This is a genomic window from Streptomyces sp. NPDC058662 (assembly GCF_042716255.1).
Taxonomy (GTDB): Bacteria; Actinomycetota; Actinomycetes; order Streptomycetales; family Streptomycetaceae; genus Streptomyces.
Map to the genome: position 1 here is coordinate 1 of NZ_JBHXRU010000045.1, position 48,753 is coordinate 48,753.

Genomic DNA, 48,753 nt, shown 5'->3' on the forward strand with positions numbered 1-48,753 from the left:
CACCAGCCGCGCGCCGGGGCGTAGTCGTCGTTACGTACCGAGTCCTCCTGGGATCGACGCACCCGTCCTCGTCGGGACGCATCAGACTGAACTGACTGGTACGTGCAAAAAATTTGGAATGGCCCGGAATCGGAACACCGGGGCACCTCGGCTCGTTGTCACGACGTGAGCACGACACCCCCTGTTCTCGCCGCAGAGCTGGCGCAGGCGTGGGCCGATATTCAGCGGTACCACCCCGAGCTGCCTGACCTTGCCGCGCCCGAGTCCCTGATCGGAGAGTCCTCGTCCGCCTGCGGCGCCGAGCTCTCCTTCGAGCGACTGCTGCACGAGGCAGTCCACGGCATCGCCGCCGCGCGCGGAGTCCGCGACACCTCGCGCGCCGGCCGCTACCACAACCGCAGATTCCTCGCGATCGCCGAGGAGATGGGGCTGGACCACTCCGACGAGCCGCACGCGAGCAGCGGCTTCTCCCTGGTGACCCTCAACCCCGAGGCGAAGAAGCGCTACCGCCCCACCATGGAGCGGCTGCAGCGCGCCCTGAAGGCGCACACGGCCGCGACGGCGGCGGACACCAAGCGCAGCTTCCGCGGACCGGCCGCCCGGCACGGTTCCTCCGGCGGCGGCGTGCGGGTGAAGGCCGTCTGCGACTGCGGGCGCAACGTACGGGTCGTGCCCTCCGTCCTGGCCCAGGCACCGATCGTGTGCGGCGGCTGCATGAAGCCCTTCCGCATCCCCGAGGTCGCCACGGCGGCGGCCTCCTGACGGCGGTGAGGGGCGCGGGCCGACCCGCACGGCCGGGGGCGGCACGGGCGTATGGCACAATGGCTAGCTGTACTCGACAGTCGCATAGGACCCCTCTCTCCTCCGGCTGACGCGTCCATCGGGCATCCGAGTACCGCAACCCCACGTGGCATCTCATGTGCCCAACCACGTCAAGTTCAGGAGACACCACTCCAGTGGCAGTCAAGATCAAGCTCAAGCGCCTCGGCAAGATTCGCCAGCCGCACTACCGCATCGTCGTCGCCGACGCCCGCACCCGCCGGGACGGTCGCGCGATCGAAGAGATCGGTATCTACCACCCGACGTACAACCCGTCGCGCATCGAGGTCAACGCCGAGCGTGCGCAGTACTGGCTGTCGGTCGGCGCCCAGCCCACCGAGGCTGTGCTCGCCATCCTGAAGCTGACCGGTGACTGGCAGGCCCACAAGGGCCTCCCCGCCCCCGCGCCGCTGCTGCAGCCGGCCACGAAGGAGAACAAGCGTCGCTCCTTCGACGAGTTCGCCAAGGCCCTTGAGGGTGGCGACGCCAAGGGCGAGGCCATCACGCAGAAGGCGAAGAAGGCCGACAAGAAGGCGGACGAGGCTGAGGCCGCCGCCGAGTCGACCGAGGCCTGAGCATGCTCGAGGAGGCTCTTGAGCACCTCGTGAAGGGCATTGTGGACAACCCCGACGACGTGCAGGTCGCCTCGCGCGACCTGCGCCGCGGGCAGGTGCTTGAGGTCCGGGTCCACCCGGACGACCTCGGGAAGGTGATCGGCCGCAACGGCCGCACCGCACGTGCCCTGCGTACCGTCGTGGGCGCCATCGGCGGCCGGGGGATCCGCGTCGACCTCGTCGACGTGGACCAGGTCCGCTGAGCAGTTGAAACACCGGCACGGGCCGGGGAGGGCACACGTGCCCGCCCCGGCCCGTCGTCGTCTGAACAGGAGAGGCAACAGTGCAGCTGGTAGTCGCGCGGATCGGCCGCGCCCACGGCATCAAGGGTGAGGTCACCGTCGAGGTGCGGACCGACGAGCCCGAGCTCCGGCTCGGCCCCGGCGCCGTGCTCCGGACCGAGCCGGAGTCGGCGGGACCGCTGACCATCGAGACGGGCCGGGTGCACAGCGGCAGGCTGCTGCTGCGCTTCGAGGGCGTCAAGGACCGCACCGGCGCCGAGGCGCTGCGCAACATCCTGCTGATCGCCGAGGTGGACCCGGCGGAGCTCCCCGAGGAGCCCGACGAGTACTACGACCACCAGCTGATGGACCTCGACGTGGTCCTGGCGGACGGCACCGCGATCGGCCGGATCACCGAGATCTCCCACCTGCCCTCGCAGGACCTCTTCATCGTGGAGCGGCCCGACGGGACCGAGGTCATGATCCCCTTCGTGGAGGAGATCGTCGCCGAGATCGACCTGGAGGAGCAGCGCTGCGTCATCACGCCGCCGCCCGGGTTGATCGACGACCGCGCGGAGATCGCTTCCGCGAGGGACGCGGAGGAAGGGTCCTGATGCGTCTCGACGTCGTCACGATCTTCCCCGAGTACCTGGAGCCCCTGCACGTCTCCCTCGTCGGCAAGGCCCGCGCCCGCGGCGAGCTCGACGTGCACGTCCACGACCTGCGGCAGTGGACGTACGACCGGCACAACACCGTCGACGACACCCCGTACGGCGGCGGTCCGGGCATGGTCATGAAGACCGAGCCGTGGGGCGAGGCCCTCGATACGGCGCTGGCCGACGGCTACGAGTCGGGGGCGCGCGGGCCCGTCATGGTCGTGCCCACCCCCAGCGGCCGCCCGTTCACCCAGGAACTGGCCGTCGAACTCTCCGAGCGGCCCTGGCTGATCTTCACGCCGGCCCGGTACGAGGGCATCGACCGGCGGGTCATGGACGAGTACGCGACGCGCATGCCGGTGTACGAGGTCTCCATCGGCGACTACGTCCTGGCGGGCGGCGAGGCCGCCGTCCTGGTGGTCACCGAGGCCGTGGCCCGGCTGCTGCCCGGTGTGCTCGGCAACGCCGAGTCGCACCGCGACGACTCCTTCGCGCCCGGTGGGATGGCCAACCTGCTGGAGGGGCCCGTCTACACCAAGCCCCCGGTATGGCGCGGGCGGGACATCCCGGAGGTGCTGCTCAGCGGCCACCACGGGAAGATCGCCCGGTGGCGCCGCGACGAGGCCTTCCGCCGGACCGCCCGGTTCCGGCCGGACCTCATCGAGCGCTGCGAGGCCGGTGCCTTCGACAAGAAGGACCGCGAGATCCTCAGCATCCTGGGCTGGCGGCCCTCCGCGGACGGCCGATTTTGGTGCAGGCCGCGAGCCGTGGAAGAATAGGCGGCTGCTGTACGCCCACGAGCGCCCCTGCCACAGGGGGATCGTCGCCCGCGGTCGCCACAGCTCCCGAATTCTCTCCGGAAACCCGCCCGGCGACCTGTGGCGTCGTGCGAAGAAAGCAGACGAAGAACATGTCTCACCTGCTCGATGGCGTCAACGCCGCCGCGCTCCGCTCGGACGTCCCGGCCTTCCGCCCGGGTGACACCGTCAACGTCCACGTCCGCGTGATCGAGGGCAACCGCTCCCGTATCCAGCAGTTCAAGGGCGTCGTCATCCGTCGCCAGGGCGCCGGTGTCTCCGAGACCTTCACGGTCCGCAAGGTCTCCTTCAGCGTCGGCGTGGAGCGTACCTTCCCGGTGCACTCCCCGATCTTCGAGAAGATCGAGCTCGTCACCCGCGGTGACGTGCGCCGCGCCAAGCTGTACTACCTCCGTGAGCTCCGCGGCAAGGCCGCGAAGATCAAGGAGAAGCGCGACAACTGAGGTCCCCTCCGGGTTCCGGGGGCGGCCGGATAGGCTCGCCCCCGATGGACACCGAAGCACCTCACCCGACACGCGGCCACTCCTCCCCCGGCAAGGGGGAGGGGCGGCCGCGTGTCGCGTTTCCGCCCTCGTGGCGGAGGCTGTCGTGGCCGGCGCTGTCGTGGCGGCGGGCCGGCGTGCTGGGCATCGCCGCCGCCGTCGCCCTGCTGCTGGTCAGCGAATTCCTGGTCCAGCCGTTCCTGATCCCCAGCCGCTCGATGGAGCCGACGCTGCGGGTCGGGGACAGGGTGCTGGTCAACAAGCAGGCGTACCGTCACGGCGACGAGCCGCGCCGTGGCGAGGTGGTGGTCTTCGACGGCACGGGGTCGTTCGTGCGCGAGCCCGCCCGCGGCGACGCGATCGGCGAGGCCCTGCACGGCGCGGCGTCGGCGCTCGGCCTCGCGGAGCCCTCCGACACCGACTTCGTGAAGCGGGTCGTGGGCGTGGGCGGCGACGACGTGGTGTGCTGCGACGCGGACGGCCGGATCGAGGTCAACGGCGTCGCGCTCGACGAGCCGTACCTGTACCCCGGCGACACGGCCTCGAAGGTGCCCTTCCGGATCGTCGTACCCCTTGGGACCCTGTGGGTGATGGGTGATCATCGTTCCCAGTCCCGGGACTCGCGGGACCACCTGGGCGAACCGGGCGGGGGGATGGTGCCGGTGGAGAAGGTGATCGGGCGGGCCGACTGGATCGGCTGGCCGGTGTCGCGGTGGGGCTCCGCCGGCGGCGGCCGTACCGGGGGCGGGCATGGGTAGCCGAGGGCGGCCCCGGCCGGGACGGGAGCCCGAACCGGAGCCGGAGCCGGAGCCGGAACCCGCCGTGGTCGAGGGCGGCCGGGCCCAACGGCGCCGCACGGCCCGCCGGGTGCGCCGGCGCCGCCGCACGCGCCGGGCCGGCGAACTGCCGCTGCTGGTCGTCGTCGCCCTGTGCATCGCCCTGGTGCTCAAGACCTTCCTCGTACAGGCCTTCTTCATCCCGTCGGGCTCGATGGAGCAGACCATCCGGATCGGCGACCGGGTGCTCGTGGACAAGCTGACCCCGTGGTTCGGCGCCGAGATCGAGCGCGGCGACGTCGTGGTCTTCAAGGACCCCGGCGGCTGGCTCGCGAAGGACGCGGCCCGCCCCGCGCCCGACCCGGTGGGGGTCAAGCAGGTCAAGCAGGTGCTGACCTTCATCGGGCTGCTGCCGTCGGCCGACGAGCAGGACCTGATCAAGCGCGTCATCGGCGTGGGCGGGGACACCGTCCGCTGCTGCGACGGCAAGGGCAGGGTCACCGTCAACGGGTCGCCGCTCGACGAGCCGTACGTGAACCCGGGCAACGCCCCCTCGGAGATCCGCTTCGAGGTGACCGTGCCCGCCGGGCGCATCTTCGTGATGGGCGACCACCGCGCGAACTCGGCCGATTCCCGCTTCCACCTCGACGAGGACTTCCAGGGCACGATCGACGAGGACGAGGTCGTCGGGGAGGCCGTCGTGATCGCCTGGCCCTACGCGCACTGGCAGCGGCTGGAGCAGCCGGCGACCTTCCTGATGGTGCCCGACCAGGCCAGACGCGAGGGGCGCGGCAGCCGTCGGCGCCGCCGGGGCACGGCGTTCGCATAGTGTGTCCCGGGTCTCCCGCGCCTTAGGGAACTCCCGCTCGTTAAGGGAGGGGAGGGCCCGTACCCGATCCGGCGCGGGCGGCGATTCGCGAGTGAGGAGTGGATGTGGGGGATGTGGCCGTGGGCGCACGATCCGGACGCGACGAGGGCGAGGAGCGGCCGGACGACGCCGTCGACGGCGAGGCCGAGGACGGCGGTACCGCGGCGCACGCGCACCGCTCGTTCTGGAAGGAGCTGCCGCTCCTCATCGGTATCGCGCTGCTGCTGGCCCTGCTGATCAAGACCTTCCTGGTGCAGGCGTTCTCGATCCCGTCCGACTCGATGCAGAACACCCTGCAGCGGGGCGACCGGGTGCTGGTCGACAAGCTGACCCCGTGGTTCGGCTCCGAGCCCGAGCGCGGTGAGGTCGTGGTCTTCCACGACCCGGCGAACTGGCTGTCCGGCGAGCCCACCCCGGAGCAGAACATCGCGCAGAAGGCCCTCAGCTGGATCGGCCTGATGCCGTCCGCCGAGGAGAAGGACCTGATCAAGCGGACCATCGCGATCGGCGGGGACACGGTCGAGTGCAAGAAGGGCGGGCCGGTCGTCCTCAACGGCAAGGAGCTGGACGAGCCGTACATCTTCCCCGGCAACACCGCGTGCGACGACGCCCCCTTCGGCCCGATCACCGTGCCCCAGGGCAAGATCTGGGTCATGGGCGACCACCGCCAGAACTCCCAGGACTCCCGCTGGCACATGCAGGACTCCACCCAGGGCTTCGTTCCGGTCGACAAGGTCGTCGGGCGGGCCGTGGTGGTCGCGTGGCCGGTCACCCGCTGGTCCACGCTGCCGGTGCCGGACACCTTCGACCAGCCGGGCATCGGCGACCAGGCCGCGGCGACCGCGCTCGGCCTCGGGGCCGCCGGCCTCGCGCCGGTCGGGCTCGGACCCGCCGCGCTGGGCCTCGCGGGAGCGGTGCCGCTCGTCCTGTGGCGGCGGCGGAGGCTGACCGGCGGGACTACCGCCCGGTAGGGTGCCGCCCAGGTCGACGATCTCCGAAGGTGGGGGCGCTGCAATGGGCGGAACGATAACGACACGTCGTACACGTGGCACCGATGGCCGCGGCGGTCCCGGGCACGTCCTGTCCGGGGTGGCCGTGGCCATCGGCTTCGCGCTCTTCCTCGGGGGCTTCGTGTGGGGGGCGCTCGTCTACCGGCCCTACACCGTGCCGACCGATTCGATGGCGCCCACCGTGCGGCCCGGCGACCGAGTGCTGGCGGAGCGCATCGACGGCGGTGAGGTGCGGCGCGGGGACGTGGTCGTCTTCACCGATTCCCAGTGGAGCGATTCACCCATGGTCAAGCGGGTCGTCGGCATCGGCGGCGACACCGTGAAGTGCTGCGGCGCGGGCGGCGAGCTGACGGTGAACGGCACCGCCCTCGACGAGTCGTACATCGACCGCGCGGCCCCCGCCGCGGGGGGCGCCGCGGGGACCGACCCCGCGGCGGGGACCGCTCCGGCCCCGCCGTCCCTGACTCCCCCCGCCACCGGGACCCCCTTCGAGGTGACCGTTCCCGAGGGGAACCTCTTCCTCCTGGGCGACCGGCGGAACGCCTCCGTGGACTCGCGGGCGCACCTCCAGGAGGCGGGACAGGGCACGGTGCCCCGGTCGGCCGTCCAGGCCCGCGTCGACGCCCTGGTCTGGCCCTCCCCGACCGCTGTCGAGCGCCCGGGCACGTACGCCGCCCTGCCCGGCGGCACCTCCCGGCCCGGGCCGCTGCGGCTCCAGCTGGCGGCGGTGCTGGGCGGAGCCGCCCTGGTGCTGCTCGGGTCCGCGTACGGGCCCCTCGTACGGCTCCTGGGGCGCGGGCGGCGGGAGCGGGCCGGTGTCCGCTGAGCCGCCCGCGCCCGGCGGGCCCCGCAAGGTGTCCCGGGTGGTCCTGCTGGACCCCGAGGACCGGATCCTGCTGCTGCACGGCTTCGAGCCGGCTGATCCGGCGGACGACTGGTGGTTCACGCCGGGCGGAGGGCTGGAGGGCGCCGAGACCCGGGAGCAGGCCGCGCTGCGGGAGCTCGCGGAGGAGACGGGGATCACAGAGGTGGAGCTGGGGCCGGTGCTCTGGCACCGGTACTGCGCCTTCCCCTTCGACGGCCGGCGCTGGGAGCAGGACGAGTGGTACTTCCTCGCCCGCACCGCGCAGACGGCGACCGAGCCCGCCGGCCTCACCGAGCTGGAGCGACGCAGTGTCACCGGAGCCAGGTGGTGGACCTCCGAGGAACTTCTGGCGGCCCGTGAGACGGTGTACCCGACCAGACTCGCCGAGCTGCTCCGATCGCTGCTCGACGACGGCCCTCCGGGTGCGCCGGTGGTCCTGGCCCCGGAAATCGTTTAGGGGCGCACGGGCCTGGCGCACAATAGGGGGACGCACGGCTGAAGGGGAACATGCCATGAGTGCCGAGGACCTCGAAAAGTACGAGACCGAGATGGAGCTGAAGCTCTATCGGGAGTACCGCGACGTCGTCGGGCTGTTCAAGTACGTGATCGAGACCGAACGTCGTTTCTATCTCACCAACGACTACGAGATGCAGGTGCACTCGGTCCAGGGGGAGGTCTTCTTCGAGGTCTCGATGGCCGACGCGTGGGTCTGGGACATGTACCGGCCGGCCCGCTTCGTGAAGCAGGTCCGCGTGCTGACCTTCAAGGACGTGAACATCGAGGAGCTCAACAAGAGCGACCTCGAACTGCCCGGGAGCTGAGGCGCGGCCCGCGCCCTGCCCGTGCCATCCGGAGCCCCGCACCCGCAAGGGTGACGGGGTTTTCCACAACACCCGGGTTGTCCACTGTGATCCACGGGGTGGGCCGGGACGCGGGATCGTCGGTGCCGGAGGTGGTGCCGGATGAACGCGAAGGGCGTGGCACAGCAGGCATTGGGGCGGTACGGCGAGGAGCTCGCGGCCCGGCGGCTGACCGAGGCCGGGATGACCGTGATCGCACGGAACTGGCGGTGCCGGAGCGGGGAGATCGACATCGTCGCCCGGGACGGGGACGCCCTCGTCGTCTGCGAGGTCAAGACCCGCCGGGCGGGAGTCTTCGAGCATCCCATGGCCGCCGTGCGGCCGGGCAAGGCCGAGCGGCTGCGCCGCCTCGCCGGGCGGTGGCTCGCGGACCACGGGGGGCCGCCCCCGGGCGGGGTGCGCATCGACCTGGTCGGAGTCCTGCTGCCGGCGCGCGGCGCGCCCCTGGTGGAGCACGTCAGGGGGGCGGCCTGATGGGGTTCGCGCGGGCCTGCTCGGTGGCCCTGGTGGGCGTCGACGGCGTGGTCGTGGAGGTGCAGGCCGACCTGGAGCCGGGGGTGGCGGCCTTCACCCTGGTGGGACTGCCCGACAAGACCCTGGTCGAGAGCCGGGACCGGGTGCGGGCCGCCGTCGTCAACTCGGGGGCGGCCTGGCCGCAGAAGAAGCTCACCGTCGGGCTCAGTCCGGCTTCCGTGCCGAAATCGGGCGCCGGCTTCGACCTCGCCGTGGCCGCGGCGGTCCTGGGCGCCGCCGAGGTGGTGGATCCGGGGGCCATCGCCGACCTCGTCCTCATCGGCGAGCTGGGTCTGGACGGCCGGGTGCGTCCGGTCCGCGGCATCCTGCCCGCCGTGCTGGCCGCGGCGGAGGCGGGCTACCGCCAGGTGGTGGTGCCGCAGCAGTGCGCGGCCGAGGCCGCGCTCGTGCCCGACGTCGCGGTCCTCGGCGTGCGCAGCCTGCGCCAGCTGATCGCGGTCCTGACCGGCGGCGTGCTCCCGGAGGAGGAGAGCGCCGCTCCGCCCGGCCGTCCGGACCCGATGCTGGCCGGGCTCCTCCTGCCGGGAGCCGGGCTGGGCACGGGGCTGGCCCCGGGGCGCCAGGGGGGAGAGCCGCACGACCTGCCCGACCTCGCCGATGTGGCCGGGCAGCACGGCGCGCGGCGCGCGCTGGAGGTCTCCGCCGCCGGCGGGCACCACCTCTTCCTCAGCGGACCTCCCGGCGCGGGCAAGACCATGCTCGCCGAGCGGCTGCCCTGGCTGCTGCCGCCGCTCACCCGGCAGGACTCCGTGGAGGTGACGGCTGTCCACTCGGTCGCGGGAATCCTGCCGCCGGGGGAACCCCTGGTCACCAGGGCGCCCTACTGCGCCCCGCACCACTCCGCGACGATGCAGTCTTTGGTGGGCGGCGGGAACGGCGTCCCCAGGCCCGGAGCGGTCTCCCTCGCCCACCGGGGCGTGCTCTTCCTGGACGAGGCCGCCGAGTTCCACGGCCGGGCGCTGGACGCCCTGCGCCAGCCCCTCGAATCGGGCCATGTGGTCATCGCGCGCGCCGCCGGGGTGGTGCGGCTGCCGGCCAGGTTCCTGATGGTCCTCGCCGCGAACCCGTGCCCGTGCGGACGCCACACCCTGCGCGGGCACGGGTGCGAGTGCCCGCCCGCGGTGGTCCGCCGCTACCAGGGGAGGCTGTCGGGTCCGCTGCTCGACCGGGTGGACCTGCGGGTGGAGGTCGAACCGGTGACCCGTTCCGACCTCCTGGGCCGGGGCGGGCGCGGTGAGTCGACGGCGGTCGTCGCCGAGCGCGTGCGGGAGGCCAGGGACCGCACGGCGCACCGGCTCGCCGGGACCCCCTGGCGGCTCAACTCGGAGGTGCCCGGTCAGCAACTGCGCACCCGGTGGCCGGCGGGACCGGGCGCCCTGGCGCAGGCCGAGCGCGACCTGGAGCGGGGGCTGCTCACCGCGCGGGGCCTGGACCGGGTGCTGCGGGTCGCCTGGACCGTGGCCGACCTCAGGGGCGGGAGCCGGCCCGAGACGCCGGACGTGGCCCTCGCGCTGGAACTGCGGACGGGTGTCGCACGGGGCGCGGCGACCGCGGCGGGAGCCCCGTCATGACGGCGGAACGGGAGGCGCTGCCGGGGGAGCAGAGGCAGGTGACGGGGGAGCGGAAGGCGACGACGGGGGAGCGGGAGCGGGTGACGGCGGAACGGGAGGCGCTGCCGGGGGAGCGGGAGCGGGTGACGGAAGGGCGGGAGGTTGTGCCGGGGGAGCGGGAGCAGGTGACCGGGGAGCGGGAGGTGGCAGCTGAGCGGGAGGCGGACCGGCCGGCGCTCGGCAGCGGGGGGTCGGACCCGGAGCTGCTGGCGCGGGCCGCGCTGACCCGGGTGCTGGAGCCGGGGGACGAGCGCGGCGGGCGCTGGCTGCGGGAGTACGGGGCGGCGGGACTGATAGGGCTGCTGACCGGTCCCGGGGCGGATCCGCCCGCCGGTGCGGGGGTGGGGCGGGAGCGGTTCGAGGGGTACCGCAGGCGGGCCGCCCTCGCCGACCCCGAGCGGGATCTGGCCCGGGCCGCCGGGGCGGGCTGCCGGTTCGTCTGCCCCGGGTCCGCGGAGTGGCCCACGCAGCTCGACGACCTCGGCGACGCCCGACCGGTCGGGCTCTGGCTGCGGGGCCTGCCCAACCTGCGGACCTGGGCGCTGCGTTCCGTCGCCGTCGTGGGGGCACGCGCCTGCACCCCGTACGGCGCGCACATGGCGCAGAACCTGGCCGCCGGGCTCGCCGAGCGGGGCTGGGTCGTGGTCTCCGGGGCGGCCTTCGGGATCGACGGCGCCGCGCACCGGGGCGCCCTCGCCTCGGGCGGCGCCACGGCGGCCGTACTGGCCTGCGGGGTGGACGTGCCGTACCCGCGCGGGCACGCCGGGCTCCTCGGCCGGATCGCCGGACAGGGGCTGCTGCTGGGGGAGTTGCCGCCGGGCAGCCATCCGACACCCAGCCGGTTCGTGCTGCGCAACCGGGTCATCGCCGCCCTCACCCGGGGCACGGTCGTGGTGGAGGCGGCCCACCGCAGCGGTTCCCTGGTCACCGCCCGGCGGGCCCGCACACTGGGCCGGTTCGTCATGGGCGTGCCCGGTCCGGCCACCAGCGGTCTCTCGGCGGGGGTGCACGAACTGCTGCGCGGCGAGAGCGGCGCCGTACTCGTCACGGACGCGGCCGAGGTCGCCGAACTCGTCGGCTCCATGGGCGACCTGGCCCCCGAGCGGCGCGGCCCCGTGCTCGCCCGGGACCTGCTGCATCCCGACACGGCACGGGTGCTCGAAGCGCTGCCGGCCGGGCGGCCCGCCCGGCCCGCGGACCTGGCACTTGCCTCCGGCACCGGCACCGATGAAGTCATCGGCAGACTGTACGAACTTCACTCTCTGGGGTTCGTCGAACGGCAGGGCGACGGCTGGCAGTTGGTCCGGAGCACCCCTCACCCGGGCACGCAATCCGGGGCCGCCCGGCGAGGCGGTCGTTGACCTGGGGAGTTCCGGTGAAAGAGTGAAACCGATGAAAGAGGCGGTCCTCCCGGCGGCAGTCGCCGGGACCGTGCGCCAGGCGCCGGTCCCGGGCGGCCCGCGCGAGCCGCGGCGCGTCTGCGCCCCCGCGCGATCCCGTACTCTTCGCGCACCGCGACACTTCCGTCACGCTACGCTCCCAAGGAATCCGGCTCCGGCAAAGGCGAAGCATGCCCCAGCACACCTCAGGGTCTGACCGCGCTGCGGTGCCCCCCGCTGCCCGCGGCAGCGTGCGGTCCACCGCGCCCTCGTCCCTGGAGACGCTCTGGCGCTCGTACAAGGAGTCGGGCGACGAGCGGCTCCGGGAGCAGCTGATCCTGCACTACTCGCCGCTGGTGAAGTACGTCGCCGGCCGGGTCAGCGTGGGCCTGCCGCCCAACGTGGAGCAGGCGGACTTCGTCTCCTCCGGAGTCTTCGGGCTGATCGACGCCATCGAGAAGTTCGACATCGAGCGGTCGATCAAATTCGAGACGTACGCGATCACCCGCATCCGCGGCGCGATGATCGACGAGCTGCGCGCGCTGGACTGGATCCCCCGCTCGGTCCGGCAGAAGGCGCGGGCCGTGGAGCGGGCCTACGCCACGCTGGAGGCCCAGCTGCGGCGCACCCCGACCGAGGGCGAGGTCGCGGGCGAGATGGGCATCGGCGTGGAAGACCTGCACGCGGTTTTCAGCCAGTTGTCCCTCGCCAACGTGGTCGCCCTGGAGGAGCTGCTGCACGCCGGCGGAGAGGGCGGCGACCGCCTCTCCCTGATGGACACCCTGGAGGACACCGCCGCCGACAACCCGGTCGAGGTGGCCGAGGACCGGGAGCTGCGGCGCCTGCTGGCGCGGGCCATCAACACGCTCCCCGAGCGGGAGAAGACGGTGGTGACCCTCTACTACTACGAGGGCCTGACCCTGGCCGAGATCGGTCACGTGCTGGGCGTCACCGAGAGCCGCGTCAGCCAGATCCACACCAAGTCGGTGCTGCAACTGCGGGCCAAGCTGGCGGACGTCGGCCGGTGACCTTGCGGTACCTCCGTAGAGTGGACGCGTGCCCAGGATTCGAGCGGCCTCCGTGGCCGAGCACCGGTCGATGCAGCGCGGCGCCCTCTTGGACGCCGCCCGTTCCCTGCTGTCCGAAGGCGGGACCGAAGCCCTGACCTTCCCCGCCCTGGCGGAGCGGACCGGGCTCGCCCGGTCCTCCGTGTACGAGTACTTCAAGTCCCGCGCCGCGGTGGTCGAAGAGCTGTGCGCCGTGGACTTCCCCGTCTGGGCCGCCGAGATCGAGGCGGCGATGGAGCGGGCCGAGGCGCCCGAGGTGAAGATCGAGGCCTACGTGCGGAGCCAGCTGGAGCTGGTCGGCGACCGTCGGCACCGGGCCGTGGTGGCGATCTCCGCCAGCGAGCTGGACGCCGGGGCGCGGGAGAAGATCCGCGCCGCGCACGGGGGCCTGGTGGCGATGATCGTCGAGGCGCTCGCCGCGCTGGGGCACGAGCAGCCCCGGCTCGCCGCGATGCTCCTCCAGGGTGTGGTGGACGCGGCCGTCCGGCGCATCGAGCTGGGCGCGGCGGAGGACCCGGCCGTCGTGACCGAGGCCGCCGTGGCCATGGCCCTGCGGGGCGTCCGGGGCTGACGCCCGGACCGCCGGTCAGGGCTCCGGGAGCAGGCGGGGGGTCGGACGCAGGAGCAGTGCGAGCGGGTCGAGGTACTCCTCGCCCGCCAGGAGGCCCCAGTGCAGGCACGGGGACGGGCAGTGGGACCCCTCGGTGAGCAGCGCCACCACCTGCCCCGCCGCCACCTCCTCGCCCTCGGCGACCAGCGCGCGTACCGGCTCGTAGGTGGTCCGCAGGCCGTTCGGCAGGGAGAGCGAGAGCACCCCGCGCCCGGCGACCGGACCCGCGAAGTGCACCCGGCCCGCGCCGGCCGCGCGGATCCGCGCTCCCACCGGCGCGGACAGGTCCACCCCGCGGTGGCCGGCCGCGTACGGCGTCGGCGGCGGGTCCCACCAGCGGGCCACCACCAGCGGCGCGGGCAGCGGGCGGACCCCGGCAGCACCGGCACCGGCACCGACATCGGCACCGGCACCGACATCGGCACCGGCACCGGCGCCGGAGAGCTGGGCGAGTACGAGCACGAGGCCGAGCAGAAGTGTCGTCATGGGCCCAGCGTCCCGCCCCGCCCCGCGCCCCCCGCCCGGCCTGTGGACAGGGCGCGCACTGTGGACAACGGCGTCACCCGGCACACCGCCGGGTCCCGTACACTTCTTGTGGCGATCCGGGTCACCGGGTCGACTTCGCACGCCCCGCCACCAGCCGGAAACGGCCAGGTGGCAGCGCCTCTCGGTCCCTCATGGGGCAGGGCGCGGCGGGGCGTCAGGAACCAAACCGAGAAACCAAGGAGATGGCCATGGCCGTCGTCACGATGCGGGAGCTGCTGGAAAGCGGCGTCCACTTCGGTCACCAGACCCGTCGTTGGAACCCGAAGATGAAGCGCTTCATCTTCACGGAGCGCAACGGCATCTACATCATCGACCTGCTGCAGTCGCTGTCGTACATCGACCGCGCCTACGAGTTCGTGAAGGAGACCGTCGCGCACGGTGGCTCCATCATGTTCGTCGGTACCAAGAAGCAGGCTCAGGAAGCCATCGCCGAGCAGGCGACGCGCGTGGGTATGCCGTACGTCAACCAGCGGTGGCTGGGTGGCATGCTCACCAACTTCTCGACCGTCTACAAGCGCCTCCAGCGTCTGAAGGAGCTTGAGGCGATCGACTTCGAGGACGTCGCCGCCTCGGGTCTCACCAAGAAGGAGCTCCTGGTCCTCTCCCGCGAGAAGACCAAGCTGGAGAAGACCCTCGGTGGTATCCGCGAGATGTCGAAGGTCCCCAGCGCCGTCTGGATCGTCGACACCAAGAAGGAGCACATCGCCGTCGGTGAGGCGCGCAAGCTCCACATCCCGGTCGTCGCGATCCTCGACACCAACTGCGACCCCGACGAGGTCGACTACAAGATCCCGGGCAACGACGACGCGATCCGCTCCGTCACCCTGCTCACCCGCGTGATCGCCGACGCCGTCGCCGAGGGCCTCATCGCCCGCTCCGGCGCTGCGACCGGCGACTCGAAGCCGGGCGAGAAGGCCGCCGCCGAGCCGCTCGCCGAGTGGGAGCGCGACCTGCTTGAGGGCGACAAGAAGGCCGACGACGCCGAGGCCGCTCCGGCCGCCGAGACCGTCGAGGCCCCGGCCGCCGACGCCGCGGAGGCCCCGGCCGCCGAGGCTCCGGCCGCCGACGCCCCGGCCGCCGACGCCACCGAGGCCCCGGCCGCCGAGGCCGAGCAGGCCTGACCCGCTGAGGGCGCCCGGCGTTCACGCGCCGGGCACTCCCAGTACGGACGATGACGGCGGGGGAGCCGCGCCCGAGGGCGCGGCGCCTCCGCCGTTCACCCGTAGATCTACGACTTCGAGAGAGAATCACAGACTCATGGCGAACTACACCGCCGCTGACGTCAAGAAGCTCCGCGAGCTCACCGGCGCCGGCATGCTGGACTGCAAGAACGCGCTCGTGGACGCCGACGGTGACGTCGACAAGGCCATGGAAGCGCTCCGCATCAAGGGTCAGAAGGGCGTCGCCAAGCGCGAGGGCCGTTCTGCCGAGAACGGTGCGGTCGTCTCCCTCATCGCCGACGACAACACCTCCGGTGTCATCGTCGAGCTGAAGTGCGAGACCGACTTCGTCGCCAAGGGCGAGAAGTTCCTGGCCGTCGCCAACCAGCTGGCCGCGCACGTCGCCGCCACGTCCCCGGCCGACATCGAGGCGCTGCTCGCGTCCGAGATCGAGCCCGGCAAGACCGTCACCGCTTTCGTCGACGAGGCCAACGCCAACCTCGGCGAGAAGATCGTCCTGGACCGCTTCGCGCAGTTCACCGGCGGTTACGTGACCTCGTACATGCACCGCACGATGCCCGACCTGCCGTTCCAGATCGGTGTCCTGGTCGAGCTCGACAAGGAGAACGCCGAGGTCGCCCGCGGCGTCGCGCAGCACATCGCCGCGTTCGCCCCGCAGTGGCTGTCGGCCGATGACGTCCCGGCCGAGAAGGTCGAGTCCGAGCGTCGCATCGCCGAAGAGGTTACCCGCGCGGAGGGCAAGCCCGAGGCCGCCATCGCGAAGATCGTCGAGGGTCGCGTCAACGGCTTCTTCAAGGAGGCCACCCTCCTCGGCCAGCCGTACGCGCTGGACAACAAGAAGTCCGTCCAGAAGATTCTGGACGAGGCCGGTGTCACCCTGAAGCGCTTCAGCCGCATCAAGGTCGGCATCTGAGTCCGTCCGTACGCGACGGACACCGGACCCCGGTAGGGTCTGAGGCAGTCGTCCGCGCTCGCGCAGGACGACCGCAGATCTGACGAGGAGGCCATTGCCGTAGAGGGAACCGCGAGGACCCACCGGCAATGGCCTTCTTCGTATGTGCACGAGGAGATCTCCATGAATCAGGGCGTGGACCACCACACCGCTTCCGACGACAAGAGCGACCAGAAGAAGAAGGGCCGCCGCTTCATGTTGAAGCTGTCGGGCGAGGCCTTCTCCGGTGGCGGAGGACTGGGCGTCGACCCCGACGTCGTCCACGCCATCGCACGTGAGATCGCGGCGGTGGTCCGCGACGGTGCGGAGATCGCCATCGTGATCGGCGGCGGAAACTTCTTCCGCGGCGCCGAGCTCCAGCAGCGCGGCATGGACCGGGCCCGGTCCGACTACATGGGCATGCTCGGAACGGTCATGAACTGCCTCGCCCTCCAGGACTTCCTGGAGAAGGAGGGCATCGACTCGCGCGTGCAGACCGCCATCACCATGGGCCAGGTCGCCGAGCCGTACATTCCGCTGCGCGCCGTACGGCACCTGGAGAAGGGCCGCGTCGTCATCTTCGGCGCCGGCATGGGCATGCCCTACTTCTCCACCGACACCACGGCCGCCCAGCGCGCCCTGGAGATCGACGCCGAGGCCCTGCTCATGGGCAAGAACGGTGTCGACGGGGTCTACGACTCCGACCCGAAGAAGAACCCGGACGCGGTGAAGTTCGACGCGCTGGAGTACGGCGAGGTGCTCTCCCGCGACCTCAAGGTCGCGGACGCCACGGCCATCACGCTGTGCCGTGACAACAAGCTGCCGATCCTCGTCTTCGAACTGCTCGCGGAGGGCAATATCGCCCGCGCGGTCAAGGGTGAGAAGATCGGCACGCTCGTCAGCGACCAGGGAACCAGGTCCTGAGCCGTCCGTCGCCGGACCCGGCCCGGACCGGACCCGCCCGTCCCGCCAGCCTGAACCATCCATTCAAGACATGCAGGAGCACGTGGTGACCGAAGAGATCCTCCTCGAGGCCGAGGAGAAGATGGAAAAGGCCGTCGTCGTCGCCAAGGAGGACTTCGCCGCGATTCGCACCGGCCGTGCGCACCCGGCGATGTTCAACAAGATCGTGGCGGACTACTACGGCGCCATCACGCCCATCAACCAGCTCGCCTCCTTCTCGGTCCCCGAGCCGCGCATGGCGATCGTGACCCCGTTCGACAAGAGCGCCCTGCGCAACATCGAGCAGGCGATCCGCGACTCCGACCTGGGCGTCAACCCCAGCAACGACGGCAGCATCATCCGGGTGACCTTCCCCGAGCTGACGCAGGACCGCCGCAAGGAGTACATCAAGGTCGCCAAGAACAAGGCCGAGGACTCCAAGGTCTCCATCCGCTCCATCCGCCGCAAGGCGAAGGACGCCCTTGACAAGCTCGTCAAGGACAAGGAGGCCGGCGAGGACGAGGTGCGCCGCGCGGAGAAGGAGCTCGACGACACCACCGCGAAGTACGTCACGCAGGTGGACGAGCTCCTCAAGCACAAGGAAGCCGAGCTCCTCGAAGTCTGATGAACGACACTTCCTGGCAGCCGGAGCCGGTTCCGGCGGGTCCCGCATACGATGCGCGGGTGGGCCCGCACACTCGGCCCATGCCCATCGTGCCCGATGCCGCCGGCCGTGACTTCGACGACCGGGAAGCACGCGATCGGGGGGCCGCCGCGGACGGCGGCCCCCTCTTCCGCGCCGAGACGCCGTCGCAGGAGCCCATGCCCAGCCCCCCGCCCCCGCAGCCGCAGGACGCGTCCCCACCGCCGCCCAGGAAGCGCGCCGGACGGGACCTGCGCGCGGCCATAGGGGTCGGCGTCGGCCTGGGCGCGGTGGTCTTCGCGTCGCTGTTCGTCGTCAAGGCGGTCTTCGTCGGCGTGGTCGTCGTGGCGGTCGTCGTGGGCCTGTGGGAGCTCACCTCCAGGCTCCACGAGCAGAAGAACATCAAGGCCCCGCTGGTCCCGCTGGCGATCGGCGGCGCCGCCATGGTCATCGCCGGCTACGTCCGGGGGGCCGAAGGCACCTGGGTCGCCATGGCGCTGACCGCGCTGGCGGTCCTGGTGTGGCGGATGACAGAGCCGCCCGAGGACTACCTCAGGGACGTCACCGCCGGTGTCTTCGCCGCGTTCTACGTGCCCTTCCTGGCGACCTTCGTCACGATGCTGCTCACCGCCGACGACGGACCGCAGCGGGTGGTCACCTTCCTGGTGCTGACCGTGGTCAGCGACACCGGGGCGTACGCCGTCGGCTGGCGGTTCGGCAGGACCAAGCTCGCGCCGCGCATCAGTCCCGGCAAGACCCGCGAGGGACTCTTCGGCGCGGTCGCCTTCGCGATGGCGGCCGGAGCCCTGTGCATGGAGTTCCTGATCGACGGCGGCGCCTGGTGGCAGGGCCTGGTGCTGGGCCTCGCGGTCGCGGTCAGCGCCACCCTGGGCGACCTCGGCGAGTCGATGATCAAGCGGGACCTGGGGATCAAGGACATGGGCACCCTGCTGCCCGGACACGGCGGCATCATGGACCGGCTGGACTCCCTGCTGCCGACGGCCCCCGTGGTCTGGCTGCTGCTGGCCGCCTTCGTGGGCACGGGCTGATTCCGCCCAAACGGTTACTCTTGAAGGGCGCGCTGCTTCTGCGGCGCGCCTTTCGTCTTACGAGGAGTACCTGCCATGGCCCGCCCTGTTCCGGGAGAGCTCACCTTCGTCGCCCCGCGCGGGGCCAAGAAGCCGCCCCGGCACCTCGCCGACCTCACGCCGGAGGAGCGCCGCGAGGCGGTCGCCGCGATCGGCGAGAAGCCCTTCCGGGCCAAGCAGCTCTCCCAGCACTACTTCGCGCGCTACGCGCACGACCCGGCCGAGTGGACGGACATCCCCGCGGCCTCCCGCGAGAAGCTCCAGCAGGAGCTCCTTCCGGACCTGATGAACGTCCTGCGCCACATCAGCTGCGACGACGACACCACCCGCAAGACCCTGTGGAAGCTGCACGACGGCACGCTCGTCGAGTCCGTGCTGATGCGCTACCCGGACCGGGTCACCATGTGCATCTCCTCGCAGGCCGGCTGCGGTATGAACTGCCCGTTCTGCGCCACCGGCCAGGCCGGTCTGGACCGCAACCTGTCCACCGCCGAGATCGTGCACCAGATCGTCGACGGCATGCGCGCCCTGCGTGACGGCGAGGTCCCGGGCGGCCCCGCCCGCCTGTCGAACATCGTCTTCATGGGCATGGGCGAGCCGCTCGCCAACTACAACCGCGTGGTCGGCGCCATCCGCCGCCTCACGGACCCGGAGCCCGACGGCCTGGGCCTGTCGCAGCGCGGCATCACCGTCTCCACGGTCGGCCTGGTCCCGGCGATGCTGCGGTTCGCCGACGAGGGCTTCAAGTGCCGTCTCGCCGTCTCGCTGCACGCGCCCGACGACGAGCTGCGCGACACCCTGGTCCCCGTGAACACCCGCTGGAACGTCCGCGAGGTGCTCGGGGCGGCCTGGGAGTACGCCGAGAAGTCCGGCCGCCGGATCTCCATCGAGTACGCCCTGATCCGTGACATCAACGACCAGGCCTGGCGCGGCGACCTGCTGGGCAAGCTGCTCAAGGGCAAGCGCGTACACGTCAACCTGATCCCGCTGAACCCGACGCCGGGCTCTAAGTGGACCGCCTCGCGCCCCGAGGACGAGAAGGCCTTCGTCGAGGCCATCGCCCGGCACGGCGTGCCCGTCACCGTACGGGACACCCGCGGCCAGGAGATCGACGGCGCGTGCGGTCAGCTGGCCGCCTCGGAGCGTTAGGTTCCGGCTCGGGCCGTCCCGATTCGGCCACGGGGTACCCTGTGGCCGAACCAATTGCATATTCCGACAGGGGAGCGCCACAGCGCTGAGAGTGCGGTAACCGTCACCGCAGACCCTCTGAACCTCGCCCCGGTCATTCGGGGTAGGAAGTTCGGTCATCACTCAAGCTGTTGCGCCCTGCCCGGCGTCCGCTCATACCAGAGCGCCGGGCGGGGCCGCGTCTTCTCCTGGACATCCCAGGAGGAATCACCAGTGAGCACCACCAAGAAGATCGCGGGCGCCGCGCTCGCGGCCGCGCTGGGCGTCACGACGCTCAGCGCCTGCGGCGGCGACGCCAAGGACAAGCCGGCGGGCGGGAGCGACGCCCCGAAGTCCAAGACCGTCACCCTGGTCTCCCACGACTCCTTCAACGCCACCGACACGGTCCTCAAGGAGTTCGAGCAGGCGAGCGGCTACACCGTCAAGGTCCTGAAGTCCGGGGACGCGGGCACGGCGCTGAACCAGGAGATCCTCACCAAGGGGTCCCCGCGCGGCGACGTGTTCTTCGGCGTGGACAACACCCTGCTCTCGCGCGCCCTCGACAACGGGATCTTCACCCCGTACGAGGCCGAGGGGCTGGGCGAGGTCAAGCCGGAGTACCACCTCGACAAGCAGCACCGGGTCACCCCGGTCGACTCCGGCGACATCTGCGTCAACTACGACAAGCAGTACTTCGCCGACCGGAAGCTCGCCCCGCCGCAGACGCTGGACGACCTGGTCAAGCCGGAGTACAAGAACCTGCTCGTCACCGAGAACGCCGCGACCTCCTCGCCCGGCCTCGGATTCCTGCTCGCCTCCGTCGGCAAGTACGGCGAGGCCGGCTGGAAGGACTACTGGACCGCGCTCAAGGCCAATGGCGTCGAGGTCGTCGACGGCTGGGAGCAGGCCTACAACGAGCGCTTCTCCGGCTCCGCGGGCGGCAGGAAGGCCAAGGGGGACCGGCCCCTGGTCGTCTCCTACGCCTCCAGCCCGCCGGTCGAGGTGCTGTACGGCGAGCCGCAGCCGGCCGAGGCCCCGACGGGCGTCGCCACCGGCACCTGCTTCCGCCAGGTCGAGTTCGCGGGCCTGCTGGCGGGCGCGGGTAACCCGGAGGGCGGCAAGGCCCTGCTGGACTTCCTGATCAGCAAGAAGTTCCAGGAGGACATGCCGCTCCAGATGTTCGTGAACCCGGTGACGGCGAACGCGGTGCTGCCGGAGATCTTCACGAAGCACGGTGTGGTGATCGACAAGCCGGAGAACGTCGCTCCGGACGCCATCGCCCAGAACCGTGAGCAGTGGGTCAAGGCGTGGACCTCGCTCGTCGTGAAGTAGGCGGGACCGAGGACCCGGGCGCGGCGCCGGGGGGCGCCGCGCCCGCATCGGGCGAGGCCGGGCGGGCGACCGCCGCGCGCCTCGCCCTGATGGCGCTGCCCCTCGCCTTCTTCGGGCTGTTCTTCGCGTGGCCCGTCGCCGCGATCGTCGGGCGCGGGCTCAAGACCGGCGCCGGGTGGCAGTTCGGCCGGATCGGCGAGGTGCTGAGCCGCCCGGACATCGCCGACGTGCTGTGGTTCACCACCTGGCAGGCCCTCGCCTCCACCGCGCTGACCCTGCTGGTCGCGCTGCCCGCCGCGTACGTGTTCGCGCGCTTCGAGTTCCCCGGCAAGCAACTGCTGCGGGCCCTGGTGACCGTGCCGTTCGTGCTGCCCACCGTGGTGGTCGGTACCGCCTTCCTCGCGCTGGTCGGCCGCGGTGGGCTGCTGGACGAGCTGTGGGGGGTCCGGCTCGACACCACCGTCCTGGCGATCCTCCTCGCCCACGTCTTCTTCAACTACGCGGTGGTCGTGCGGACGGTGGGCGGCCTCTGGGCGCAGCTCGACCCGCGCCAGGAGGAAGCCGCGCGGGTGCTGGGCGCCGGCCGGTTCGCGGCGTGGCGGCGCGTGACGCTGCCGGCGCTGGTCCCGGCCGTCGCCGCCGCCTCGGTGATGGTGTTCCTGTTCACCTTCACCTCCTTCGGCGTCGTGCAGATCCTCGGCGGACCGGCGTACTCCACCCTGGAGGTGGAGGTCTACCGGCAGACCGCGCAGCTCCTGGACCTGCCCACGGCGGCCGTGCTGACCATGGTGCAGTTCGCCGCCGTCGGCGGGATCCTCGCGGTGCACGCCTGGACGGTGCGCAGGCGGGAGACCGCGCTGAGGCTCGTGGATCCGGGGCGTACGGCGCACCGGCCGCGCGGCTGGGCCCAGCGCTCGCTGCTGGGCGGTGTGCTGCTGACGGTCGCCCTGCTCATCGTGCTGCCCCTCGCGGTGCTGGTGGAGCGGTCCCTCGACGCTCCCGGCGGGTACGGGCTCGGCTTCTACCGGGCGCTGGGGGACGCGGGCGCCGGCGGCGGGACCTTCCTCGTACCGCCGCTGGAGGCGATCTGGAACTCCCTCCAGTACGCCCTGGCCGCCACGGCCATCGCCCTGCTCGTCGGGGGGCTCGCGGCCGCGGCGCTGACGCGGCGCGCCGGGCGCTTCGTGCGCGGCTTCGACGCGTTGCTCATGCTCCCGCTGGGGGTGTCCGCGGTGACCGTCGGCTTCGGTTTCCTGATCACCCTGGACGAGCCGCCGCTCGACCTGCGGACCTCGTGGATCCTGGTGCCCCTGGCCCAGGCGCTGGTGGGCGTCCCGTTCGTCGTACGCACCATGCTGCCGGTGCTGCGCGCGGTCGACGGCAGGCTGCGGGAGGCGGCCGCGGTGCTCGGCGCCTCGCCGCTGCGGGCGTGGCGCGAGGTGGACCTGCCGCTGGTGCGGCGGGCCCTGCTGATCGCGGCCGGGTTCGCGTTCGCGGTCTCCCTCGGCGAGTTCGGGGCGACCGTCTTCATCGCGCGGCCGGACCGGCCGACGCTGCCGGTGGCCGTGGCGCGGTTGCTGGGGCGGGCCGGAGAGCTGAACTACGGGCAGGCGATGGCTTTGAGCACGATCCTGATGCTGGTGTGCGCGGCGGCCCTGCTGGCGCTGGAGCGGCTGCGGCCCGACAAGACCTCCGGAGAGTTCTGATGACCCTGCTTCAGCTGGAAGGGGTGTCGGTCCGCTTCGGTGCGCGGGCGGTCGTGGACGCCGTGGACCTCGCGGTCGCCGAGCACGAGATCGTGTGCGTGCTCGGTCCGAGCGGCAGCGGGAAGTCCACGCTGCTGCGGGTCGTCGCCGGGCTCCAGCCGGTGTCCGGCGGGCGGGTGCTGCTGGGCGGCGCCGACCAGGCCGGCGTGCCCGTGCACCGGCGGGGCCTGGGCCTGATGTTCCAGGACCACCAGCTGTTCCCGCACCGGGACGTCGGCGCCAACGTGGCCTTCGGCCTGCGGATGCGCGGCGCGGGGAGGGCCTCGTACGGACCGCGGGTCACGGAGCTGCTGGAGCTCGTCGGGCTCCCCGGGGCGCGGGGCCGGGCCGTGGCCTCCCTGTCGGGCGGCGAGCAGCAGCGGGTCGCGCTGGCCCGGGCGCTCGCGCCGTCGCCCCGGCTGCTGATGCTCGACGAACCTCTGGGGCAGCTGGACCGGGGGCTGCGGGAGCGGCTCGTGGTGGAGCTGCGGGGGCTGTTCTCCCGGCTGGGGACGACCGTGCTGGCCGTGACCCACGACCAGGGCGAGGCCTTCGCGCTGGCCGACCGCGTGGTCGTGATGCGGGACGGGCGGATCGCGCAGGCCGGGACCCCGCTGGAGGTGTGGCAGCGCCCGGCGTCCGAGTTCGTGGCGCGGTTCCTGGGCTTCGACAACGTGGTCCCCGCGACGGTGGCGGGCGGCGCGGCGGCCACCCCGTGGGGTGAGGTGCCGGTCCCCGCGGGGTCCCCCGAGGGGGAGCGGCAGCTGCTGGTCCGGCCCGCCGGAGTGCTGCTCGCGCAGGACGGGCTCGCCTGCGAGGTGCGCTCGCGCACCTTCCGGGGGACGCACGTGGCGCTCCTGCTGCGGCCGGAGCGCGGACCGGAGCTGGAGGCCGAGTGCGCACTGGCCGGGGCGCCGGCGGCGGGGGACCGGGTCGCGGTGGCCTTCGCCCCGGCCGAGGTGGTCGTCCTGCCGGCGCCGTGATCCGGCGGCGGGCGCCGCGGGCCCGGCACGATCCGGGAGGGGCGACTGGAAGGAGACGGTTCAGGCGCGGATCCCGTCGCAGGAGATCGGCAGGTGCCGGGGGCCGCGCAGGACCGCGTTCTGGCGGTAGGGCGGCGGGTCCTCCAGCAACTGCGGGTTCTCCAGCCTGCGGGCCAGCTCGCTCAGCGCCAACTGGGCCTCCTGGCGGGCCAGCGGAGCGCCGAAGCAGCTGTGGATCCCGCTGCCGAGGCCGAGGTGCTGGATGTCCTTGCGGTCCGGGTCGAAGCGGTCGGGGTGCTCGAAGCGGCGCGGGTCCCTGTTCCCCGAGGCGAGGATCAGCCACAGGGACGCGCCCTCGGGGATGGTGACGCCGGCGACCTCGATGTCGCAGAGGGTGCTGCGCTGGGGCAGCAGTTGCACGGGCGGCTCGTACCGCAGCAGTTCCTCCACGACGGGTACGGCCAGCTCCGGCTCACCGCGCAGCCGCTTGAGCACGTCGGGGTGGCGCAGCAGGGTCAGCATGCCGTTGGTGATCAGGTTGACCGTGGTCTCGTGGCCCGCGATCAGCAGCAGCGCGGAGGTGCTGAGCACCTCCATGGTGGTCATCGCCCCGTCCGGGCCGTCGGCCGTGGCCAGTTGGGACAGCATGTCCTCGCCGGGGCTCTTGCGGCGCTCCTCGATCAGCCCGGCCAGGTACATGCCCAGCTCCATCCGGGCGTCCTGCGCGCCCTTGCCGTGGTGCGCGGGGTCCGCGTCCGGGTCGGGGTCCAGGCTGGCGGCGAGGGTCTCCGCCCACACGTGGAAGCGCGGCTCGTCCTGCGGCGGCACACCGAGCAGCCGGCAGATCACCGAGACCGGGAAGGGGTAGGCGAACTGGTCCACCAGGTCGATGCGGTCCAGGTTCCCGGTCTCCACGATGCCGTCGACGAGGGCCGTGACCAGGCCGCCGAGCTCGCCCCGCATGTCGTGCACCCGGTGGGGGGCGTGCGGCGGCCCGAACGGCCGGTTCGTCATCCGCCGCAGGCGGTCGTGGTCGGGCGGGTCGAGCTTGAGGAAGGACGGCGGCAGGGTCGCCCCCTCCTCCCCGGACTGGCCCAGCGGATCGTCCGCGCCCGTCCTCAGGTTCCGCGCGTCGGAACTGATCCGGGGGTCGTGGAGGAGGGCGCGGATCTCGTAGTACGTGCTGACGACGTACGGGCCGTCCCCGTCGTGGGAGACCGGCGTCTTGCGGAGCTCCTCGTACAGCGGGTACGGGTCGGCGCGGTTCGCGTAGTCGATGATCTCCCGCAGGAGGGCTTGTGTCATGACGGGTCCTCGTGATCCTCGGGGAGGGCGCGGTGCGGTCGCGTCGGGTGCGCGCCGCGGTCAGTGACGCGCGGGGGTGAAGGTCATCTTCCGGTCGGCCGGGGAGTAGCCGCTGAGGGTGATCGTCGGCCCGTGGGTCGGCACCGAGGGGTCGGGGAAGTCCGCCGGGAGCGGCTTGCTCCCCTCCGGCCTGCGGTCCACGGTCGCGAAGGGCGGCGGGAACGGGGCGGTCGTCTCGATCTGCTGCTCGTAGAAGGGGAGCCACCGGCACTGGTCGAAGGTGACGGCGGCGATCACGCGCCCCTGGTAGCCGTACACGGCCGCGAAGCGGCGCTCGGCGCGGGAGCCCTGCGTGATGAGGATCTCCGTCCCCATGGGCGGCACCCCGACCGACTTGATGTTCACCCCGAACTGGGAGGACCAGAACGCCGGGACCCACAGGTGGGGCCGGCGGTCGGCGCTCTCGCTGAGCATGTTGTGCGCCGCAGTGTCGGCCTGCGCGACGGCGTTGCCCCAGTGCTCCAGGGACAGGAACTGGTAGCCGAACAGGGCGTGCGGGGAGCGGGCCACGTCGCCCGCCACGTAGATGTCGTCGGTGACGATCCCCCGGATGTCGAACGCCCGGCAGCCCGCGTCGCAGGCGATGCCCCGGGGCCCGGCCCCCAGTCCCGAGCCGGCGAGCCACTCGGTGTTGCGTTGCGCGCCGAGCGAGACGACCACCACGTCGGCCTCGACGGTGGCACCGTCGGACAGGTGGGCGGCGCGGACCCGCCCCGAGGGGTCGCCCTCCAGGCCGGTCACCATGACCCCCGTGCGCAGGTCGACCCCGTGCTCGCGGTGCATCTCGGCCGCGACCTCGCCGACGACCCCGCCGAGCGCTCCGACCAGCGGCGCGGCGCCGCGCTCGGCGACCGTCACGTCCAGGCCGCGCTCCCGGCAGGCCGAGGCGATCTCGGACCCGGTGAACCCGGCTCCGATGACGAGCACCCGGCGCGGTCCGGCGGCCAGCGCCCGTTGCAGACCCTCGGCGTCGTCCCGGGTGCGCAGGACGAAGACCCCGTCGAGGGCGCCCTCGGCCTCGTCGGGCCACGGCCGGGCCCGTACGCCGGTCGCGATCAGCAGCCGGTCGTACGCGACCTCGTCCCCGTTGCCCAACCGGACCCGGCGGGCGGCCATGTCCAGGCCGGTGGCGGGCACCCCCAGGCGCCAGTCGGCGTCGACGGCCCGGCGGCGGGGGAGCGCGGTGCGGTCGGCGACCGCGTGGCCCAGCAGGACCTGCTTGGACAGCGGGGGACGGTCGTACGGTTCGTACGGTTCGTCGCCGATCATCGTGAGCGAGCCGGCGAAGCCCTTCTCGCGCATGGTCTCGGCGGCCCGCAGTCCGGCCAGTGAAGCGCCGACGACGACGATGCGGCCCTCGCGCTTGAGCCGCTCCAGGGGCCCGTCGTACGCTCCCGCACCCGTCACCGCACGCCTCCGGCAGGGGCCCCGGCGGCGGTCACAGCCGCCAGGTCCTCGTCCGTGAGCTCCACCAGGATGGCGCCGACCGGGCAGGCGGCCACGGCGCGGGCGACGTTCTCCCGCTGCTCGGCGGCCGCCTCCGGGTTGTACAGCAGCGACTCGTCCCCGTGCATGGCGAACACATCGGGAGCGAGGAAGGCGCATTGCGCGTATCCCTGGCAGCGGTTGAGGTCGACGACAAGCCTCATGGCGGATCCGCCTTTCGCGCACCTGGTCATTCCCGTCGCCCCGAGCCCCCGTCCCTCCCCTCTCCTCAGGATGCACGCGGGGCCCGGGGAGCGCCCGCTGGGCGGCGGGACCCCGGTCCGGCCCAGGGGGGACGGGGTCAGGCGAGGGGGGACCGGCCCGCGGGGGAGCCGAGGCGCCGCGCCCGTACGAGGTGCACGCTGACGAGCAGCGCCCAGGCCGGGAACACCAGCTCGGACCAGGGCACGCCGGAGCCGATGACGATCAGGACCAGCCCGGCCGCGTACCCGACGAGGGTGAGGGGCCGGGGGAAGACCCCGAGACGGTGGCCGATGGTGGAGGTCGCGAAGACGAACACGGCGGCCATGCGCATCGCGTAGGTCGTCAGCAGGGTGTACGCGTAGTGGCGGCCGAAGACCGCGTCGGCGCTGTCCTGGAGCACGGTGCCCGCCGATCCGGCCGCCACGAAGAGGGCGGCGACGAAGACGAAGCCGCTGCCGAGGAAGACGGTGGCGACGAACTGGTCCTCGGCCTGCCCGGCGTGCGCGCGCAGGGCGCCCATGAACCACAGGAAGGCGATGCCGGCGAAGGGCACGATCTCCAGCGCGAGCCGGACCGCCCAGCGGTCGCTCGCGGCGATGGCGGCGTTCGCGGCACTCCCGGTGGGGACGGCGATCCGCATGAGGACGATCGCCGCCGCGAGCAGCACCGCGAAGGCGATCCCGGCCGTTCCGGCGGCCCGGGGGGTGCGCAGGCGTTCCGTCGTGGGCTCCATCGGCCCTCGCTTTCTCCCCCGGTCCAGAAAGCGGCCGCGGCCCGCCCGCCACCACCGGGGCGGGGCCGTGCGGGTGACCCCGTACGGCCCCGCCGCGCGGCCCGGCTACCCGACGGGCGCCGGTTGCGGGGCGGCGGGCTCCGGGGCCGCGGCCTCGTGCTTGCCGTACCAGGCGACGGCCACCGCGCCGGCGACGGCCAGGACGAAGCCGAGGACGGCCAGCCAGGCCAGGCCGGGCCGGGAGGCGTCGCCGAGCCACAGGACACCGATGGCTCCGGGCAGGACCGTCTCGCCCACGACCAGCGCGGCCGTGGCGCCGTTGACCGAGCCGATCTGGAGCGCCACCGTGTGCAGGTACATGCCGCCGATGCCCGCGACCAGGACGGCGTAGAGGGCCGGGTCCGTGAGCAGCGCGCCCAGGTCGAACGGCTCGACGCCGTTCAGGATCCGCACCCCGACGCCCAGCGCGCCGAAGCCGAGGCCCGACAGCAGGCCAGCCAGGATCGCGGCGCTGCCGCCGAGCAGGCGCACCACCACCGTGCCGCCCACCATCAGCGCCGTGGTGATGCCCAGCAGCCACCAGTGGGTGGCCATCGGCGCGTGGTGTCCGCCCTCGTGGCCAGCGGCGGTCGCCAGCAGCACCAGCGCCGTGCAGACGACCCCGATCGAGGTCCACTCCTTGCGGGAGAGCCGGATGCCCAGCATCCGCACGCTCAGCACGGCCGTGATCACCAGGTTGGCGCTGATCACGGTCTGGGAGAGGAACAGCGGCAGCATCCGCGCGGCCAGGGCGCCCAGCCCGAACCCCACGAAGTCCAGGATCGTGCCGACGATGAACTCCCAGGTCATCGCCGCTTTCGCGGTGGACGACAGATTGGGTCCGCCGTGGGCCGTCACCCCGGCGGCGGGCGGGGACATCCGGGCGGCGCGGCGCGATCCCACGGCCTGGAGCACGGATCCCGTGCCGTAGCAGATGGACGCCGCGACAGCGGTCAGCAGGCCTATGAGCACCAAGGGCTCCGTTCACGTCTGGCAGGTTTTGCGGTACCTCTTCCAGACGTGAGAACGGCCCGGAAAGTTGCCTCGGAGATCAAGCCATCGCGGCGAGTACCGCGGGGACCTCGTCCACGGAGTCCACGAGCGCGATCCGGGACTCCATCGACCGGCCGCGGGCCAGCGCCCGCAGCAGCGGCCACGCGGGCAGGTACTCGGTCCAGTGGGTGTACCCGACCAGCACCATGGGCGCGGGCTCGCCCCGGGACTCGTAGTAGTTCGGGGTCGCGCTGTCGAAGATCTCCTGCACGGTGCCCGCCGCGCCCGGCAGGAAGACCACGCCCGCCGTCGACCGGGCGAGCAGCCCGTCCTCGCGGGTGGCGTTCGCGAAGTACTTCGCGATGTGGCCGGCGAAGGCGTTCGGCGGCTCGTGCCCGTAGAACCAGGTGGGGATGCCCACCGAGTCGCCGCCCGCCGGCCAGCGCTCGCGGACGGCGAAGGCCGCCCGCGCCCAGTCGGAGACGGACGGGGCGAACGAGGGGGCCTTGGCCAGCATCTCCAGCGCCTCCGCCAGGGCCTCGTCCGGGGCGGGGGCCAGGTAGGCGCCGAGGTTGGCCGCCTCCATGGCGCCCGGGCCGCCGCCGGTGGCGATCGTCAGGCCGGACCGGGCCAGCGACCGCCCGAGCTCCGCCGCGCCCCGGTAGTCCGTACCGCCCCGGGACATGGCGTGGCCGCCCATGACACCGACCACGCGGGCCCCGGCGAGGTGCTCGTCCAGGGCGTCGGAGACGGCGTCGTCGTGGACGGAGCGGAGCATCGAGGAGAAGACGTCGCCGTCGGCCCGCGTCTCCTGGAACCAGGCGTACGCCTGGGCGTCGGGAGTGGCCTCGTAGCCCGAGGGCAGGCCGACGAAGAGCTCCTCGGGCGTGTACAGCAGGCCCCGGTACGGGTTGAAGGGCAGGTCGGGGACGGGCGGGAAGACCAGCGCGCCGTCCGCGCGGACCTTCACGGAGGCGTCGGGCTCCATCGCGCAGCCCAGGAAGACGGCGGCCGAGGTGTCCGCGGACAGCAGTGCGAAGGTCCGCTCCAGGAGGTTGACCGACTGGATGCGGTAGCCGCTGAGCGATCCGCGGGCCGCGACCTGGTCGAATTCGGCGAGCGTCTCGATCTCGATGTCTGCGTTGACCATTCGGCCCACCCTAAGGGCTGCCCGAGTCAGCGGGTCAACGCCAGCGACGTCAGCTGCGCCACACCCCAGCTCAGTGGGAGGCACACCGCGGCCAGCGCGGTGGCCCGCACGCTCGCCGCCGTACGCAGGACCTTTGCCGGTGCGCCCAGGTCGCTCAGGGCCTCCCGTCCGGCGGCCCGGTTCTGCCGGGTCTCGACGGCGGATGTGAGAAGGGTCGCGGCCGCGCAGAGGGCCACCAGCGCGGCGGCGGGCCCGGTCAGCGGACCGAGCGGGACCAGCGCGGCGCCCCGGTCGCTCAGCGCCAGCGCGGTGAGGGCGCCCGCTCCGACCGCGCACAGCACGCCCAGGGGCGGTCCGAGCCGGGGCGCCTCCTCCTGCAGGACCCGCCCGGCGAGCAGGCGGAGCGCGCCCGGGCGGACGGCGAGGAGCAGGGTGCCGCAGGCGTGGGCCAGGCCCGGCCCGGCGAGGGCGAGGCCGAGCGCGGTGAGCGTCCAGCCGGCGAGCACGCCGGCCCCGCTCGGCCCGGTGTACGCCTCGACGGCGATCCCGCAGGCGGTGAGCGTGATCCCCCAGGGCAGTACGGTCTGCGGTGCGGGGCGGACACGGGGGCGCAGGCCGAGGGCGGTGCCCGCCGAGGCGGCGAGCGGGACCAGGGCGAGCAGGGTCAGGGCGGCCGCGACCGGCAGCGGCTGCTCGGCGTGGAGCAGCCGGGCCCCGGCCCCGTCGAACGGCAGACCGGACAGGTCGCCCCGCAGGTGGAGGAAGGCGGCCAGGGCCAGGGCGCTGCCGAGGGTGCAGGCCACGGCGGTGGAGATCGCCGCGATGAGGAGCAGCCGGAAGGGGCCGAGCCCCGCGGCGTCCAGCCCCTCCCTCGGCCGGGTGGCGGGGTCGGTACGGGCCACGGCGACGGCGAACTGGACGGTGGCGGCGAGCGGGACCAGGGCCCACAGCAGCCGCGGGAACGATCCGGCGGGCCGGTCCACGGCCCCGACGAGCACGTACAGCAGCAGGAAGCCGGTGCCGGCCGAGGCGGCGGCCACGAGCATCCGGCGCAGCTGGACCAGCGGCCGGGAGCCCCGGGCTAGGCGGAGAGCGAGCACGCGGCCTGGCCCTCCTGCGTCTCGGGGCCGGGGGAGACGGCGGCGGCCACCGCGGCGGTGCCCGCCGGCCGGCCGTCCAGCAGGGCGATCCGGCGGTCGGCGACGGCCGCGGTCTCCTCGTCGTGGGTGGCCAGGAGGACGGTGATCTCGTGCGAGCGGGCCGCGCTGGTCAGCGTGCGGAGCAGCAGCGTGCGCTCCGCCCGGTGCAGCGGGGCCGTGGGCTCGTCCGCGAAGAGCACGGCGGGCTCGTTGACCAGGGCCCGGGCCAGGGCGACGCGCTGGCACTCGGCCCGGGTCAGGGCCTGGGGGCGCTTGCGGGCGAAGGCGCCGATGTCGAGGCGGTCGAGCCAGGCGCAGGCGGCGCTCCGGGCGCGGCGGTGCGAGGCGCCGGCGATCAGCAGCGGCAGTGCGGCGTTCTCCCAGACCTTGAGCTCGGGGAGCAGCTGCGGCTCGGGGCCGATCCAGCCGAACCGGTCGCGCCGCAGGCGTTCGCGGGCCATTTCGCCCATGGTGTGCACGGGAACGCTGTTGAACCAGACCTCGCCCTGCTCGGGCGGAAGCTGCCCGGACAGGCAGCGCAGCAGGGTGGTCTTCCCGCTCCCGCGCGGGCCGGTCAGGGCCAGGATCTCGCCCTGGCGGACCCCGACGGACACGCCGATGAGGCCGGGCGAGCCGCTGTGGGAGTAGTGCAGGGAGCGTGCCCAGAGCACATCGTTGTCCGGTGGGGACACCATGGCGTACACCTCTTCGGTTCGACTGCGGATCGGGGCTGGACCAGCCCTGCTCCCCCGTCCGGGGGAACGAAGGCGGAGGCCGATCGGTCACTGGCGTCGTAAAGAGATGTAAAGAGATGAACGTCTTGTCTGCCGACAGCACACGGCCCGGACCCCCGCGTTCTCACTCGAACGGAGGATCCGGGCCGGTGCACGGACGCTGCGGGCCCCGCCCGCGGGCAGGACCGCGCCTCGGTTACAGCTTGGTCCACGCCTCGGTGAGCACGGAGCGCAGGATTCCCTCGATCTCGTCGAAGGTGCCCTGGTCCGCGATCAGCGGAGGCGCGAGCTGGATGACCGGGTCGCCGCGGTCGTCGGCCCGGCAGTACAGGCCGTTCTCGAAGAGCGCCTTGGAGAGGAAGCCGTAGAGCACGCGCTCCGTCTCCTCGTCCGTGAAGGACTCCTTGGTGCTCTTGTCCTTGACGAGCTCGATGCCGTAGAAGTAGCCGTTGCCGCGGACGTCGCCGACGATCGGCAGGTCGTGCAGCTTCTTCAGCGTCGAGAAGAAGGCGTCCTCGTTGTCCAGCACGTGCTGGTTGAGGCCCTCCTTGTCGAAGATGTCGAGGTTGGCCAGCGCGACCGCCGAGGAGACCGGGTGGCCGCCGAAGGTGTAGCCGTGCAGGAAGGTGTTGTCGCCCTTGTAGAAGGGCTCCGCGAGGCGGTCGGAGATGATGCAGGCGCCGATCGGGGAGTAGCCCGAGGTCATGCCCTTGGCGCAGGTGATCATGTCCGGCACGTAGTCGAACTTGTCGCAGGCGAACATCGTGCCCAGCCGGCCGAACGCGCAGATCGTCTCGTCGGAGACCAGCAGGACGTCGTACTCGTCGCAGATCTCGCGGACCCGCTGGAAGTACCCGGGCGGCGGCGGGAAGCAGCCGCCGGCGTTCTGCACCGGCTCCAGGAAGACGGCGGCGACGGTGTCGGCGCCCTCGAAGAGGATCTCCTGCTCGATCTGGTCGGCGCACCAGCGGCCGTAGGCCTCGGGGTCGTCGCCGAAGATCGGGGCCCGGTAGATGTTGGTGTTCGGCACCTTGTGCGCGCCGGGGACCAGCGGCTCGAAGGGGGCCTTCAGGGCCGGCAGGCCGGTAATGGACAGGGCGCCCTGCGGGGTGCCGTGGTAGGCGACCGCACGCGAGATGACCTTGTACTTGGTGTACTTGCCCTGGAGCTTGAAGTACTGCTTGGCGAGCTTCCAGGCGGTTTCGACGGCCTCGCCGCCACCGGTGGTGAAGAAGACCTTGTTCAGGTCGCCCGGGGCGTAGTGCGCGAGGCGCTCGGCGAGCTCGACGGCCTTGGGGTGCGCGTACGACCAGATGGGGAAGAACGCGAGTTCCTGGGCCTGCTTGTACGCGACCTCGGCCAGTTCCTTGCGGCCGTGACCGGCGTTGACCACGAAGAGTCCGGCAAGACCGTCGAGGTAGCGCTTGCCCTTGTCGTCCCAGATGTAGGTGCCCTCGCCCCGGACGATGGTGGGGACGGGGGAGTTCTCGTAGGACGACATGCGGGTGAAGTGCATCCACAGGTGGTCGTACGCGGTCTTGGAGAGGTCCTGGCTCACGGTTATCGGGTTCCCCACATGTAGGTCTGCTTCTTCAGCTTCAAGTAAACGAAGCTTTCGGTTGATCGCACGCCGGGGAGCGTGCGGATCTTCTTGTTGATCGTTTCGAGCAGGTGGTCGTCGTCCTCGCAGACGATCTCCACCATCAGGTCGAACGAGCCCGCGGTCATCACCACGTACTCGCACTCCGCCATGGCGGTCAGGGCGTCGGCCACCGGGTCGAGGTCCCCCTCGACGTTGATGCCGACCATGGCCTGGCGCCGCAGGCCCACGGTGAGCGGGTCGGTGACGGCGACGATCTGCATGACGCCCTGGTCGAGCAGCTTCTGTACGCGCTGGCGGACGGCCGCCTCCGACAGGCCCACGGCCTTGCCGATGGACGCGTAGGGACGGCGGCCGTCCTCCTGCAGTTGCTCGATGATCGCCAGGGACACAGCATCGACCGAAGGGGACGGTTGTCTGTTCCTGGAATCTGCGCTTCGACTGACCACGACCTCACTGTGCACGAGGAGTCGTCTGTTCCGCAAGACGGAATCGATGAAATCCGTTGTTTGGCGCTCCGGATCTCACTGATTTCGTAGGTGGTGATGTCTGGGTCTGTCGAAAGCCTCCGCCGAGGAGCTAGGCTGGGGGAATCGTCTCAATCGTTGGACATGTGATCAGGAGTGTGGCTGTAGTGACCACCGAACTGCGTCGTCTGCGCAACTACATCGGCGGGGAGTTCAAGGACGCCGCCGACGGGCGGACCACCGAGGTGGTCAACCCGGCCACCGGCGAGGCCTACGCGACCGCGCCGCTCTCGGGCCAGGCCGATGTCGACGCCGCGATGGCCGCCGCCGCCGCGGCGTTCCCGGGCTGGCGCGACACCACCCCGTCGGAGCGCCAGAAGGCGCTCCTGAAGATCGCGGACGCCTTCGAGGCGCGCGCCGACGAGCTCGTCGCCGCCGAGTCCGAGAACACGGGCAAGCCGCTGGGCCTCACCGCCAGCGAGGAGCTCCCGCCGATGGTGGACCAGATCCGCTTCTTCGCGGGTGCCGCCCGGCTGCTGGAGGGCCGCTCGGCCGGCGAGTACATGGAAGGGATGACCTCGATCATCCGCCGTGAGCCGGTCGGCGTCTGCGCCCAGGTCGCGCCGTGGAACTACCCGATGATGATGGCCGTCTGGAAGTTCGCCCCGGCCATCGCCGCGGGCAACACCGTCGTGCTCAAGCCCTCGGACACCACCCCGGCCTCCACCGTCCTGATGGCGGAGATCATCGACTCGGTCCTGCCCAAGGGCGTCTTCAACGTCATCTGCGGCGACCGCGAGACCGGCAAGGCCATGGTCGAGCACTCCACCCCGGCGATGGCCTCCATCACCGGCTCGGTACGCGCCGGCATGCAGGTCGCCGAGAGCGCCTCGAAGGACGTCAAGCGCGTCCACCTGGAGCTCGGCGGCAAGGCCCCGGTCGTGGTCTTCGAGGACGCCGACATCGCCAAGGCGGTCGAGGACATCGCCGTCGCCGGCTACTTCAACGCCGGCCAGGACTGCACGGCCGCCACCCGCGTCATCGTGCACGAGTCGATCCACGACGAGTTCGTGACCGCCCTCGCCAAGGCCGCCGCCGACACCAAGACCGGCCTCCCCGACGACGAGGACGTGCTGTTCGGCCCGCTGAACAACCCGAACCAGCTCCAGCAGGTCGCGGGCTTCATCGAGCGCCTCCCCGCCCACGCCAAGGTCGAGGCGGGCGGCCACCGGGTCGGCGAGAAGGGCTTCTTCTACGCCCCGACCGTGGTCTCCGGGCTCAAGCAGGACGACGAGATCATCCAGAACGAGGTCTTCGGCCCCGTCATCACCGTGCAGTCCTTCGCCGACGAGGCCCAGGCCCTGGAGTACGCGAACGGCGTCGAGTTCGCCCTCGCCTCCTCCGTGTGGACCAAGGACCACGGCCGCGCCATGCGGATGTCCAAGAACCTCGACTTCGGCTGCGTGTGGATCAACACCCACATCCCGCTCGTCGCCGAGATGCCGCACGGCGGATTCAAGAAGTCCGGCTACGGCAAGGACCTCTCGGCGTACGGCTTCGAGGACTACACGCGCATCAAGCACGTCATGACCTCGCTCGACGGCTGATCCCTCGATCCGCCGGCCGGTCGCACACAGGCCGGAGCACCGCGCTCCAGGGGCGGACAGCATGTCTGCTGTCCGCCCCCTTCGCCGTCGCCGGGGCTCTGCGCTCAACCGATCGTCGGCCTCTGACCGCGCCCCCGGTCCGCGGGCCACGGCGGGCGGGCCCGCGTGAGCGCGCGCGTTACCGCGACGCGGCCGGGACGCCGCAGCGGGAGCGGACGGCGTCCAGCACCTCCACCCGGTTCGTCGTGACGGAGTCGACCCCGGCCTCGACGAGCGCGCGCATCGTCCGCCTGGTGTCCGCGGTCCAGGCCGAGACCAGCAGTCCGTCCCGGTGCAGCGCCGCCACCAGCTCCGGGCCGACCAGCCCGAAGCGGTAGTTGAGCCAGCGCGGCCCCACGGCATCGATGAGCACCCGGCGCGGCGGCGACAGCGTGGTCCAGGTCAGCGCGATCTCCGCCCCCGGATCGGCGGCGCGGACCGCCAGCATGCCGTTCGGGCCGGCGCAGTAGTACGTACGGTCGCGCGCCCCGCACTCGCGGACCTGGCCCACCACCGTCCGTACCGACTCGGCGGTGGCGCCGGGCAGGTCGAGCATCACCCGGCCCGCCCCGGCCGCCATCAGCGCCTCGCGCAGGGTCGGGACCCCGCCCTGCGTCAGCTCCTTGAGCTGCGCTGCCGTGACGGCGTCGAGCCGCACGTCGTGCCCCCACAGCCGCTGGAGCGTCTCGTCGTGGAGCAGGACCGGCACCCCGTCACGGGTCAGCCGTACGTCGATCTCGACCGCGTCCGCCCCGCGGGCGAACGCGGAGCGGATCGAGGCCAGGGTGTTCTCACGGACACGGTAGGGATCGCCGCGGTGGCCGACGGCAGTCAGAGTGCGCATGGGCCCATTCTCGCGGTCGGCGCGGTCGAGGGTGTGTCAGCGCGCGAGCCACGCCCCGGTGTACGCGTCGATCTCCTCGGTGAGGCGCGCCTTGCCGGCCGCGTCGAGGAAGGAGGCCTCCACGGCGTTCTTGGCGAGCTGGGCGAGTCCGCGCTCGTCGAGGTCCAGGAGGCGGGCGGCCACCGCGTACTCGTTGTTGAGGTCGGAGCCGAACATCGGCGGGTCGTCGCTGTTGATGGTGACGAGCACACCGGCCGCGACCATCTCCTTGACCGGGTGGAGGTCGAGATCGGTCACCGCGCGGGTGGCGATGTTCGAGGTCGGGCAGACCTCCAGCGCGATGCGGTGCTCGGCGAGGTACGCGAGCAGTTCCGGGTCCCGCGTGGCGCTGGTGCCGTGGCCGATGCGCTCGGCGCCCAGTTCGCGGATGGCGTCCCAGATCGTCTCCGGGCCGGTGGTCTCGCCCGCGTGCGGCACGCTGTGCAGGCCCGCGGCCCGGGCCCGGTCGAAGTAGGGCTTGAACTGCGGTCGCGGCACGCCGATCTCGGGACCGCCGAGACCGAAGGAGACCAGGCCCTCGGGGCGCAGGTCGACGGCGAGGCGGGCGGTCTCGGCCGCCGCCTCGTGGCCGGCCTCGCCGGGGATGTCGAAGCACCAGCGCAGGACGACCCCGAGCTCCCGCTCGGCCGCTCCGCGGGCGTCCTCGATGGCCTCCATGAAGGCCTTCTCGTCGATGCCGCGGCGGGTGGAGGAGTACGGGGTGATGGTCAGCTCGGCGTAGCGGATGTTCTGCCGGGCCATGTCGCGGGCGATGTCGTAGGTGAGGTCGCGGACGTCGTCCGGGGTGCGGACCAGGTCGACGACCGACAGGTAGACCTCGATGAAGTGCGCGAAGTCGGTGAAGGTGAAGTAGTCGGCGAGCGCCTCGGGGTCGGTGGGGACTTTCGAGTCGGGGTGCCGGGAGGCGAGCTCGGCCACGATGCGCGGGGACGCCGATCCGACGTGGTGGACGTGCAGTTCGGCCTTGGGCAGGCCCGCGATGAAGGGGTGCAGGTCGGTCATGAGGGTGCCTCCGGGAGGACGCGGGTGCGGGTGGTCCGGCTTCATCGTAGGCAGCGCGGTGACTGTCAGTGGCAGCGCATAGCATGGCTGTACGAGAGGGGGGCGCCGTATGACCGAGAAGAGCTCCGAGCCGCACGACCCCTGGGCGCTGCCGTCGCGGCCCCCGGCGGACCCGCGCGAGCAGCGGCCGCCGGCGGGGGCGCCGGGCCCCCCGCCCGGGTACGACCGGCCGGCGCCCGCGGGGATACCGGGCGGCGGGACACCGCCGAGCGCGCCTGCGCCCGTACCGGAGCCGCCCCACGCTCCGGCACCGGGGGCCCACCCGCCGGTGTACGGGTACCCGGCCCCGCACAGCCCCGGCGGTTACGGCTACCCCGGCCCGCCCTCCGCCCAGCCGGCCCACGGATACCCGGGCGACACGGCGTACCCGGGCGACACGGCGTACCCGGGCCACGCCGGCGACACGGGATTCCCCGGCGACGCGGGGTACGTGGGCCCGGGCCGTCCCGAATACCCCGGCGCGCCCGCCTACCCGTACCCGTACCTCCCCGGCCACACCGGCTTCCCGCCCTACGGCGTGCCGCGCCGGAACGGCCTCGGCAACGCCGCCCTCGCCCTCGGCATCAGCGCCCTCGTGGCCGTGATGGGATGCGTCACGGGCATCCTCGCGGTGCCGCTCGGCATCGCCGCGATCGTCTTCGGCGTGCTCGGCCGGGGCCGTGCGGCCCGCGGCGAGGCGGACAACGGGGCCATGGCCCTGACCGGCATCGTCATGGGGGGCGTGGGCCTCGCGCTGGGCGCCCTGTTCACGGTCGTCCTGCTCGCCGGCTTCGCCTTCGACGGACCCCGGTCGGACCCCGACTACGAGAGCCCGTACTCCGACCTGCCCGTCAGCGAGAAGATCTGACGGCCCGCATCCGGCGCACCGTCACACCGCGGCGGCCCGTAGCCGCTCGCGCGCCTCCATGAGGGCGAAGCCCAGCAGGTTCAGCCCGCGCCACCGGGCCGGGTCCAGCGCGCGCTCGTCGTCCGCCGCCAGCCCGATGCCCCAGATGCGGTCCATCGGGCTCGCCTCCACCAGGACGCGGCTCCCCGTGGACAGCAGGTACGAGCGCAGCGAGGGGTCCGAGGCGAACTTGTGCACGCTGCCCTCCACCACCAGGGCGAACCGCTCCCGCTCCCAGACCGCGCCGTCGAAGCCGCGTACCGCCCGGCCGGCCTTCTTCGCCTCCGCCGGACTCCGCGCCTCCAGGGCGGCGCGCTCCGCCTCCGGGTCCGCGAACAGCCGGGCCTTGCCGGCCATCATCCAGTGCTCCGCGGTCGCGTAGCGGACGTCACCCACAGTGAATTCGGACGGCCACCACTGGCTCAGGCAGCTCGGGCCGAGCGAGCCGTCCGCCCGCGGACGGTGCCCCCAGAACGGCAGGAACTTCACCCGTTCACCACGGCTGACCTGCTTGATCAGGTCGTCGATCATCTCCATGCACGCGAGTGTGGCAGTCGCCACTGACACTTCGTACGGGTTTTCCGGTGTGCCTCGACACATGGTCGACCGATTCCGTCGCGTAATCAAAAGGCAACAACGGAATCACTTGGCCGAGGGCATCCCCTCTGTCAGGATCGGCACTCAATTCGGGCTGTAGTCCGAACTGTAGCTACGGAGAGCGTGAGAGCGTGATGGGCAACCGCTTCCAGGTCAGGGACCGCTTCGCAGAGGGCGCGCAGTACATCGACGGCCGACTGAGGCACGGCACCTCCGGACAGTCACACACCGTGGTCGACCCGGCCACCGGTGACGAGGTCCTCACCTACGAACTGGCCGGCACCGCCGATGTCGACGCGGCCGTCGCCGCCGCCAAGAGGGCCTTCCCGGCCTGGTCCGGCGCCACCCCGGGGGAGCGCTCGGACGCCCTGCACCGGCTGGCCGCCGTACTCGCCGAGGAGGCGGAGGACTTCGCGTACGCCGAGTCCCTCCAGTGCGGCAAACCGCTCAAGCTGTCCACGGAGTTCGACGTACCCGGGACCATCGACAACACCGCCTTCTTCGCGGGGGCCGCCCGGCACCTCCAGGGGCAGGCGGCCGCCGAGTACTCCGGCGACCACACCTCCTTCGTACGCCGCGAGGCCATCGGGGTCGTCGGCTCCATCGCGCCGTGGAACTACCCGCTCCAGATGGCCGCCTGGAAGATCCTCCCGGCGGTCGCGGCGGGCAACACGATCGTGCTCAAGCCCGCCGAGCTCACCCCGCTGACCTCCCTGATGTTCGCCCAGGCCGCGCGGCGGGCGGGCCTGCCGGACGGCGTCATCAACATCGTCACCGGCGCCGGCCGCGAGGCGGGGGAGCACCTGGTCGGCCACCCGGACGTCGTCATGACCTCCTTCACCGGCTCCACCGCCGTCGGCAAGCGCGTCGCCGAGATCGCCACCGCCACCGTCAAGCGCCTCCACCTGGAACTCGGCGGCAAGGCCCCCTTCCTGGTCTTCGACGACGCCGACCTGGAGGCCGCCGCGCACGGCGCCGTCGCCGCCTCCCTCATCAACACCGGCCAGGACTGCACCGCCGCCACCCGCGCGTACGTCCAGCGCCCCCTGCACGACGCGTTCGTCGCCCGTGTCGCGGAGCTGATGGAGACGGTGCGCCTGGGCGACCCCTTCGCGGCCGGCACCGACCTCGGCCCGCTGGTCTCCCACGCCCACCGCGACCGGGTCGCCGGCTTCGTCGAGCGCGCCCGCGCCTACGCCACCGTCGTCACCGGCGGCGAGATCCCCGGGGGCGGGCTGGCCGCCGGCGCGTACTACCGGCCCACCCTCATCTCCGGCGCCTCCCAGGACAGCGAGGTCGTCCAGTCCGAGATCTTCGGCCCGGTCCTCGTCGTGCTGCCCTTCGACACCGACGACGAGGGCATCGCACTGGCCAACGACACCCCGTACGGGCTCGCCGCCTCCGCCTGGAGCCGCGACCTCTACCGGGCGAACCGCGCCACCCGCGAGATCAAGGCGGGCTGCGTCTGGGTCAACGACCACATCCCGATCATCAGCGAGATGCCGCACGGCGGCTCCAAGGCGAGCGGCTACGGGAAGGACATGAGCTCGTACTCCTTCGAGGAGTACACGCAGGTCAAGCACGTGATGTACGACAACACGGCGGTCGCCGCGAAGGACTGGCACCGCACCGTCTTCGGGGACCGATAACCACGTATCCGCCTGACCGGCGGACGTACCATCCCGAAAGGGCAACGCGCATGGAGCAGTTCGAGCCCGACCGCCTCTCGGCGGCGCAACTCGCCGCGATGCGGCGCAGCCTCACCAGCGGACGCGGGTCCCTGACCCGCCGCTCGCTGATGCGTGCCTCCGGAGTCGGAGCGCTCACCCTCGGGGGCATGTCCGCCCTCGCCGGGTGCGGTATCCCGCCCGCCCGGGGCACGAGTGGCCCCGCGGTGGCCTCCGACGACCACTCGGCCGCCGAGAAGGAGATCAACTTCTCCAACTGGACCGAGTACATGGACGTCGGCGAGGACGAGAAGTCCCGTCCCACGCTGGAGGAGTTCACCAAGAGGACCGGGATCGAGGTCAAGTACACCGAGGACATCAACGACAACGTCGAGTTCTTCGGCAAGATCCGGCCGCAGCTCGCGGCGGGCCAGGACACCGGCCGCGACCTCCTCGTCGTCACCGACTGGCTCGCCGCCCGCATCATCCGCCTCGGCTGGGCGCAGAAGCTGGACCCCGCCCACCTCCCGCACGCCTTCGCGAACCTGTCCCCGCAGTTCCGCAGCCCCGACTGGGATCCCGGCCGCGCGTACAGCTACCCCTGGACCGGCATATCCACCGTCATCGCCTACAACTCCAAGGCCACCGACGGGCGCAAGGTCGACTCCGTGACGCAGATGCTCGACGACCCGACGCTGAAGGGGCGGGTCGGCTTCCTCACCGAGATGCGCGACAGCGTCGGCATGACCCTGCTCGACCAGGGCAAGGACCCGGCGAACTTCACCACGGCGGACTACGACGAGGCGATCGGCCGGCTCCAGAAGGGCGTGGACAAGAACCAGATCCGCCGCTTCACGGGCAACGACTACACGGCGGACCTCGACAAGGGCGACCTCGCCGCCTGCCTCGCCTGGGCGGGCGACGTCATCCAGCTCCAGGCCGGCAACCCGGACATCAAGTACGCGATCCCGGCCGCCGGCTACATCACCTCCAGCGACAACCTGCTGGTCCCCGTGAAGGCCCGGCACAAGGCCAACGCGGAACGGCTCATCGACTACTACTACGAGCTTCCCGTCGCCGCCCAGCTGGCCGCGTTCATCAGCTACGTCTGCCCGGTCGAAGGCGTCAAGGACGAACTGGCGAAGATCGACCCGGAGCTCGCCGACAACACCCTGATCGTCCCGGACCGGGAGATGACGGCCAAGTCCCGCGCCTTCCGCTCCCTCACCGCCGAGGAAGAGACGGCGTACGAGGAGAAGTTCGCCAAGCTCATCGGCGCCTAGTGCCGTGGCCGGAAAGGTTCACCGGGTCGCGGCGCCCGGCACCGCACCCGGCCCCGCTCCGGGCCCGCCGACCTCCCCAGCCACCTTCCCCACCCAACCCCGGGACCCATCCATGACTGACACGACCGCGGGCGGCGACGTCCGACTCGCCGGGATCAGCAAGCACTACGGCACCTTCACCGCCGTGCACCCGCTGGATCTCACCATCCCCCAGGGCTCCTTCTTCGCCCTGCTCGGCGCCTCGGGCTGCGGGAAGACCACCACCCTGCGCATGATCGCCGGGCTGGAGGAGCCCTCCACCGGCACGGTCCACCTCGGCGACCGCGAGGTCACCCACCTGCCGCCGTACAAACGCCCCGTCAACACGGTCTTCCAGAGCTACGCCCTGTTCCCGCACCTGGACATCTACGAGAACGTCGCCTTCGGACTGCGCCGCCGCGGCGTCAAGTCGGTCAAGAAGCAGGTCGACGACATGCTGGAGCTGGTCCAGCTCGGCCAGTTCGCCCGGCGCAAGCCGCACCAGCTCTCCGGCGGCCAGCAGCAGCGCGTCGCCGTCGCCCGCGCCCTGATCAACCACCCCCAGGTGCTCCTGCTCGACGAACCGCTGGGCGCCCTCGACCTCAAGCTGCGCCGCCAGATGCAGCTTGAGCTCAAGCGGATCCAGACCGAGGTCGGCATCACCTTCGTGCACGTCACGCACGACCAGGAGGAGGCCATGACGATGGCCGACACGGTCGCCGTGATGAACGGCGGCCGGGTCGAGCAGCTGGGCGCCCCCGCCGAGCTGTACGAGAACCCGGGCACCACCTTCGTGGCGAACTTCCTCGGCACCTCGAACCTCATCGAGGCCTTCGTGGAATCGGCCGGCTCCGAGGTCGCCGTCTCCGCCTGCGGCACCACGCTGCGGCTGCCGGCCGCCCGCTGCGCCACCACCCCGCGCGTGGGCGGGAAGCTGCTGGTCGGGGTGCGCCCGGAGAAGATATCGCTGGTCCACGCCGACGAGGAGCACACCGTCGCCGCCGGCCGCAACACGGTCTCCGGCCGGATCGCCCACTCCGCCTTCATCGGCGTCTCGACCCAGTTCGTGATCGACAGCGAGGCCTGCCCCGGGCTGGAGGTCTACGCCCAGAACATCGAGCGGGACGCCCGCCTGGTCCCCGGCGCCGAAGTGGTCCTGCACTGGAACCCGGAGCACTCCTTCGGCCTGGACGCCGCCCAGGACATCGACGCGGGCACCGAGACCGGGGAGGGCGCGTGAGCGTCACCGCGGCGCCGCCCCAGGCGCCCGCCCCCGCCGCGCCCGCGGCGCACAGGCCGTCCCGGCGCAAGCGGCTGGTCCCGTACTGGCTGCTGCTCCCCGGAATCCTGTGGCTGCTGGTCTTCTTCGTCCTGCCGATGATCTACCAGGCCTCCACCTCGGTGCAGACCGGCTCCCTCGAAGAGGGCTTCCGGGTCACCTGGCACTTCCGGACCTACTGGGACGCCTTCGCCGAGTACTACCCGCAGTTCCTGCGCTCCCTGCTGTACGCCGGCACGGCCACCGCGCTGTGCCTGCTGCTCGGCTACCCGCTGGCCTACCTGATCGCCTTCAAGGCCGGCCGCTGGCGCAACCTGCTGCTGGTGCTGGTCATCGCCCCCTTCTTCACCAGCTTCCTGATCCGCACCCTGGCCTGGAAGACCATCCTCGCGGACGGGGGCCCCGTCGTCGGCTTCCTGAACGCCGTCGGCTTCCTCGACGTCACGAGCTGGCTCGGCATGACCCAGGGCGACCGTGTGCTGGCCACGCCGCTCGCGGTGGTCTGCGGCCTGACGTACAACTTCCTCCCCTTCATGATCCTGCCGCTGTACTCCTCGCTGGAGCGCATCGACACCCGCCTCCACGAGGCGGCCGGGGACCTGTACGCCCGCCCCGCCACGGTCTTCCGGAAGGTCACCTTCCCGCTCTCGATGCCGGGCGTGGTCTCCGGGACGCTGCTCACCTTCATCCCGGCCAGCGGCGACTACGTGAACGCCGAGCTCCTCGGCTCCACGGACACCCGGATGATCGGCAACGTCATCCAGTCGCAGTACCTGCGGATCCTCGACTACCCGACGGCCGCCGCGCTGTCCTTCATCCTCATGGCCATCGTGCTGGTGATGGTCACCATCTACATCCGCCGAGCGGGGACGGAGGACCTGGTCTAAATGCGCACCCCCATCGCCTGGCTCCGGCGCAATCTCGTGGTCGTCGCGGGCCTCGGCACGCTCGCCTACATGATCCTGCCGAACGCCATCGTCACCGTCTTCTCCTTCAACAACCCCACCGGGCGGTTCAACTACGCCTGGCAGGAGTTCTCGCTCGACGCGTGGAAGGACCCCTGCGGGGTCGCCGACCTGTGCGGCTCGCTCTCGCTCTCGCTCCAGATCGCGCTGTGGTCCACCCTCGCGGCCACCGCCCTGGGCACGGCGATCGCCTTCGCCCTCGTCCGCTACCGGTTCCGGGCGCGCGGCGCGGTCAACTCGCTGATCTTCATGCCCATGGCCATGCCCGAGATCGTCATGGCCGCCTCGCTGCTCGCCCTCTTCCTGAACATGGGCATCGAGCTGGGCTTCTGGACCATCCTGATCGCCCACATCATGTTCTGCCTGAGCTTCGTCGTCGCCGCCGTCAAGGCGCGGGTCCTGTCCATGGACCCGAGGCTGGAGGAGGCCGCCCGCGACCTCTACGCGGGCCCGGTGCAGACCTTCGTACGCGTCACCCTGCCGATCGCGGCGCCGGGTATCGCGGCGGGCGCGCTGCTGTCCTTCGCGCTCTCCTTCGACGACTTCATCATCACCAACTTCAACTCGGGCAACACCGTCACCTTCCCCATGTTCGTGTGGGGATCGGCGCAGCGCGGTACGCCTGTACAGATCAACGTCATCGGCACGGCGATGTTCGTCATCGCGGTGCTGGTGGTCCTGGCCGGCCAGATGGTCGGCAACCGCCGCAAGAAGGCGCAACCGAAGTAGACCCCTGTAGGGAGTTGGAAGACATGGCCCCAGTCGCCATGCGCAGTGTCGCGAAATCCCTTTCCGGAGCGAAGCCGGTCTCGTACTGGCTGGACGACCCCGGCAAGCCCGCCGCGGAGCCCGCGCTCACCACCGACGAGCGGTGCGACCTGCTGGTCGTCGGCGGCGGGTACAGCGGCCTGTGGACCGCGCTCATCGCCAAGGAGCGCGACCCCGGCCGGGACGTCGTACTGATCGAGAGCAAGGAGGCGGGCTGGGCCGCCTCGGGCCGCAACGGAGGATTCTGCGCCGCCTCCCTCACCCACGGCCTCGCCAACGGCATGGCCCGCTGGCCGGACGAGCTCGCCCGGCTGGAGGAGCTGGGCGCCCGCAACCTCGACGCCATCGAGGAGGCGGTCGCCCGCTACGGCATCGACTGCGACTTCGAGCGCACCGGCGAGATCGACGTCGCCACCGAGCCCCACCAGGTGGAGGAGCTGCGCGCACTGCACGAGGAGGCCCTGCGCCTCGGCCTCGCCGGCGGCTCGCAGTGGCTGGAGGGCGACGCGCTGCGCGCCCAGGTCGACTCCCCGACCTTCCTCGCGGGCCTCTGGGACCGCGACGGCGTCGCCATGCTCAACCCGGCGAAGCTGGCCTGGGGCCTCAAGCGCGCCTGCCTGGAGCTGGGGGTGCGGATCTACGAGAACACCCGCGGCCTGAAGATGTCCCCGGCCGGCGCCGGGATGACCGTCGAGACGCCGTACGGCACGATCCTCGCGCGCCGGGTGGCCCTCGGCACCAACATCTTCCCGTCCCTCGTCCGGCGCATCCGCCCCTTCACCGTGCCGGTCTACGACTACGCGCTGATGACCGAGCCGCTGGACGAGGCGCAGCTCGCCGCCATCGGCTGGAGGAACCGGCAGGGGCTGGGCGACAGCGCGAACCAGTTCCACTACTTCCGGATCACGAAGGACCACCGCATCCTGTGGGGCGGCTACGACGCGATCTACCCCTACCGGGGCAAGCTCGACTCCGAGTACGACCACCGCCCCGAGACCTACCTCAAGCTCGCCGAGCACTTCTTCACGGCCTTCCCGCAGCTGGAGGGAGTGCGCTTCAGCCACGCCTGGGGCGGGGCCATCGACACCTGCTCGCGCTTCTCCGCCTTCTTCGGCACCGCGCACTCCGGCAGGGTCGCCTACGCGGCCGGCTACACCGGGCTCGGCGTGGGAGCCACCCGGTTCGGCGCGGACGTGATGCTCGACCTGCTCGACGGGGTGCCCACCGAGCGCACCCGGCTGTCGATGGTGAGGTCCAAGCCGCTGCCCTTCCCGCCCGAGCCCTTCGCCTGGACGGGCATCACCCTCACCAAGTGGTCCCTGGCCCGCGCCGACCGGCGCGGCGGACACCGCAACCTGTGGCTGCGGACCCTGGACCGGCTGGGCCTCGGCTTCGACAGCTGAGCGCGGCCCGCGCGCCCGGGCGCGCCGCTGCGCCTGTGAGCCGATTCACCGGTACGGAGTGGCACAACCCGCGTCATACCCGCGCCCGGCCCCGCTCTCTCCAGGTGAGAACCCATCACCAGAGGGACGGAGGCCGGGCGATGACGATCCCGGGAGCCAGGGCGGCAGTGGAGTGGCTGGCGGCGGCGGCGCCGGATCCGCGGGCGTGCCGGTGGGAATGGGAGCGCAACCCCCTGGGGGTCGCCCTCCTGCCCGCCGGCCGCCACTGGGACGTGCTGATCCTGCCCGGGAGGCTGGGGCAGGCCACCCTCGACGTGCTCACCGCGATCCTGGCCACGCCCGGCCCGGTGCTCGCCGATTTCGGCGACGCCCGGCTGGGCTTCTTCGTGCCCCCGGGCACCGCCGCGCACTGGCTCGGCACGGGCGTGCGGGGAGCCGGGCGCGGGACGTGGATCGTGGTGCCGTACCCGGGCCGGGCGACGGGCGGGGTCCGCTGGCTGGTGCTCCCAGACGGCAGGGGAACCCTGACCGATCCGGCCGTGCTGGAACTCGCGATGCACGAGGCCGCGGCGACCGTCAGGGGGGCGGCCGCGGCGGAGCCGGCCGCGGAGCGGGGAGGGCGCAACCCTTGACAACAGCATTGGTCTGGACCATGTTGGGCGCCGCTGACCCCCTCCATCCCCCCATGCCCCGGAGGCAGTTGTGCGCAGAGCCCTGTCATTCCTCACGGCCGCCGCCCTCGCGGCGGCCGCCCTCCTCAGCGCCGGCCCGCCCGCCGCGGCGGCCGACGCCGACCTCGCACGCAACGGCGGCTTCGAGGCCGGACTGGACGGCTGGAGCTGCTCGGCGGGCAGCGGAGCCGCCGTCACCGCGCCCGTGCACGGCGGCAGTTCCGCCCTCAGGGCCACCCCGGCCGGCCAGGACCACGCCCGCTGCGCCCAGACCGTCACCGTGAAGCCCGACTCCACCTACACGCTCGCCGCCTGGGTGCAGGGCGCGTACGTCTACCTCGGCGCGAGCGGGACCGGCACCACCGACGTATCGGCCTGGACCCAGAGCCCCGGCGCCTGGAAGCAGCTGACGACCACCTTCCGCACCGGCCCCGCCACGAACTCGGTGACCGTCTACACCCACGGCTGGTACGGGCAGCCGGCGCACTTCACCGACGACGTCACCGTGGTCGGCCCCGACCCCGGCCGGCCCCAGCCCCCCGCCGCCCCCACCGGCCTGACGGCGACCGCGACCTCGGCCGCCTCCGTGGCGCTCTCCTGGACGGCCGTGCCCGGAGCGACCTCGTACACCGTCCACCGGGACGGCGCCGCGCCGCTCCCGGTCGTCGGCGCCTCGGCCACCGTCACCGGGCTCGCCGCGTCCACGACGTACACCTTCCGGGTCAGCGCCGCGAACGCGGCGGGCCAGTCCCCGCCGAGCGCCCCCGCCTCCGCGACCACCCCCGCCGGCGGCGGCGACCCGGGGGGCCCGGGCCTGCCCGCGCACGCGCTCGTCGGATACCTGCACACGAGCTTCGCCAACGGCTCGGGCTACGTCCGGATGGCCGACGTACCGGCCTCCTGGGACGTCGTCAACCTCGCCTTCGGCGAACCGACCTCGGTGACCTCCGGCGACATCCGGTTCCAGCTCTGCCCGGCCACCGAATGCCCGAACGTCGAATCGCCGGCCGAGTTCAAGGCGGCCGTCAAGGCCAAGCAGGCCGCCGGCAAGAAGGTGCTCATCTCCATCGGCGGGCAGAACGGCCAGGTGCAGCTGGCCACCCCGGCCGCGCGCGACACCTTCGTCTCCTCCGTCGCCAGGATCATCGACGAGTACGGCCTCGACGGCCTCGACATCGACTTCGAGGGCCACTCCCTCTCCCTGGCGACCGGGGACACCGACTTCCGGGCCCCCACCACTCCCGTCGTGGTCAACCTGATCGCGGCCCTGAAGACCCTGAAGGCCCGGTACGGCCCCGACTTCGTGCTGACCATGGCCCCGGAGACCTTCTTCGTCCAGATGGGCTACCAGTTCTACGGCTCCGGCCCCTGGGGCGGACAGGACCCGCGCGCCGGCGCCTACCTCCCCGTCATCCACGCCCTGCGCGACGACCTCACCCTGCTGCACGTCCAGGACTACAACTCCGGCCCGATCATGGGCCTCGACAACCAGTACCACTCCATGGGCGGCGCGGACTTCCACATCGCCATGACCGACATGCTGCTCACGGGCTTCCCGGTGGCCGGCAACACCGCCCGCGTCTTCCCCCCGCTGCGCCCCGAGCAGGTCGCCATCGGACTGCCCGCCACGACCAACGCCGGCAACGGCCACACCCCGCCCGCCGAGGTGAACAAGGCGCTGGACTGCCTGACGAAGAAGACCGGCTGCGGCACGTACCAGACCCACGGCACCTGGCCCGCGCTGCGCGGACTGATGACCTGGTCGATCAACTGGGACCGGTTCGGGTCCTGGGAGTTCAGCCGGAACTTCGACGCGTACTTCGGCGGCTGACCCAGGCCACCCCCAGCAGCAGGGGCACGCACAGCAGGCCGCTGGCCAGCACGTCCAGCGGCCAGTGGAAACCCCGCAGGACCAGGCCGGCGGCCGTCGCCCCCGTCAGGACGAGGG

The 48,753-nt window shown here is 72.2% G+C and carries 50 protein-coding genes and 1 riboswitch; of the genes, 36 read left to right on the forward strand and 14 right to left on the reverse strand.

Features of this window, described 5'->3' with window-relative positions; genetic code table 11:
* Positions 1–165 precede the first annotated feature (165 nt).
* From ACFWUQ_RS17635 to ACFWUQ_RS17715, 17 genes are all read left to right on the forward strand, one after another.
* A complete protein-coding gene (locus ACFWUQ_RS17635) occupies positions 166–762 on the forward strand; it encodes a hypothetical protein (protein WP_249768004.1) in 597 nt (198 codons plus the stop codon).
* A gap of 194 nt (positions 763–956) precedes the next feature.
* Positions 957–1,394 carry a 30S ribosomal protein S16 gene (rpsP, locus tag ACFWUQ_RS17640; RefSeq protein ID WP_384538725.1) on the forward strand — a complete coding sequence of 146 codons (438 nt, stop codon included), beginning with the start codon at positions 957–959 and terminating at the stop codon, positions 1,392–1,394.
* 2 nt (positions 1,395–1,396) lie between these two features.
* Positions 1,397–1,636 (forward strand): RNA-binding protein, encoded by a 240-nt coding sequence (locus tag ACFWUQ_RS17645; protein ID WP_150517622.1) that lies wholly within the window; start codon positions 1,397–1,399, stop codon positions 1,634–1,636.
* A gap of 80 nt (positions 1,637–1,716) precedes the next feature.
* Complete coding sequence (gene rimM, locus ACFWUQ_RS17650; RefSeq protein WP_384538727.1) at positions 1,717–2,268, forward strand: ribosome maturation factor RimM; 552 nt, start codon at positions 1,717–1,719, stop codon at positions 2,266–2,268.
* Positions 2,268–3,089, forward strand: coding sequence for a tRNA (guanosine(37)-N1)-methyltransferase TrmD (gene trmD / locus ACFWUQ_RS17655; RefSeq protein WP_384538729.1), 822 nt, complete (start codon positions 2,268–2,270; stop codon positions 3,087–3,089). Before rimM ends, trmD begins: the two co-directional genes overlap by 1 nt.
* Before the next feature lie 131 nt (positions 3,090–3,220).
* Positions 3,221–3,571 (forward strand): 50S ribosomal protein L19, encoded by a 351-nt coding sequence (rplS, locus tag ACFWUQ_RS17660; protein WP_031144161.1) that lies wholly within the window; start codon positions 3,221–3,223, stop codon positions 3,569–3,571.
* Positions 3,572–3,615: 44 nt separating this feature from the next.
* A complete protein-coding gene (gene lepB, locus ACFWUQ_RS17665) occupies positions 3,616–4,368 on the forward strand; it encodes a signal peptidase I (RefSeq protein WP_384538730.1) in 753 nt (250 codons plus the stop codon).
* Positions 4,361–5,215: a signal peptidase I gene (gene lepB, locus ACFWUQ_RS17670; RefSeq protein ID WP_384538732.1), complete on the forward strand. Its 855-nt coding sequence runs from the start codon at positions 4,361–4,363 to the stop codon at positions 5,213–5,215. Before lepB (ACFWUQ_RS17665) ends, lepB (ACFWUQ_RS17670) begins: the two co-directional genes overlap by 8 nt.
* Positions 5,216–5,328: 113 nt before the next feature.
* On the forward strand, positions 5,329–6,225 hold the full coding sequence (gene lepB, locus ACFWUQ_RS17675; RefSeq protein ID WP_384538786.1) for a signal peptidase I: 897 nt from the start codon (positions 5,329–5,331) through the stop codon (positions 6,223–6,225).
* A gap of 43 nt (positions 6,226–6,268) precedes the next feature.
* The gene (gene lepB / locus ACFWUQ_RS17680) at positions 6,269–7,090 is read left to right on the forward strand and encodes a signal peptidase I (protein ID WP_384538734.1); all 822 of its coding nucleotides are present in this window, start codon (positions 6,269–6,271) and stop codon (positions 7,088–7,090) included.
* Complete coding sequence (locus ACFWUQ_RS17685) at positions 7,080–7,586, forward strand: NUDIX hydrolase (protein ID WP_384538735.1); 507 nt, start codon at positions 7,080–7,082, stop codon at positions 7,584–7,586. The genes lepB (ACFWUQ_RS17680) and ACFWUQ_RS17685 overlap by 11 nt, the downstream gene beginning before the upstream one ends.
* Before the next feature lie 55 nt (positions 7,587–7,641).
* Positions 7,642–7,950: a DUF2469 domain-containing protein gene (locus ACFWUQ_RS17690; RefSeq protein ID WP_005311352.1), complete on the forward strand. Its 309-nt coding sequence runs from the start codon at positions 7,642–7,644 to the stop codon at positions 7,948–7,950.
* Positions 7,951–8,091: 141 nt separating this feature from the next.
* Positions 8,092–8,463, forward strand: a complete 372-nt coding sequence (locus ACFWUQ_RS17695) for a YraN family protein (RefSeq protein ID WP_384538736.1) — start codon at positions 8,092–8,094, stop codon at positions 8,461–8,463.
* On the forward strand, positions 8,463–10,094 hold the full coding sequence (locus ACFWUQ_RS17700) for a YifB family Mg chelatase-like AAA ATPase (RefSeq protein WP_384538737.1): 1,632 nt from the start codon (positions 8,463–8,465) through the stop codon (positions 10,092–10,094). Before ACFWUQ_RS17695 ends, ACFWUQ_RS17700 begins: the two co-directional genes overlap by 1 nt.
* The gene (gene dprA, locus ACFWUQ_RS17705; RefSeq protein WP_384538739.1) at positions 10,091–11,494 is read left to right on the forward strand and encodes a DNA-processing protein DprA; all 1,404 of its coding nucleotides are present in this window, start codon (positions 10,091–10,093) and stop codon (positions 11,492–11,494) included. The genes ACFWUQ_RS17700 and dprA overlap by 4 nt, the downstream gene beginning before the upstream one ends.
* A 209-nt stretch (positions 11,495–11,703) precedes the next feature.
* Positions 11,704–12,540 (forward strand): RNA polymerase sigma factor WhiG, encoded by an 837-nt coding sequence (gene whiG, locus ACFWUQ_RS17710; RefSeq protein ID WP_384538740.1) that lies wholly within the window; start codon positions 11,704–11,706, stop codon positions 12,538–12,540.
* Positions 12,541–12,592: 52 nt separating this feature from the next.
* On the forward strand, positions 12,593–13,150 hold the full coding sequence (locus ACFWUQ_RS17715) for a TetR/AcrR family transcriptional regulator (protein WP_384538787.1): 558 nt from the start codon (positions 12,593–12,595) through the stop codon (positions 13,148–13,150).
* Positions 13,151–13,165: 15 nt separating this feature from the next.
* On the opposite strand, the gene ACFWUQ_RS17720 is transcribed toward ACFWUQ_RS17715, so the two are convergent.
* The gene (locus ACFWUQ_RS17720) at positions 13,166–13,675 is read right to left on the reverse strand and encodes a M23 family metallopeptidase (protein ID WP_384538742.1); all 510 of its coding nucleotides are present in this window, start codon (positions 13,673–13,675) and stop codon (positions 13,166–13,168) included.
* Between the two features lie 248 nt (positions 13,676–13,923).
* Here ACFWUQ_RS17720 and rpsB point away from each other — a divergent pair, with 248 nt between their 5' ends.
* The 9 genes from rpsB to ACFWUQ_RS17765 all read left to right on the forward strand — a co-directional run bounded on the left by rpsB (position 13,924) and on the right by ACFWUQ_RS17765 (position 23,747).
* A complete protein-coding gene (rpsB, locus tag ACFWUQ_RS17725) occupies positions 13,924–14,856 on the forward strand; it encodes a 30S ribosomal protein S2 (RefSeq protein WP_384538743.1) in 933 nt (310 codons plus the stop codon).
* A gap of 136 nt (positions 14,857–14,992) precedes the next feature.
* Positions 14,993–15,829 (forward strand): translation elongation factor Ts, encoded by an 837-nt coding sequence (tsf, locus tag ACFWUQ_RS17730; RefSeq protein ID WP_384538745.1) that lies wholly within the window; start codon positions 14,993–14,995, stop codon positions 15,827–15,829.
* Between the two features lie 162 nt (positions 15,830–15,991).
* A complete protein-coding gene (pyrH, locus tag ACFWUQ_RS17735; protein WP_384538746.1) occupies positions 15,992–16,771 on the forward strand; it encodes a UMP kinase in 780 nt (259 codons plus the stop codon).
* An 85-nt stretch (positions 16,772–16,856) separates the two neighbouring features.
* Positions 16,857–17,414 carry a ribosome recycling factor gene (frr, locus tag ACFWUQ_RS17740; protein WP_384538747.1) on the forward strand — a complete coding sequence of 186 codons (558 nt, stop codon included), beginning with the start codon at positions 16,857–16,859 and terminating at the stop codon, positions 17,412–17,414.
* Positions 17,414–18,481, forward strand: coding sequence for a phosphatidate cytidylyltransferase (locus ACFWUQ_RS17745; RefSeq protein WP_384538749.1), 1,068 nt, complete (start codon positions 17,414–17,416; stop codon positions 18,479–18,481). The genes frr and ACFWUQ_RS17745 overlap by 1 nt, the downstream gene beginning before the upstream one ends.
* Positions 18,482–18,556: 75 nt before the next feature.
* Positions 18,557–19,669, forward strand: a complete 1,113-nt coding sequence (gene rlmN / locus ACFWUQ_RS17750) for a 23S rRNA (adenine(2503)-C(2))-methyltransferase RlmN (protein WP_330298818.1) — start codon at positions 18,557–18,559, stop codon at positions 19,667–19,669.
* Positions 19,670–19,727: 58 nt separating this feature from the next.
* Positions 19,728–19,836, forward strand: a riboswitch (TPP riboswitch).
* A gap of 85 nt (positions 19,837–19,921) precedes the next feature.
* Positions 19,922–21,019 carry a thiamine ABC transporter substrate binding subunit gene (locus ACFWUQ_RS17755; protein WP_384538751.1) on the forward strand — a complete coding sequence of 366 codons (1,098 nt, stop codon included), beginning with the start codon at positions 19,922–19,924 and terminating at the stop codon, positions 21,017–21,019.
* A gap of 89 nt (positions 21,020–21,108) precedes the next feature.
* On the forward strand, positions 21,109–22,725 hold the full coding sequence (locus ACFWUQ_RS17760; protein ID WP_384538788.1) for an ABC transporter permease: 1,617 nt from the start codon (positions 21,109–21,111) through the stop codon (positions 22,723–22,725).
* Positions 22,725–23,747 carry an ABC transporter ATP-binding protein gene (locus ACFWUQ_RS17765; RefSeq protein ID WP_384538753.1) on the forward strand — a complete coding sequence of 341 codons (1,023 nt, stop codon included), beginning with the start codon at positions 22,725–22,727 and terminating at the stop codon, positions 23,745–23,747. Before ACFWUQ_RS17760 ends, ACFWUQ_RS17765 begins: the two co-directional genes overlap by 1 nt.
* A gap of 60 nt (positions 23,748–23,807) precedes the next feature.
* On the opposite strand, the gene ACFWUQ_RS17770 is transcribed toward ACFWUQ_RS17765, so the two are convergent.
* From ACFWUQ_RS17770 to ACFWUQ_RS17815, 10 genes are all read right to left on the reverse strand, one after another.
* Positions 23,808–25,052, reverse strand: a complete 1,245-nt coding sequence (locus ACFWUQ_RS17770; protein WP_384538754.1) for a cytochrome P450 — start codon at positions 25,050–25,052, stop codon at positions 23,808–23,810.
* Between the two features lie 60 nt (positions 25,053–25,112).
* Positions 25,113–26,519 carry an NAD(P)/FAD-dependent oxidoreductase gene (locus ACFWUQ_RS17775; protein WP_384538755.1) on the reverse strand — a complete coding sequence of 469 codons (1,407 nt, stop codon included), beginning with the start codon at positions 26,517–26,519 and terminating at the stop codon, positions 25,113–25,115.
* Complete coding sequence (locus ACFWUQ_RS17780; RefSeq protein WP_384538756.1) at positions 26,516–26,761, reverse strand: ferredoxin; 246 nt, start codon at positions 26,759–26,761, stop codon at positions 26,516–26,518. Before ACFWUQ_RS17780 ends, ACFWUQ_RS17775 begins: the two co-directional genes overlap by 4 nt.
* A gap of 137 nt (positions 26,762–26,898) precedes the next feature.
* Positions 26,899–27,534 (reverse strand): hypothetical protein, encoded by a 636-nt coding sequence (locus ACFWUQ_RS17785; protein WP_384538758.1) that lies wholly within the window; start codon positions 27,532–27,534, stop codon positions 26,899–26,901.
* A gap of 105 nt (positions 27,535–27,639) precedes the next feature.
* The gene (locus ACFWUQ_RS17790) at positions 27,640–28,545 is read right to left on the reverse strand and encodes a hypothetical protein (protein WP_384538759.1); all 906 of its coding nucleotides are present in this window, start codon (positions 28,543–28,545) and stop codon (positions 27,640–27,642) included.
* A gap of 79 nt (positions 28,546–28,624) precedes the next feature.
* Complete coding sequence (locus ACFWUQ_RS17795) at positions 28,625–29,716, reverse strand: LOG family protein (RefSeq protein ID WP_384538761.1); 1,092 nt, start codon at positions 29,714–29,716, stop codon at positions 28,625–28,627.
* A 26-nt stretch (positions 29,717–29,742) separates the two neighbouring features.
* The gene (locus tag ACFWUQ_RS17800) at positions 29,743–30,816 is read right to left on the reverse strand and encodes a hypothetical protein (RefSeq protein ID WP_384538763.1); all 1,074 of its coding nucleotides are present in this window, start codon (positions 30,814–30,816) and stop codon (positions 29,743–29,745) included.
* Positions 30,798–31,559: an ABC transporter ATP-binding protein gene (locus ACFWUQ_RS17805; protein ID WP_384538764.1), complete on the reverse strand. Its 762-nt coding sequence runs from the start codon at positions 31,557–31,559 to the stop codon at positions 30,798–30,800. Before ACFWUQ_RS17805 ends, ACFWUQ_RS17800 begins: the two co-directional genes overlap by 19 nt.
* Before the next feature lie 226 nt (positions 31,560–31,785).
* Positions 31,786–33,165: an aspartate aminotransferase family protein gene (locus ACFWUQ_RS17810; RefSeq protein ID WP_384538765.1), complete on the reverse strand. Its 1,380-nt coding sequence runs from the start codon at positions 33,163–33,165 to the stop codon at positions 31,786–31,788.
* Positions 33,150–33,653 carry an Lrp/AsnC family transcriptional regulator gene (locus ACFWUQ_RS17815; RefSeq protein ID WP_007266859.1) on the reverse strand — a complete coding sequence of 168 codons (504 nt, stop codon included), beginning with the start codon at positions 33,651–33,653 and terminating at the stop codon, positions 33,150–33,152. Before ACFWUQ_RS17815 ends, ACFWUQ_RS17810 begins: the two co-directional genes overlap by 16 nt.
* 170 nt (positions 33,654–33,823) lie before the next feature.
* Between ACFWUQ_RS17815 and ACFWUQ_RS17820 the strand changes: the two genes are divergently transcribed.
* Positions 33,824–35,263, forward strand: coding sequence for a gamma-aminobutyraldehyde dehydrogenase (locus tag ACFWUQ_RS17820; RefSeq protein ID WP_384538767.1), 1,440 nt, complete (start codon positions 33,824–33,826; stop codon positions 35,261–35,263).
* Between the two features lie 178 nt (positions 35,264–35,441).
* Here the strand turns inward: ACFWUQ_RS17820 and ACFWUQ_RS17825 are convergent, their stop codons facing one another.
* Together ACFWUQ_RS17825 and ACFWUQ_RS17830 are read right to left on the reverse strand one after the other, a co-directional pair.
* Positions 35,442–36,146 carry a glycerophosphodiester phosphodiesterase gene (locus ACFWUQ_RS17825; RefSeq protein ID WP_384538768.1) on the reverse strand — a complete coding sequence of 235 codons (705 nt, stop codon included), beginning with the start codon at positions 36,144–36,146 and terminating at the stop codon, positions 35,442–35,444.
* A 36-nt stretch (positions 36,147–36,182) separates the two neighbouring features.
* On the reverse strand, positions 36,183–37,208 hold the full coding sequence (locus ACFWUQ_RS17830) for an adenosine deaminase (protein ID WP_384538770.1): 1,026 nt from the start codon (positions 37,206–37,208) through the stop codon (positions 36,183–36,185).
* A 109-nt stretch (positions 37,209–37,317) separates the two neighbouring features.
* On the opposite strand from ACFWUQ_RS17830, the gene ACFWUQ_RS17835 reads away from it, so the two are divergent.
* Positions 37,318–38,115 (forward strand): hypothetical protein, encoded by a 798-nt coding sequence (locus tag ACFWUQ_RS17835; RefSeq protein ID WP_384538772.1) that lies wholly within the window; start codon positions 37,318–37,320, stop codon positions 38,113–38,115.
* Positions 38,116–38,136: 21 nt separating this feature from the next.
* Here the strand turns inward: ACFWUQ_RS17835 and ACFWUQ_RS17840 are convergent, their stop codons facing one another.
* Complete coding sequence (locus ACFWUQ_RS17840) at positions 38,137–38,691, reverse strand: NADAR family protein (protein ID WP_384538774.1); 555 nt, start codon at positions 38,689–38,691, stop codon at positions 38,137–38,139.
* Between the two features lie 194 nt (positions 38,692–38,885).
* Here ACFWUQ_RS17840 and ACFWUQ_RS17845 point away from each other — a divergent pair, with 194 nt between their 5' ends.
* From ACFWUQ_RS17845 to ACFWUQ_RS17880, 8 genes are all read left to right on the forward strand, one after another.
* Entirely contained in the window at positions 38,886–40,400 is a 1,515-nt protein-coding gene (locus ACFWUQ_RS17845) for a gamma-aminobutyraldehyde dehydrogenase (protein WP_384538790.1), read from the forward strand.
* Positions 40,401–40,450: 50 nt separating this feature from the next.
* Positions 40,451–41,701, forward strand: coding sequence for a spermidine/putrescine ABC transporter substrate-binding protein (locus tag ACFWUQ_RS17850; RefSeq protein WP_384538775.1), 1,251 nt, complete (start codon positions 40,451–40,453; stop codon positions 41,699–41,701).
* 112 nt (positions 41,702–41,813) lie between these two features.
* Positions 41,814–42,959, forward strand: a complete 1,146-nt coding sequence (locus tag ACFWUQ_RS17855) for an ABC transporter ATP-binding protein (protein ID WP_384538777.1) — start codon at positions 41,814–41,816, stop codon at positions 42,957–42,959.
* On the forward strand, positions 42,956–43,885 hold the full coding sequence (locus tag ACFWUQ_RS17860) for an ABC transporter permease (protein WP_384538779.1): 930 nt from the start codon (positions 42,956–42,958) through the stop codon (positions 43,883–43,885). Before ACFWUQ_RS17855 ends, ACFWUQ_RS17860 begins: the two co-directional genes overlap by 4 nt.
* Entirely contained in the window at positions 43,886–44,692 is an 807-nt protein-coding gene (locus ACFWUQ_RS17865) for an ABC transporter permease (protein WP_384538780.1), read from the forward strand. It begins immediately after the preceding gene.
* Between the two features lie 23 nt (positions 44,693–44,715).
* Complete coding sequence (locus ACFWUQ_RS17870) at positions 44,716–46,134, forward strand: NAD(P)/FAD-dependent oxidoreductase (RefSeq protein ID WP_384538782.1); 1,419 nt, start codon at positions 44,716–44,718, stop codon at positions 46,132–46,134.
* A gap of 140 nt (positions 46,135–46,274) precedes the next feature.
* The gene (locus tag ACFWUQ_RS17875; protein ID WP_384538783.1) at positions 46,275–46,766 is read left to right on the forward strand and encodes a hypothetical protein; all 492 of its coding nucleotides are present in this window, start codon (positions 46,275–46,277) and stop codon (positions 46,764–46,766) included.
* A gap of 70 nt (positions 46,767–46,836) precedes the next feature.
* On the forward strand, positions 46,837–48,636 hold the full coding sequence (locus tag ACFWUQ_RS17880; RefSeq protein WP_384538784.1) for a chitinase: 1,800 nt from the start codon (positions 46,837–46,839) through the stop codon (positions 48,634–48,636).
* The last annotated feature ends 117 nt before the right edge of the window (positions 48,637–48,753 follow it).

Bases quoted from the DNA above. Each gene is read 5' to 3' on its own strand.
- ACFWUQ_RS17720 (WP_384538742.1), bottom strand. From the start codon at position 13,675: ATGACGACACTTCTGCTCGGCCTCGTGCTCGTACTCGCCCAGCTCTCC.
- ACFWUQ_RS17645 (WP_150517622.1), top strand. From the start codon at position 1,397: ATGCTCGAGGAGGCTCTTGAGCACCTCGTGAAGGGCATTGTGGACAAC.
- ACFWUQ_RS17835 (WP_384538772.1), top strand. From the start codon at position 37,318: ATGACCGAGAAGAGCTCCGAGCCGCACGACCCCTGGGCGCTGCCGTCG.
- rplS (WP_031144161.1), top strand. From the start codon at position 3,221: ATGTCTCACCTGCTCGATGGCGTCAACGCCGCCGCGCTCCGCTCGGAC.
- ACFWUQ_RS17695 (WP_384538736.1), top strand. From the start codon at position 8,092: ATGAACGCGAAGGGCGTGGCACAGCAGGCATTGGGGCGGTACGGCGAG.
- dprA (WP_384538739.1), top strand. From the start codon at position 10,091: ATGACGGCGGAACGGGAGGCGCTGCCGGGGGAGCAGAGGCAGGTGACG.
- ACFWUQ_RS17825 (WP_384538768.1), bottom strand. From the start codon at position 36,146: ATGCGCACTCTGACTGCCGTCGGCCACCGCGGCGATCCCTACCGTGTC.
- ACFWUQ_RS17830 (WP_384538770.1), bottom strand. From the start codon at position 37,208: ATGACCGACCTGCACCCCTTCATCGCGGGCCTGCCCAAGGCCGAACTG.
- tsf (WP_384538745.1), top strand. From the start codon at position 14,993: ATGGCGAACTACACCGCCGCTGACGTCAAGAAGCTCCGCGAGCTCACC.
- ACFWUQ_RS17700 (WP_384538737.1), top strand. From the start codon at position 8,463: ATGGGGTTCGCGCGGGCCTGCTCGGTGGCCCTGGTGGGCGTCGACGGC.
- ACFWUQ_RS17785 (WP_384538758.1), bottom strand. From the start codon at position 27,534: ATGGAGCCCACGACGGAACGCCTGCGCACCCCCCGGGCCGCCGGAACG.
- lepB (WP_384538730.1), top strand. From the start codon at position 3,616: ATGGACACCGAAGCACCTCACCCGACACGCGGCCACTCCTCCCCCGGC.
- ACFWUQ_RS17870 (WP_384538782.1), top strand. From the start codon at position 44,716: ATGGCCCCAGTCGCCATGCGCAGTGTCGCGAAATCCCTTTCCGGAGCG.
- ACFWUQ_RS17840 (WP_384538774.1), bottom strand. From the start codon at position 38,691: ATGGAGATGATCGACGACCTGATCAAGCAGGTCAGCCGTGGTGAACGG.
- ACFWUQ_RS17690 (WP_005311352.1), top strand. From the start codon at position 7,642: ATGAGTGCCGAGGACCTCGAAAAGTACGAGACCGAGATGGAGCTGAAG.
- ACFWUQ_RS17875 (WP_384538783.1), top strand. From the start codon at position 46,275: ATGACGATCCCGGGAGCCAGGGCGGCAGTGGAGTGGCTGGCGGCGGCG.
- rpsB (WP_384538743.1), top strand. From the start codon at position 13,924: ATGGCCGTCGTCACGATGCGGGAGCTGCTGGAAAGCGGCGTCCACTTC.
- ACFWUQ_RS17850 (WP_384538775.1), top strand. From the start codon at position 40,451: ATGGAGCAGTTCGAGCCCGACCGCCTCTCGGCGGCGCAACTCGCCGCG.
- ACFWUQ_RS17745 (WP_384538749.1), top strand. From the start codon at position 17,414: ATGAACGACACTTCCTGGCAGCCGGAGCCGGTTCCGGCGGGTCCCGCA.
- ACFWUQ_RS17760 (WP_384538788.1), top strand. From the start codon at position 21,109: ATGGCGCTGCCCCTCGCCTTCTTCGGGCTGTTCTTCGCGTGGCCCGTC.
- rlmN (WP_330298818.1), top strand. From the start codon at position 18,557: ATGGCCCGCCCTGTTCCGGGAGAGCTCACCTTCGTCGCCCCGCGCGGG.
- ACFWUQ_RS17780 (WP_384538756.1), bottom strand. From the start codon at position 26,761: ATGAGGCTTGTCGTCGACCTCAACCGCTGCCAGGGATACGCGCAATGC.
- trmD (WP_384538729.1), top strand. From the start codon at position 2,268: ATGCGTCTCGACGTCGTCACGATCTTCCCCGAGTACCTGGAGCCCCTG.
- ACFWUQ_RS17795 (WP_384538761.1), bottom strand. From the start codon at position 29,716: ATGGTCAACGCAGACATCGAGATCGAGACGCTCGCCGAATTCGACCAG.
- pyrH (WP_384538746.1), top strand. From the start codon at position 15,992: ATGAATCAGGGCGTGGACCACCACACCGCTTCCGACGACAAGAGCGAC.
- lepB (WP_384538732.1), top strand. From the start codon at position 4,361: ATGGGTAGCCGAGGGCGGCCCCGGCCGGGACGGGAGCCCGAACCGGAG.
- ACFWUQ_RS17765 (WP_384538753.1), top strand. From the start codon at position 22,725: ATGACCCTGCTTCAGCTGGAAGGGGTGTCGGTCCGCTTCGGTGCGCGG.
- ACFWUQ_RS17855 (WP_384538777.1), top strand. From the start codon at position 41,814: ATGACTGACACGACCGCGGGCGGCGACGTCCGACTCGCCGGGATCAGC.
- ACFWUQ_RS17845 (WP_384538790.1), top strand. From the start codon at position 38,886: ATGGGCAACCGCTTCCAGGTCAGGGACCGCTTCGCAGAGGGCGCGCAG.
- whiG (WP_384538740.1), top strand. From the start codon at position 11,704: ATGCCCCAGCACACCTCAGGGTCTGACCGCGCTGCGGTGCCCCCCGCT.
- ACFWUQ_RS17770 (WP_384538754.1), bottom strand. From the start codon at position 25,052: ATGACACAAGCCCTCCTGCGGGAGATCATCGACTACGCGAACCGCGCC.
- ACFWUQ_RS17865 (WP_384538780.1), top strand. From the start codon at position 43,886: ATGCGCACCCCCATCGCCTGGCTCCGGCGCAATCTCGTGGTCGTCGCG.
- lepB (WP_384538734.1), top strand. From the start codon at position 6,269: ATGGGCGGAACGATAACGACACGTCGTACACGTGGCACCGATGGCCGC.